Below are 57671 nucleotides of genomic sequence, written 5' to 3'. Positions count from 1 at the left end.
GTGCGACGACCTTCCGGATGCGCAGGCGCGGCTGGAGGAATTCGACGGACGGGCGGCTGCGCGGGGCTTGTTCGTGGAGTAGGGACCTTGTTAAGACTCGTCTCACCTTCGGTCGCTAACCTGCGCGGCCGAAGAGACTGCCGGAGAGATCACCGAAGAGACTTCGGGCCTTCGGACGAGGACGAGGAGGCGGGAAGGTGACGCGCGGAGGGCAGGGACTGGCCCGGGTGGCCGTCGTCGTACGGGCCGGTGCCGTGCCGCTGTGGTGGCTGGGCGTGTTCGCGGCGGGCATCGGCGTGCTGGTGCCGGGTGTGACCGGGCGCCGGATCGGCGTGATCGCGGGGGCGGCACTGTTCCTCGTCACGGCGGCCGTGGTGGCGCTGCTGCGCAGGAAGCGGTACGTCGCCCTGGCCGGCGGCGCCGCCCGTGCGGGCAAGCACGATGTCCTCCAGGACCGTGCCGTGACCGCGCGCAACTGGCGCCGGGGGCATCGCTGGTGGCTGCTCCTCGCCTTCCTGGCCGCGCTGGGCAGCGCGTTCGCGGTGCCCGCGGCCGGGGGCATGCTGCTCGCCGGGGTGGGGGCCGGGCTGTGGTTGAAGGCCGCGTGGCTGGGCCGCCTCGAGCGCGGCTCCGAGGAATTGTTGTGGGTGCGCGTCGACTGGCTCAGCCGTGGGGCGGGTGCCCCGGCGGACAAGCGGGTGAAGGCCTACCGGGCCACGGGTATCGCGGCGGGCGACGCCGCGCCCGGTGGGGCGCGGCGTCGGGGTGGCGTGCTGGTGTAGTGGGGCGGCTGCCGCTGGGTGGTCGCCCCCAGCCCTCTTACTCCTCGCCCCGCACCCGAAGCACCACCTTGTTCACCGCCCACAGGCCCACGCCGATCGCGAGCAGTACCGCCGCGCGGATGTAGACGTCCGCCGGTCGGTCGGCCAGCGGGCTGGCCAGGATCAGGGCGGTGATCGCGCCCAGGATCGGAAGGAACGTCGGGGTGCGGAAGTGGGCGTGGTCCACGGGGTCGCGGCGCAGGACCAGGACCGCGATGTTGACCACGGCGAAGACGCACAGCAGGAGGAACGCCGTCGTGTCGCCCAGGCCCTCGATCTCGCCCGTGGAGACCAGGCCGATCGCCAGCACGGTGACGAAGACGATGCCGACCACGGGGGTGCGGCGGCGGCGCAGGACGCGGCCCATGCCGCGGGGCAGGATGCGTTCGTTGGCCATGCCGTAGCACAGACGCGAGGCCATCATGATGTTGATCAGCGCGGAGTTGGTGACGGCGAACAGCGCGATGAGCGCGAAGAGCTTGTGCGGGAAGTCGACGCCGCCCGCCTTCACGACCTCCAGGAGCGGGCCGCTGGATCCCTCCAGCACCTTGTAGTCGACCAGGAGTGACGATACGAGCGCTACGAGGACGTAGATCGTGCCCGTCACCGCCACCCCGATGAAGATCGCCCTCGGGAAGGTCCGTACGGGATCCTTGGTCTCCTCCGCCATGTTGACCGAGTCCTCGAAGCCGACGAACGCGAAGAAGCCCAGCGCCGTGGCCCCCAACACGCTGGTGATCAGGGCGTATCCGGTGCCGCTCGCCTCGAACTCGCCCAGCCGGGACGGCTCCCCGCCACCGGTCAGCACGGCGTACGCGCCGATCGCGAGGATGATCGCCAGGCCCGTCAGCTCGACCAGGGTCAGGACGACGTTCGTCTTCACCGACTCCGAAACGCCCCGCAGGTTCAGGCCGGCGAGGAGCAGGATGAAGCAGATCGCGATGAGTGTCGGCGGGAGTGCGTCTCCCGTCAGCTCGGAGAGATAGTCGCCGCTGAAGGCGCGGGCCGCCGCACTCGCGGACGACAGGCCCGAGGCCATCACCATGAAGGCGACGATGAAGGTGAGGAACGGGACCTTGAAGGCCTTCTGCGTGTAGAGGGCGGCTCCGGCCGCCTTCGGGTACTTGCCGACGAGTTCGACGTACGACGCCGCCGTCAGGATCGCCACGACGAAGCCGATGACGAACGGCAGCCACAACGCGCCGCCGACCTTCCCCGCGACGGCGCCGGTCGTGGCGTAGATGCCGGTTCCGAGAATGTCGCCGATCACGAAGAGGACCAGCAGCTTGGGGCCGATGGCGCGCTTGAGGCCCGGTTCCTCGGCGGGCGACTGCGCGTCGGCAGTGGATTTCGCGGTGGACAAGAGAACCTCCCCCGGTCGGTGATCCGTCCGGGGGAGTTCTGCCCGGTCGTGTGTCCGGGATGCGTGCGGGTTCGATTCTCAGAGGTTCATCTGAGGTTCCGTCAGACCTCCAGTTCCGCCTCGATCTTCTTCAGCTGATGGCGCGCCATCGCCAGGTTGGCCCGCTTGGCGTCGAGGACCAGGTAGAGGAAGAGGCCGTTGCCGCCGCGGCCGGTGAGCAGGCGGATCAGGTGGTACTGGTCGGACAGGGTGATCAGGATGTCCTCGATGTCGCCCTTCAGGCCCAGGTGTTCCATGGTGCGGAGCTTGGCCCGTACGACGTCGGTGTTGCCGGCGGCGGCGACGGTGAGGTCGAAGCTCTTGCTGCCGCCCAACGTGCCCAGCGCCATGCCGCTGGTGTAGTCGACGAGCGCGGCTCCGGTCGCGCCCTCGATGGAGGCGAGGGCTTCCTTCAGCGTGGTTTCGGTGTTGGCCATGGTGTTGCGTCCTCTCAACTCTCGTTGGTGGTAGGGGTGTTGGTGGTCGTTCGGTTGGTGGTCCGCCCGTTGGTCTGTGCGGTCTGTGCGGTCTGTGCCGTCCTTGCGGCCTGTGTGGTCCGTGCGGTCCTGGCTCGCGTGGGCTTTGCGGGGCGCGTCGGAAGCGCGGACTTGTCAGCGGTCGTGTTCGTGGTCGTGGAGGTGGCCCGGGACTGGGCTTTGCCCACGGCGGTGGCTCCAGCGGTACGCGGAGGTGGTGTCGTCCGGGCCGTCGCGGCGTCGACCAGCTCGCCGATGCGGGTTCCGGCGCGGCGCCCCTCCAGGTGCAGGCGTCCGACGTTGATCCGGTCCTGCGCCAGCAGCGTCAGTACGGCCGAGGAGCCGGCCGAGTACGTCGCCACGTAGCCGTTCGTGCCGCGTACGAGCAGTTCGCGGAGGTCGCCCTGCCCGGTGGCGTCCGTCAGCCGTACGGCGACGCCCAGCGCGGCGGCGGTCAGTGCGGCCAGGCCCTCCGGTTCCACGCCGGGCGTGTCCCGGGCGATGACCAGGCCGTCGACGCTGGCCGCGAGCGCGCCGGTCAGCTGGGGCACACGGGCCCGTAACCGGTGGAGTTCGTCGAGGACTTCGGCCTCCGCCGCCATGAGCAGTCTCCTCTCGGCACGCTGTCGCAGCGCGCGGATCACAGGGCCTCCAGGGCGTCTCTCACACGGCGCAGCAGAGCGACGTCGGGGTCGGCCGAGGGCTGGGTGAGCAGGGCTGACGCGGGCTCGAGGGCGGGAGGCGGCTGCTCGGGTGCCGGGTCCACCTGGGGTGGTCGGGAAGGCCGGGATGGCCGGGGTGGCTGGGAAGCCGTCGTCACGATGCCCGCCGTGGCCAGCCTGCGCAGCTCGACCAGGGTGTGGAACGCGGGGCGGCCCAGGGCGAACGAGATGTCCGCGGCCGTGCGGACCCCGTTCACCTGGTCGAGTACCGCCTGCTGGCGGGCCGGGACAGGCGGCTCGGCGGCCCGGTCGGCCCGTACCAGCGGGGCGGTGTCCGTCGCCGGGTCGGGCCAGATGCGGTGCAGCAGCTCGCGGCGGCGCAGGGTCTCGCGCTCCAGCGCGGCCACCGGCACGGGACGCACTGGCCCGAGCCAGTGCGCGGCCCCGTACCGAAAGCGCGCCGGGGCGCCGGAGGGCCCGAGAACGAAGTACGCCGCGTCGAACAGCGCCGCCGCATGGCACAGCTCCAGCGCACCCTCGGTGACCCGGCCGCTGTCGACCAGGAACCGCCCGACCCGCCCATCCGTCCCCGCCCGCGCGACCGCCTCCCGCCAGACCTCGGTGTCCAGTACGCCGCCGGTGGCGAGCAGCACGTCGAGGCCCGGGCTCTCAGGGCTCTCGGCGTACGTGACCTGGCCGTCGGCGAGATGGAGCGAGCCGCGCTCGCGCAGCAGTACGCCGGTGGCGCGCTCCGCGGCGAGCCGGCGCAGCATCGGGGAGACACCGGGGCCGACCGAGCGGCGCCGTAGGGGCAGACGGGGTGCGGGCGTGCTGACCACGGTCATCCCAGCACCAGCCGTCCGGCCATCTCGCCGAGCCGAATGCGAGCCAGCGCGAGGTTGCCGTCGGAGCGGGCGAGCCACAGGTGCAGGAAGACGCTGCTGTCGAAGCTCGTCGCCACGAACCGCAGGACGTGGTACGTGTCGACGTTGCTGATGATCAGGTCCTCGACGGGCGGATCCTGGCCTGACTGGTCAGGTCCCGCCTCCGGCGCGAACGCCCGGTGCTCCGCCGCGAGCCGCGCCAGCTCCGCCGCCTCCGCCGCGGTCGTCTCGTGGTCACCGCCCGGGGCGTCCCCGACCGTGCCCAGTGCCAGGCCGCTGGTCCAGTCGACCACCGCGGCGCCCAGGGCACCGGGCAGCCTCATGGCTTCCAGCAGACACTCGTCGATTCCGGGCACCTGGGCTCCCCTCCCGCCTCGGGTACGGCTGAGTGACCACGAAGCTACGCACCGTGTGCGCTAGAGGTGAGAGTTCTGGCATTTTCCAGCGGAACATGCGCCGACTGACTAAGGTGGGTCAACTGACCATCTACCGGGGCATGTTGGCGCCCCGGTGGTCATCGGTGGCCTGACGTGGGCCGATGGCTCCGGGCGCCGGGGCCGGTCGGCAGTGCCACCGCGTCAATCCGACGCCTGCACATCGCCGAGTTGAAGCACGGCGCACTCCTGCGCGCCGGGGTGCGTGTGCGCCCGAGCGCCGTGCCGGCCGTCACAGCTCCGACAGACGCCCCGCATGACGCCCGCCCGACTCCGCCACGATCTCCTCCAGCGTCTGCGGCGTCCGTACGGTCGCGAACCGCACCCCGCCTTCCCCGTCCGGCCCGAACCCGTAGATCCCCGGCCGCGGCAGCGAGTTGTACGCGTAGTGGTGCGCGAAGTAGTACGCCCCCGTGTCCAACGCCGCCGCGTAGTCGCCCTGTTCGAGCAGTGGTAGCGCACGCCCCTCGGCCAGCAGATCACCCGCGAAGCACGCGGGACCCGCCACGTTCTGCACGACCGCGGGCCCGCTCTTGGGGTGCCCCTTCGCGTCGTACGCCCCCACCCGCAGCGGCCACGACGCCGGCGCGTACACCGTGCGGGCCGCCACCTGCACGCCCGCGTGCGTCACCGCGATCGCGCGCCCGCCGGCCGTCTTCGCGTACTCGACGCGCGCCAGCACCACCCCGTGTTTGGCGAGCAGCGACCGCCCGAACTCCGTGACCAGTCCGTACCGCCCGTCGAACAGCCCCGGCACGGTCCGATCCAGCAGTCGTGCGTACTCCGCGTAGGTCGGGCTCTGGGTGTCCGACGCGTAGTTCACCGGCAGCCCGCCGCCGATGTCGAGCGTGTCGATCTGCCGCCGCCCGGCGCGCTCGTTGATCTCCTCGGCGAGCCCGTAGGTCTCGGCCACCCCGCGGGCCATCAGCTCCAGCGGCATCCCCTGCGAACCGGAGTGCGCGTGCAGCCGGGTCAGCCACGGCCGGTCCAGATATGCCCGTACGACCCACTCGCGCGCCCCCCCGTCCCGCAGTGCCACCCCGAACTTCGAGGTCGCCGTCGCCGTGGACAGCGCCTCGATCGAACCTCCGCCGACCTGCGGATTCACCCGCAGCCCGAGGGGCGACCGGGTCGTCGCCGACTGGACCAGGCCGTCGATGCGGGCCAACTCCTGCGGGTTGTCCGCGTTGACCGCGATGCCGAGCGCCATTGCCTCCCGCAGCTCCGCCGGGGTCTTGGCCGGGGAGTCGAGGACCGTACGGGACGGTGGTACCCCGGCCGCGCGAGCGAGAGCCAGTTCGCCGGCGCTCGCCACCTCCGCGCCGATGCCCTCCTCGTGCAGCAGCCGCAGTACCGGCACGAGCGGGGTCGCCTTCACCGCGAACGCGTGCAGCACCGGCGTGCCCGGCGCGACCACCGCCTCGAAGGCCGTGCGGAGTGCCGCCGCCGAGCTGCGGATGCCCGTGATGTCGAGGAGTCCGATGATGGGGGTGTCGGGGTCCACGAGCCCCTGTTCCACAGCCGCGCGGACGGCCTCGTCCCGCCGCGCGCCCCCGTCCGACGCCGCTTCCGGCGTCTCGCCCGATGTGTCCGTGTCCCCGGTGTATGCCGCCATGCGTCCAGCCAAACACCCGTCCTGTGTCGGCGCCGAAGCAGGGTGCGTATTGACTAGTTCTATTCAGGAAGTCAGGATGTGAATACATCCGCAATGAGCGACTGCAATGAGCGACTGCGATGACCGGTCGCGGTGACGGATCGCAGAGACCGATTGCAGAGACCGACTGCAACGCCGGAGCACCACCAGCCCGCCAGGAGGCAGCCCATGTCAGGACCCCGCCCGGTACGAGCGCCCCGCGGTACGGAACTGAGCGCCCTGGGATGGCAGCAGGAAGCCGCCCTGCGGATGCTGCAGAACAACCTCGACCCCGAGGTCGCCGAGCACCCCGACAAGCTCGTCGTCTACGGCGGCACCGGCAAGGCCGCCCGCGACTGGCGCTCCTTCGACGCCATGGTCCGTACGCTGCGCACCCTCAAGCAGGACGAGACGATGCTCGTCCAGTCCGGCCGCCCCGTCGGTGTCATGCAGACTCATGAGTGGGCGCCGCGCGTGCTCATCGCCAACTCGAACCTGGTGGGCGACTGGGCGAACTGGGAGGAGTTCCGGCGCCTGGAGCAGCTCGGACTCACCATGTACGGCCAGATGACGGCCGGTTCGTGGATCTACATCGGTACGCAGGGCATCCTGCAGGGCACGTACGAGACGTTCGCCGCGGTGGCCGCGAAGCGGTTCGGGGGTTCGCTCGCCGGGACGATCACGCTCACCGCCGGGCTCGGTGGCATGGGCGGCGCCCAGCCGCTCGCCGTGACGATGAATGACGGCGTCGCGATCTGCATCGACTGTGACCCGCGTGCGATCGAGCGCCGCATCGAGCACCGGTACCTGGACGTACGGGCCGACTCCCTGGAGCACGCTCTCCAGCTGGCTGTGGAGGCGCGCGACGCCCGCCGCCCCCTGTCGATCGGGCTGCTCGGCAACGCCGCCGAACTGCTGCCGCGCATGCTCGCCGAGGGCGCCCCCGTCGACATCGTGACCGACCAGACCTCGGCCCACGATCCGCTGGCCTACCTGCCGCTCGGCGTGGACTTCGACGACATGGCCTCCTACGCGGCGAAGGATCCGGCAGGGTTCACCACGCGTGCGCGGGAGTCCATGGCTCGGCATGTGGAGGCCATGGTCGGCTTCATGGATGCCGGTGCCGAGGTCTTCGACTACGGCAACTCCATCCGTGGCGAGGCCCAACTCGCCGGTTACGAGCGGGCGTTCGCCTTTCCCGGCTTCGTGCCCGCCTACATCCGGCCGCTGTTCTGCGAGGGCAAGGGTCCCTTCCGGTGGGCCGCGCTGTCCGGTGAGGCCTCGGACATCGCCAAGACGGACAAGGCGATCCTCGACCTCTTCCCCGAGAACGAATCCCTCCACCGCTGGATCAAGATGGCCGGTGAGCGGGTGCACTTCCAGGGGCTTCCGGCGCGTATCTGCTGGCTCGGCTACGGCGAACGGGACCGGGCGGGCGAGCGCTTCAACGACATGGTCGCGAGCGGGGAGTTGGCGGCGCCGCTGGTGATCGGGCGAGACCACCTCGACAGCGGCTCCGTGGCCTCCCCGTACCGCGAGACCGAAGCCATGCTCGACGGATCCGACGCGATCGCCGACTGGCCGCTGCTGAACGCCATGGTGAACATCGCGTCGGGGGCGTCCTGGGTCTCCCTTCACCACGGGGGCGGGGTGGGGATGGGGCGGTCCATCCACGCGGGGCAGGTGTCCGTGGCCGACGGCACGGCGCTGGCCGGCGAGAAGATCCGCCGGGTGCTGACGAATGACCCGGGGATGGGTGTCATCCGGCATGTGGACGCCGGGTACGACATCGCGGCGTCGGTGGCGGACGAGCGGGGCGTGCGGGTGCCTATGCGGGAGGGCGAGTGAGCGCGCCGTCCGGTGGGGGACGGGATTCTTCCCCCACCCCGCCCCTTCCCGAAACTGGGGGCGCTGCCCCTGGGCCCCGCTGGGGGCTCCGCCCCCAGACCCCCGGTCGGCCTGAACGGCCTCGTCCTCAAACTCCCCCACTCTCGGCTTCGCTCGAGCGGGGGGACCCCCACGACGGGCTGAATTTGCCTGGACTGGGCTCGAAGGGTCAGCCAAGTTCAGGCCTTGCCGGCAAGAAGGCAACCTCTCCCTCGTTCCACGAGATGTGGCGCGACCTCAAGCCCATCGGCCGCAACCCCGACTCCGGTGGCTACCGACGGTTCGCCTGGACCGAGGCCGATGCCGAGTGTCGGACCTGGTTCGAAGAGCAGGCCCGGGCGCGGGGGCTGGCGTACGAGGTGGACCGGAACGGGAATCAGTGGGCCTGGCTTGGGGATCCCGCTGCCGGGGACGCTGTCGTCACCGGGTCCCACCTCGACTCGGTGCCCGATGGCGGTGCCTTCGACGGTCCTCTCGGCGTCGTGTCCTCCTTCGCCGCGCTGGATGAACTGCGGAGCAGGAACGTGCAGTTCAGCAAGCCCCTGGCCATCGTGAACTTCGGTGACGAGGAAGGTGCCCGCTTCGGGCTGGCCTGTGTCGGGTCGCGGCTCGCGGCCGGAGAGCTCACCGTCGAGCAGGCGCATCGGCTCAGGGATGCCGACGGTGTCAGCCTGCCGGAGGCGATGGAGGCCGCCGGGTTCGACCCGGACGCCATCGGGGCGGACCCGGAGCGCCTGGCGCGTATCGGCGCGTTCGTCGAGCTGCATGTCGAGCAGGGACGTGTCCTCGACCTGTCCGGCGACCGTGTCGGTATCGCCAGCGCCATCTGGCCGCACGGGCGGTGGCGGTTCGACTTCCGGGGTGAGGCCAATCACGCGGGGACCACTCGGCTCGTGGACCGCCGCGACCCCATGCTGTCGTACGCGGAGACCGTGCTCGCGGCCCGGCGGGAGGCCCAACTCGCCGGTGCCGTCGCCACCTTCGGCAAGATCTCCGTCGAGCCGAACGGCGTGAACGCCATCCCCTCCCTCGTCCGCGGCTGGCTCGACTCCCGCGCCGCCGACCAGGTGACCCTCGACACCGTCGTCACCGGCATCGAGCGGGCGGCCCGCGAGTACGCCGACGCCCACGGCATCGAACTCGACGTCGTCCGTGAGTCGTTCACCCCCGTCGTCGAGTTCGACCACGCCCTGCGCGACGAACTCGCCCGCATCCTGGGAACCGACACGGACCTCAAGGTCCCCGTCCTCGGCACGGGCGCCGGACACGACGCCGGAATCCTCTCCGGGACCATCCCCACCGCCATGCTGTTCGTGCGCAACCCCACCGGCGTCTCGCACTCCCCGGCCGAGTACGCGGCCGAGGACGACTGCGTGGCCGGGGTACTCGCACTGGCCGACGTACTGGAAGGGCTGGCCCGCAGGTGACCCACCCCCACACGCAGACGTACTGGCTGGAGCACGCCTGGCTCGGCTCGTTCGTCGAGCCGGGCGTGGCCGTCGAGGTCGTGGATGGGCGGATCACGGCCGTCCGCACGGGGCTCGGCTCCCCGCCGCCCGGCACCGAGATCCTCCGCGGACTCACCCTCCCCGGCCTCGCGAACGCCCACTCGCATGCCTTCCACCGAGCCCTGCGCGGCACAGTCCAGGTCGGCTCCGGCACTTTCTGGACCTGGCGCGAGGTCATGTACGCCACGGCCGACCGGCTGACCCCGGATACCTACCACGCCCTCGCCCGCGCGGTGTACGCCGAGATGGCGCTCGCCGGCATCACCGCCGTGGGCGAGTTCCACTACGTCCACCACGCCCCCGGCGGCGCCCCTTACGCCGACCCCAACGCGATGGGCGAGGCGCTCATCGACGCCGCCGCCGAAGCCGGTATCCGTATCACCCTCCTCGACACCGCTTACCTCTCTTCCGGCTTCGGACAGCCCCCCGACACCCACCAGCTCCGCTTCTCCGACGGGAGCGCGGATGCCTGGGCGGAACGCTGTTCAGTTCTCAAGGACCGGGATCACCTGCGGATCGGTGCGGCCATCCACTCCGTACGGGCCGTGCCCGCGCGGCAGTTGGCCACGGTGGCGCGCTGGGCCGAGGAGCGGCGGGCCCCGCTCCATGTGCACCTGTCCGAGCAGACGGCGGAGAACGACGCCTGCCGGGCCGCGCACGGCTGCACACCCACCCGGCTCCTCGCCGACCACGGTGTGCTCGGCCCGCGTACGACGGGCGTCCACAACACCCACCTCACCGACGAGGACATCGCACTGCTCGGCGACTCCACGACCGGCACGTGCATGTGCCCCACCACCGAACGCGACCTGGCAGACGGCATCGGACCCGCCGCCGCCCTGCAGAAAGCCGGCTCGCCGCTCTCCCTCGGCTCCGACAGCCACGCCGTCATCGACCTGCTCGAAGAGGCGCGCGCGATGGAGCTGGACGAGCGCCTGCGCACCCGTACACGCGGCCACTGGACGGCGGCTGCCCTCCTGCGCGCGGCCTCCGCCGACGGCCACGCGGCCCTCGGCTGGGACGACGCGGGCACCATCGAGACCGGCGCGCTCGCGGACCTCACGACGATCGCGCTCGACTCGGTCAGAACAGCGGGGCCATTGCCCAGGCTCGGCGCCGAGACGGCCGTATTCGCCGCGTCAGCGGCGGACGTACGGCACACGATCGTGGGCGGCCGTCACGTCGTACGAGACGGGGCGCACACGCTTGTACCGGATGTGCCGCAAGCCCTTGCGCAGGCTGTCGAAGCCCTGCGCGCCTGACGACCACCGCCGAACCGCGCCCACGCGAGGACGACATGAGCAGCCCGACGAAGACGAGCAGCCCGACCACCGTCATCACCAACATCGCCAGCCTGGTCACCAACGACCCCTCCCTCGGATGGGGGTCCCCCCGCTCGAGCAAATTCGAGAGTGGGGGAAGTTCCCCTCTCGGTCTGATCCAGGACGCGGCCGTCGTCATAGACGGCGACCGCGTCGCATGGACCGGTGAATCAAGCAAAGCACCCGCCACTGACAATCGGGTCGACGCGGGCGGCCGGGCGGTGATCCCTGGCTTCGTCGACTCCCACTCGCACCTGGTCTTCGCGGGCGACCGCACGCAGGAGTTCAACGCCCGCATGTCGGGCCGGGCCTACAGCGCGGGCGGCATCCGTACGACGGTGGCGGCGACGCGCGCGGCGAGCGACGAGGAACTGGAGCGCAACCTCACCCGTTACCTGCGGGAGGCCCTCCGTCAGGGCACGACGACGATGGAAACGAAGTCCGGCTACGGCCTCACCGTCGAGGACGAGACCCGCGCCCTGCGCATCGCCGCCCACCACACCGACGAGGTGACCTACCTCGGCGCACACATCGTCTCGCCCGACTACACCGACGACCCGGCCGCATACGTAGCCCTCGTCACCGGCGACATGCTCAACGCCTGCGCCCCGTACGCCCGTTGGATCGACGTCTTCTGCGAGAAGGGCGCCTTCGACGGCGACCAGGCCCGCGCGATTCTCACGGCCGGCAAGGCGAAGGGCCTGCACCCGCGCGTCCACGCCAACCAGCTCTCGTACGGCCCCGGCGTCCAGCTCGCGGTCGAACTCGACGCCGCGAGCGCCGACCACTGCACGCACCTCACGGACGCGGACATCGACGCCCTCGCCAACAGCGCCACGGTCGCCACCCTCCTGCCCGGCGCCGAGTTCTCCACCCGCGCCGAGTGGCCGAACGCCCGCCGCCTCCTCGACGCCGGCGCCACGGTCGCCCTCTCCACGGACTGCAACCCGGGCTCGTCCTTCACGTCCTCCGTCCCGTTCTGCATCGCCCTCGCGGTACGGGACATGAGGATGACCCCGGACGAGGCGCTCTGGTCGGCGACAGCCGGCGGCGCGGCAGCCCTCCGCCGCACGGACATCGGCCACCTCACCCCGGGCGCGTACGCCGACCTGGCCTTCCTCGACGCACCGAGCCATGTCCACCTGGCGTACCGGCCGGGCGTACCGCTGGTCAGCGAGGTGTGGCGGCGGGGCGTCCGCGAGGTCTGATCAGCACGAGATCAGCACGAGATCAGGTGTGACATCAGTTGCGACATCAGGCGGGAGCCGCCCCCGCCGTCCACCGCTGCTCGTCCCGCCCCTGCGCCGGAACCAGGAAGAGGCGGTTCCCGTACGCGGTCACTGCGTGGTCCGGGGCGATCGCCGGACGGATCACGCCGCTGCCGTCCACGGTGAACGTCAGGTTCCGGCCGTTGGGGCCCTCGACCGCGTCGCACTCCCAGATACCGACGCCCCGGCCGACGGAGCCACGGCTGTCCAGGCAGTAGTCGGGGTATGCGTACGACTGCAGCACGCCGCGCCCGGAGTCGACCCGCCACCGTTGGTCGCGAGAGGACGTGCAGGTGGCCGCGTCGACGTCCGTGCCGTTCCGCGGGTCGCCGTCGATGTCCAGACACAGGCCCGACCCGGCGTTCACCACCTGGGCGTAGGCGCCGTTGGGCGGGTGGGGTGCGGGGGGCTTCGGTTTCTCGGGAGTGGGCGAGGGGCGCGGCGTCCTGGAGGGCTGTGAGGGCTTCGAAGTCTTCGTCGGTTCAGGGGACTTGGTCCTGCGCGTCGGTGAAGGCGACGGGGACGACGTCGCCGAGATCATCGGCGTCACTGTCACCGCGGGCGGCCGCGCGGGTGGGAGTACGGAGTTGGCGGCGCGCTGGGGCTGTGAACTGTTCGACGAGAGCAGGTACATCAGCAGGGGAACCACCGCGATGCCGAGCGCCGCCGAGGCGAGCGCGAAACGTCGCGACGGCATCCAGGCCGCTGCCGCGGTGGTCCGGGTCCGGGAGTGCCTGGCAGTCCGGGCACGCCGGGAAGCACGACCAGGCGCGGTGGAGCCGTCCGAGGCATAGGCCGCGCCACCCCACACCAGCAGCCCGTCGGCCGACGCGGTGCGCGGGGTGTCCCGCAGCGCGCACTGCTCCTCGTACGCGGCGGCGCAGTGCGCGCACAGCGTGATGTGGGCGTCCAGATCCATTCCGTACCGCGGATGATCGGGGCGTACCGCCTCCTCGATCAGTCGCCGGAAGCCCTGGCAGCGCGGATCGCCGGAGTCGGCCAGCCGGGCCTTCAGACAGGCCTGGCGCAGCGCCTGGAAGGCCGGCTCCTTCCCGTACGTCACGTCCTGGGGCGTGAATCCCAGGTAGACGGCCGCTCCGGCGTCGGGCTCCTCGTCCACGACGGTGTACCAGACGAGGCCCTGGACACGGGTCGGAAGGCCCTGGAACGCCGCCAGCATCGGCGGTTCGCGGTCGTCGGCGCCCGTCTCGCGCAGGTGGGCCAGCAGGTCCGGATGGAGGCGGTTGCCGCGGTCGTCGGTGGCCCATGCGGCGGCCACGCGCGTGACCAGCAACAGAAGCTTGTGCCGCCACGGTCCGCGCGGCTCGACGCCACGCGCCGTCTCGCGGGCGGCCAGCGCGAACGCCTGGGCCGTGAGCCGGCGTGCGCTGGGCTCGTCCATGGCACACAGCCGCGCGTACGCCAGCACGGCAGGCCGGTGCCGCAGGCGCAGCTCGCGCAGCGCGGGGTACGCGGTGGCGGTTTCGGCGCGTATCAGTGCGGTGAGCTGCGTGTCGGGCGTGCTGGTGTGCGGGCCGGCGTCCGCGTCCGCCTTCGCGCCTGCTGCCGCTTCTGTGTGGTTCTCGTCGCCCTGATGCGCCCGAGTCATCCCCGTTCCTCCCTCTTGCCTCCCGCCTTCGCCACCGTCGGCACCTCGGCGTACCGCTCGGTATGAGGTTGGGTCATAGTGGTGGAAGGAGGGCGGTGAGGGTAGGGGTTTCCGCCAGTAACCATGTTGTGCGTGGCTTGTTTGTGATGATGGCGCCCGCCGAGCCCCGCCCAGCGGGACCTCGTACGGGCGCCATCAACAAGCTTCACCGCCACGTGCGGCGGGGCCACCTCCGGTGGCGCCACCTGCGGCGGAGTGCTACTCCTCGACTGTCAGACCCTTCCGCAGCCTCACCAGCGTCCGGGACAGCAGGCGCGACACATGCATCTGGGAGATGCCCAACTCGTCGCCTATCTCGGACTGGGTCATGTTGGCGACGAAGCGGAGGGAGAGGATCTTCCGGTCACGGGAAGGAAGTTCGGCGATCAGGGGCTTCAGGGACTCGACGTACTCGATGCCTTCGAGGCCGTGGTCCTCGTAGCCGATGCGGTCGGCCAGGGCGCCCTCGGAGTCGTCCTCCTCCGGCTGGGCGTCAAGTGAAGATGCGGTGTAGGCGTTGGACGCGGCCATGCCCTCGACGACCTCGTCGTTCGAAAGGCCCAGGCGATCCGCCAGCTCTCCCACTGTCGGAGCGCGGTCCAGTTGCTGGGCCAGTTCGTCGCCGGCCTTGGCCAGGTCCAGACGGAGTTCCTGAAGTCTGCGGGGTACGCGCACCGACCAGCTGGTGTCGCGGAAGAAACGCTTGATCTCGCCGACGATGGTCGGCATCGCGAAGGTCGGGAACTCCACGCCACGGCTGAGCTCGAAGCGGTCGATCGCCTTGATCAGGCCGATCGTGCCGACCTGGATGATGTCCTCCATCGGCTCGCTGCGGGAGCGGAACCGGGAGGCTGCGAACTTCACCAGAGCGAGGTTCAGTTCGACCAGGGTGTTGCGTACATAGGAATACTCGTGCGTGCCTTCTTCCAGGGATTCCAGCCGTTCGAAGAGGGTCTTGGACAGGGCCCGTGCGTCCACCGGCCCCACCTCGTCGTACGGCGGGATCTCCGGAAGGCCGGCGAGTCCGTCGAGGTCCTCCTCGACGGGATCCGCCTTTTCCGGAGAGGGTGTCGACGTCGCCTGGGGGGTCTGCGATGCGTCGAGCCGGGGTGACATGATGTCCTCCATCGTTCTCGGCATATGGCCGCCGATGCCAATACGTGCACTGCGGTGTGCGGCGCCTCCAAAGCCGGCCGTGTTGATTCGTGTCCCTACTAGCCCTACCCGCTTTCGTCAGTCCGCCGCAAGTGCGCTTGCTGGAGAAATGTCCGAGTTTGAGCGGTTGTTCGGGTGTGGCGAGGTCGTAGAGAGGTCGTAGGGAAGGAACCGCACGGCAGGAGTCGTGGTCGTAGGGAAGGCGTAGTGTTCAAGAGCGTCAATCAACAGCCACGACGGTCGGAAGAGAGAGACGGCATGGACCGCGGGACGGTCGGCAGCGCACAATCGGGCCGGCTTCTGGTCGAGGTGCGGGAAGAGGGCCTCAGTGCCGTCGTGACCCCGGCGGGTGAGTTGGACCACCACACCGCCGATCTGCTGCGAGAACCCCTCGAGGACTGCATCGAGCGCGGGTTCGCGCGCCTCGTCGTGGACTGTTCGCGGCTCGAGTTCTGTGACTCCACTGGGCTGAACGTGTTGCTCGGTGCCCGGCTCAAGGCCGAGAGTGTGGGCGGCGGGGTTCATCTGGCCGGGATGCTTCCGGTGGTGGCCCGGGTCTTCGAGATCACCGGCGCGGAGGCTGTCTTCACCGTGCACGACACGCTCGACGCGGCTCTGCGCGAGTAATCGCACTGTGCGTGGCACGCTCGAGCGGCCCCTGGACGAGTAACCACTCGACTGCGGCGTGCGAAGTTATGGCTCGGTTGTCTCTGTGTGATCGGCGCGTTACCAGCGTCACAGTGTCCCTGCCGAATCAGTGGGTGTTCTGACGGTTCGGCCGGGCAGGAGACTCCCTGAATATGTCAACAAGGCCAACGGCAAGCGCGCGGCAGTCCGGGATCCCGAGTGTCCTGAGCTTTCTGGATGTCCTGAGTCCTGAGTCGCGAACTGAATCGCGAACTGGTGAATCGGTGAGGTGAAGCGCTGATGAGCACCACCCGGCCTTACCCGCCGGGCGACCGCGGCCCGGATGCGGGCGTCTGCGGCGCTTCGGGGGAGGCCAGAGGCGACGGGTCCGCGCACCCGGCCGCCCGTCAGGTCCGTCGGCTCAACCTCGACGGCGCGAGCGGGGTCGTCCCCCTCGCCCGCGATTTCGCCCGCCAGGCGCTGCACGCGTGGGGCTGGCTGCCCGCCGCGACCGCCGACCGGCGGGCCGCCGCCGAGGACGTACTGCTGGTCGTCTCCGAGCTCGTCACCAACGCCTGCCTGCACGCCGAGGGCCCGGACGAGCTGTGGATCGCCTGCGACGACAAAGTGCTGCGCGTCGAGGTCTCCGACCGGGGCGCCGGCCAGCCCGCCCCGCGCACCCCGCACCGCGCCGGGCGCCCCGGCGGCCACGGGATGTTCATCGTGCAGCGGCTGTGCCTGGACTGGGGGGTTGTCCGGGCTCCAGGGGTCGCGGGCAAGACCGTATGGGCGGAACTCGGGACGCCCGCTTAGCCCGAAGTAACCCCCACCAAGGGTTACCGCAGGTTCGAACCCTTCTCCGTACGCGGCGGATCGATCGAGATCCGGCGCGTCCTTTGTCTTCCCTCCACAAGGCCCCGGGCGTACCTTGACGGCCGATCTGATGTGCCGTCAGGAATGAGGGGACCGTGTCATACCGGACGTACCAGAAACGAACCGCCGCGCTCGCGTTCGCCGCGGCCCTGGCCGGCTCGGCGGTGCTGATGGCCGCCCCCGCAGCATGGGCCGAGGTCGTCGACGTCGAGTACAACTGCAAGACGCCGATCGGTGACAAGTCCGCCGTCTCGCCCATCGACATCAAGAGTGCCGAGAGCGGCAGCGGCTACAAGATCACCATGTCCTGGCAGAAGGGCGTCTCGTCCAGCCCGGTGGAACTGGGCAAGGGCTCGATGAACCCGAGCGCCACCATCAAACTGGGCGGCGCCGAGAGCGGCACGCTCACCGTGAAGGGCCCGGCCAACGCCGAGGCCATCCCCGCCAACACCCCCATCAAAATCAGCGACTTGAGCGGTACGTACACGCCGTCCAAGAGCGGCAAGGTCACCTTCACGCCGGGCGTGCTCACCATCAAGGCGCTCGGTACGACGACCACCTGCGAGCCCGGCAACAATCCGGGGCCCGCGCTGAGCCTCGACGTCACGGCCGCGGGTGGTGGCGGTTCGTCGGAGACCTCACCCGAGGGCGGCACCGAGAGCGGCGCGGACTCCGGCGCCGAGCTCCCGCAGACCGGCCCCGAGGACTCCGCGATCGCCCTCGGCACGCTCGGCGGCACGGTGCTCCTCGCCGGAGCGGCCGGGGTCCTGTGGCTGACCCGAAGGAACCAGGCGCCGCGCTGACCTGCGCGGTTTCTTGTACGACCCGTACGCCCACCCGCCAGCCCGACCACCGCCCCTCGAGGAGCGCTTCGCGCGCACCTTCTGGTCTGGAGCCGCCTGTGACATCCGTGCAGTCCGCCGCCCGTGGCCTCTGTGTCCTCGTCCTCGCCGCCGTCGCCTTGCTCTGCGTCGTACCGACCGCCGTGGCCGACGAGGGCTGGTCCGTCGTGCCCTCGGCGGGCGGCCGGGACGGGCGGCCGTACTTCTACGCGGAGGGCGCGCCCGGTGCGGTCCTGCAGGACACGGTGTCGGTGATCAACCCGGGCGAGGAGCCGCTCACCGTACGGCTGCGGGGCGCTGACGCCGACAACAGCCAGGAGGGCGGCGGCTTCGCGCTGCGGGCGAAGCCGCGTGACACCGGCTCGTGGATCACCTTCGCCGAGAAGACCGTGAAGGTGCCTGCGCGGACGCGTGCCGACGTTCCGTTCACCATCGGCGTTCCCGAGGGCGCCATCCCCGGCGACCACCCCGGCGCGATCGTCGCGAGCGGCGGCGGCCGGTCCGCGGCCGTACGCGTTCAACTGCGGGTCGCCGGCCCGACCCTTTCCGCGCTCACGGTCGAGGATGTGGCCGTACGGGACGGCCGCATCTCGTACGACCTGGTCAACCGCGGCAACACCGTACTGACCCCGAAGCTCGCCGTACGCGCCGACGGACTGTTCGGCGAGGTGCTCGACCGCGCCCCGCGCACCCTCCCCGTCGAACTGCTCCCCGGCCGCCGTGTCACCCTCCGCGAGCCCTGGCCGGACCGGCCCGCGTTCGACTCGGTCGACGTGAGACTCACGGTCACGGCGGCGGGCGGGGCGCACGACGAGGCGGGCACGGCGGCGCGGTTCGTGTCGTGGGGAGCGGTCGCGGGCCTGGCGGGCGGGCTCGTGCTGTGTGCGGGCGGTGCCGTTTGGTTCGTACGACGTCGAAGGCGCACCGAGGAGTCCGGCGAGCCCGGTGGGCCTGGTGGACCCGGTGGACCTGATGGGCCCGAACAGCCGCGTACGGAAGTCGAGTTGACGGGAGCGGTGACGTGAGCGGGAAGGTGCGGATTCCGGCGTTGGTGGTGGCGGTGCTCGCGCTGCTCCTGCTCCCCCTGGGCGGGGCGGCTACGGGCGCGGACGGGAAACCGGAGGTCAAGCTGTCCAAGTCCCAGGCGGGGACGGGCGGTTCGATCACGGTGACCGGCTCCGGATGGCGGCCGGACACCCTCCTCATGATGCTGATCTGCGGTCGGTCCTCACCCGACCGGGGCGTGCTCGGCGGCACCAACTCCTGTGCCAACGCGGACGGCCGCGCCGTCACCACGGACGAGAAGGGCGCGTTCAGCAAGAAGCTGCCGGTCGTCGAGCCGCCGCAGCCGTGCCCGTGCGTGGTGCACGTGGCGACCGTGACCGGTCAGAAGGCGGACGCGGACGCGGCGTTCCTGGTAGCAGGGCACGAGGTCGAGCCCCTGCCGAAGGAGGACACCAGCGGACGGCTCTCGGTGCTCACCGACACCCGGCTCGACGGATCGAACGGTGTGCTGACCTGGTTCGGCGCGCCGCCGTCCCGCGACTTCGTCTTCACCGTCGGCAACGTCGGCTCCTCCGCCGTCAAGGATCCCGTCTTCCAGGTCGGCACCTCCCACGGCGTGTTCGCCCCGCAATGGGAGGAACAGCAGTGGCGCGGCACCATCGAGCCCGGGAAGAAGGCGCAGATCGAACTGCCCGTCGAGCTGTCGGCCGGCGCACACGGCGACTACACGGTCTCGGTGAAGTACGGCGGCAAGGTGCTCGCCGAACAGCCCTGGGGCGTGGGCCGCCCCTGGGGCGTGACGCTCTTCTGGATCCTGCTCTTCGTCGTCGTACCGGCCGCCGTGTTCCGGATCGGGATGGCCGTGGTGGACCGCGTACGTCCGCAGGGCAGGTCCAGGCCGGCCGGTCGCTGGGGCTCCCGCCCGAGGAGCGGTGGCGGGCACGCCGGTCCGCGCCGGAGTCTGCGGCTGCCCGAAGTCACCGTACGCATGCCGAAGTTGAGCCTTTCGTCCACGGCGTCGTCCCCCCACGCAGACGCCGACAGCGACACCCGTACGAACCCGACCTTGCCGTGGTTCACCCCGGACACCGATCCGGGAGCCGAGGCCGGTCAGCTCTCCACACCGCAAGAGAACAGCCCTTCGACCCCCACCAGAAAGGGAAACTCGTGAGGACGCAACGGAGAGTCCGGCCGACAGACGGCGGCCTTGGGGCGCAGAAGCGCCCCAGAGCGAGCGCGGCCGGAGTCGCGCTGATGCTCGGCGGCGCGGGCATCCTGCTCGGGGCGGCCGCGGTGCCCGCCCAGGCGGCCGAGGTGTCGTACAAGACCGAGTGCGTACCGCCCGCGATCTCCGGGATGGACCCGGTGCAGGGCACGACCCAGGTGGAGATCACCGCGCCCGCCGAGGCGAAGGTCGGGGACGAGGTGCAGATCACCTGGAAGTTCGTTCAGGCCGCCTCCAAGAACCCCGACATCATCGACCTGGAGAAGGACACCGTCCAGCCGACCGGCACCCTCAAGGCGGGCGGCGCGCAGACCGGGGACATCGCGATGGAGGGGCCGCGGCAGAACCCCGCCATCCCGAAGAACAGCGACATGAAGCTCTCCGACATGAAGGGCACGCTGAAGCTGACGGCGGCCGGAGAGGTCACGCTGACCCCGGACGCGTACAACGTCAACGTCAACAAGCCGGTGTCCGCGGACACCAAGTGCACGCCTACGGAGGCGGTGAAGTCGGCCGCGACGATCAAGGTGAGCGGGGGTGACTCCGGCGGGACGACGGGCGGGCTGCCGACGGAGGTCCCGACGGACCTGCCGACCGGGAGCGCTCCGCCGTCCTCTCCCTCCGATCCCTCCGAGAGCGCGACCGGGGGTGACAGCGGGGGATCGTCGGACTCCGGCGGATCCGGTGGCGGTCAGACCGAATTCACGGGCAAGGAGGTCGAGATCCCGTACGAGTGCAAGACGCCGATCGGAGACAAGAGCGCGACCTCTCCCGTGCAGATCGACGCCAAGAAGGACGGCGGGAACTTCGGGCTGACGGTGCAGTTCAAGAAGTCGGTCATGGACAGCCCGGCGGACATTCCGGCGGACTCGGTGAAGCCGTCGATGGAGGTCGCGCTGGGCGGCGCGGACAAGGGCACGGTGCGGGTGGAGGGCCCGACGAACCCGGAGCCGATCAAGTCGGGTGACCCGATCGAGATCCCCGACCTGACGGGCACGTACAAGCCGGGCGCGGACGGCGAGTCGACGCTCTCGCCGGGCGTTCTGACGGTGGAGGCCCTCGGCACGACGACGACGTGTACGCCGGCCAAGAGCGAGGTTTCGCTGACGCTGGACACCTCGTCACAGCCAGGTGGCGCCGCGGGCGGCTCGGGCTCTTCCGGTTCCGGTACGTCGGGTGCGGGTCCCGCGTCCTCGGGCGGCGGTCTCGCGGACACGGGGTCCGACGACAACGGGCTGCTGCGGGCGCTTGGGCTGTTGGCGGGGACGACGATTTTGCTGGGCGGGGCGGTGTTCACGTTTATGCCGCGACGTCGCATGCGTTAGCGCTCCGCTGGGGGCGGTTTGAAGCTGCGGGTTGAGTGTGGCTGGTCGCGCCGTTCCCTGCGCCCCTTAGGTGGGTGGGGGGTGCGGGGCCGCGGTCCGGTGCGTCAGCCCGTCGCAGGGCGGGCATACGACCCTGGCCTGGTACAAGGCCCTGGTCCTCCGAGACCGAAGCTAAGCGACGGGCATACGACGCACCGGCCCACGACCCCTCCCGCCGGTGGAAGGGTGCGGGTGCGTGGGGGCGTTTTCTGCCGGTGGGCAAGTGCGGGTGCGTTGGGGTGCGGGCTTTTGGTTGGGGCCTGAGCAGAGAGATCTCGATCTTCCCTCACGATGGTTGTCCACAGCGGACTACCATCAGTCCATGACCCGAGTACTGCTCGCCGAGGACGACGCGTCCATTTCGGAGCCGCTGGCCCGCGCCCTGCGCCGGGAGGGTTACGAGGTCGAGGTGCGCGAGGACGGCCCCACCGCGCTCGACGCCGGTATTCAGGGCGGCGTCGATCTGGTCGTGCTCGACCTCGGGCTGCCCGGCATGGACGGACTGGAGGTGGCCCGTCGGCTGCGCGCCGAAGGCCACACCATCCCGATCCTCATCCTGACCGCGCGCGCCGACGAGGTGGACACCGTCGTCGGCCTCGACGCGGGTGCCGACGACTACGTCACCAAGCCGTTCCGTCTCGCCGAACTGCTGGCCCGGGTCCGGGCCCTGCTCCGGCGTGGTGCCGCGGAGCCGCAGCAGCCGCCCGCCACGCACGGGGTGCGCATCGATGTCGAGTCGCACCGGGCGTGGATGGGTGACGAGGAACTCCAGCTCACGGCCAAGGAGTTCGACCTCCTGCGGGTGCTGGTGCGGGACGCGGGGCGGGTCGTCACGCGTGACCAGCTGATGCGCGAGGTCTGGGACACGACGTGGTGGTCTTCGACCAAGACCCTGGACATGCACATCTCGTGGCTGCGCAAGAAGCTCGGCGACGACGCGGCGAATCCGCGATACATCGCCACGGTACGAGGGGTCGGGTTCCGGTTCGAGAAAAGCTGAACCGCTGCGGGTTCGTCGTGGCTGGTCGCGCACACTGGACTTCGTAAACCAGCTGCCCGGAGGGCCCCGTGCGTCGCCGTCTTATTCAGTCCACTCTTGCCGTGGTCCTCGTCGTGATCGCCGTGTTCGGTTTCTCGCTCGTCATCGTCGAGACCCGGACTATCAGTGCCAGCGCCCAGGAACGCGTGGACCTGGAGGCGCTGCGGCTGGCGAGCATCGTCGACAGCCGCATCCTCGGTGACGAGCGGATCAGTGCCGAGATCCTTCAGGACCAGGTCGCGGACAACCGGTATGCGCGGATCGTGATTCCGGGGCGGGATCCGATCGAGATCGGCACCAGGCCCACCGGTGAGGTCATCCAGTCGAAGGAGGCGCAGGGCGAGGAGGGCGAGACGGTCATGATCGAGGAGCCGCGTTCCTCGGTCACCCGCGAAGTCGGCCGTACGCTCCTGATCATCGCCGCGGTCGCCCTGCTCGCGGTGATCGCCGCCGTACTGCTCGCCGTACGCCAGGCCAACCGGCTCGCCTCCCCGCTGACCGACCTCGCGGAGACCGCCGAGCGGCTCGGCTCCGGGGACCCGCGACCGCGCCACAAGCGGTACGGAGTGCCGGAGCTGGACCGCGTCGCGGACGTGCTGGACGGCTCCGCCGAGCGCATCGCCCGGATGCTGACGGCCGAACGCCGGCTGGCCGCCGACGCCTCCCACCAGCTCCGTACGCCCCTCACGGCCCTGTCCATGCGCCTGGAGGAGATCACCCTCACCGACGACCCGGACACGGTGAAGGAGGAGGCGACGATCGCGCTCGGCCAGGTGGAGCGCCTGACGGACGTGGTCGAGCGGCTGCTCACCAACTCCCGTGACCCCCGCACCGGCTCCGCCGTCACCTTCGACCTGGACGAGGTCATCAACCAGCAGCTCGCGGAATGGCGCCCCGCCTACCGCAGCGTGGGCCGCGCCATCGTCTGCTCGGGCAAGCGGCATCTGCACGCCGTGGGCACCCCCGGAGCGGTGGCCCAGGTGCTGGCCGCCCTGATCGAGAACTCGCTCATGCACGGCGGCGGCACGGTCGCCCTGCGCACCCGCGTCACCGGCAACCAGGTCGTGGTCGAGGTGACCGACGAGGGCCCGGGCGTCCCCGCCGAACTGGGCGCCCGGATCTTCGAGCGGGCCATCAGCGGCCAGAACTCCACGGGCATCGGCCTGGCCGTGGCCCGCGACCTGGCGGAGGCCGACGGCGGCCGGCTCGAAATGCTCCAGGCCCAGCCTCCGGTCTTCGGCCTGTTCCTGTCGCGTACGCCGAAGAAGCGGCCGTCGGCGGGTCAGGAGTCGGAGCAGACGGTGAGATAGCCGAACGCCGGGTCCCTGGGTCAGCGCATGCGTGTGAACTGACGTGTCGGGCGGTCCTCCGTCAGGAGGGGATCCGGCGTCAGGAACGATTCGGCACTGGCCACGGTCTCGCGGGCCGGGAGCGCGCGGAACACCCAGGTGCGGTAGGACCAGAAGCGGAACAGGGTCGCGATACCGATGCCGACGAACTTGAAGACGTTGTTCTGCAGGGGGCTGTCGAAGCCGAGGCCGTACGTGGCGGCGTACAGAACGCCGTTCTCGATCACCAGGCCGACCGCGCTGAACAGCAGGAAGAGCGAGAGTTCCCGGGTGCGGCCGCTCTTGTCGCGGTCGCGGTAGGTGAAGTAGCGGAACCCTATGTAGTTGGAGACGATCGCCACCATCGTGGCGATCACACTGGCCCGCACGACCTGCAGGTCCGTGGTGTTGCGTACGAGGTTGAAGACGAGGAGATTGACCAGCAGCCCCATGCCGCCGACCGCCCCGAACTTGGCGATCTCGCGCGTCAGCCGGTCGATGCGCCGGCGTACCGCGCTGTGCGGCGCGGCACGTGCACCGCGTGAATCACCTTTGCCCATGGTGTCGCCCAGCCCCCGTCTCGTCGGATACGCCAACTTCGTCAACCTTCGTCGACTCGACCATGCTATCCAGCCCTGCCGGTCCAGTCCTGGGCAGAGCCGGAAGATGTGGCCAGTGCGTGACGAGCATGCGGAAGTTTCGGTGATCATGCGCGCGGCAAGGAGCGGCCCGGGGCGCCCGTTACCCTGGGTGCGTGACGTTCCCGGTAGTCGGCATGGTCGGCGGGGGTCAGCTCGCTCGTATGACGCACGAGGCTGGCATCCCGCTCGGCATCAGATTCAAGCTCCTCAGTGACACTCCCCAGGACTCCGCGGCGCAGGTCGTCGGCGATGTCGTCATCGGCGACTATCGCGATCTCGACACGCTGCGTGACTTCGCGCGGGGCTGCGATGTGATCACCTTCGATCACGAGCACGTACCCACCGAGCATCTTCGGGCCCTGGAGGCGGACGGCATTCCCGTACGCCCCGGCCCGGACGCGCTCGTACACGCCCAGGACAAGGGTGTGATGCGCGCGAGACTCGACGCGATCGGGGTGCCGTGTCCACGCCACCGGATCGTGAGCGATCCCCAGGACGTGGCCGCGTTCGCGGAGGAAGGCGACGGCTTTCCTGTTGTCCTCAAGACCGTCCGCGGCGGCTACGACGGCAAGGGCGTATGGGTCGTACGGTCCGTCGAGGAGGCCGAGGATCCCTTCCGCGCCGGTGTCCCGGTCCTCGCCGAGGAGAAGGTCGACTTCGTACGGGAACTCGCCGCGAACGTCGTCCGCTCGCCCCACGGCCAGGCGGTCGCCTACCCCGTCGTGGAGTCGCGGCAGGTCAACGGCGTCTGCGACACGGTGATCGCCCCGGCCCCGGACCTCCCCGCCGAGCGGGCGCTCCAGGCCGAGCAGCTCGCCCTGAACATCGCCAAGGAACTCGACGTCATAGGCCACCTCGCCGTCGAACTCTTCGAGACCCGCGACGGCCGCATCCTGGTCAACGAACTGGCCATGCGCCCCCACAACTCAGGCCACTGGTCCCAGGACGGCGCGATCACCTCCCAGTTCGCCAACCACGTCCGCGCGGTCCTCGACCTGCCCCTGGGCGACCCGCGTCCGCGCGCGAAGTGGACGGTCATGGTGAACGTCCTCGGCGGCGACTACCCCGACATGTACTCCGCGTACCTGCACTGCATGGCCCGCGACCCCCAGCTCAAGATCCACATGTACGGCAAGGACGTGAAGCCCGGCCGCAAGGTCGGCCACGTCAACACCTACGGCGACGACCTGGCCGACGTCCTCGACCGCGCCCGTCACGCAGCCGCCTATCTGAGGGGAACGATCACGGAATGAGCACCTCGGCAGAGTCTTCGGAGGGTCCCGTCGTAGGCATCGTCATGGGCTCGGACTCCGACTGGCCCGTCATGGAAGCGGCGGCCCAGGCCCTGGACGAGTTCGAGATCCCGTACGAGGCCGATGTCGTCTCCGCGCACCGGATGCCGCGCGAGATGATCGCGTACGGCGAGGAGGCGGCGGACCGCGGCATCAAGGTGATCATCGCGGGTGCGGGCGGGGCCGCCCATCTGCCGGGCATGCTCGCCTCCGTGACCCCGCTGCCCGTGATCGGCGTGCCCGTGCCGCTGAAGCACATGGACGGCATGGACTCGCTGCTGTCGATCGTGCAGATGCCCGCCGGAGTGCCGGTCGCCACCGTGTCCGTCGCCGGGGCCCGTAACGCCGGACTGCTCGCGGCCCGCATCCTCGGCGTCCACGACGAGGAACTCCGCGGCCGTATGCGGGAGTTCCAGCAGGAGCTGAACGACCAGGCGTCGGAGAAGGGCAAGCGGCTGCGCGCCAAGACCGAGGGCGTGGCGGGCTTCGGCTTCGGTTCGGGGAGCTGAGGGCGTGGCGCCGACGACGTCCCTGGACGAAGCCCGGGAACTGCTGCGCCAGTTCCCGGTCGCCGACGGGCACAACGACCTCCCCTGGGCCCTGCGCGAGCAGGTCCGCTACGACCTCGACGCCCGCGACCTCGCCACCGACCAGAGCGCGCACCTGCACACGGATCTGCCGCGGCTGCGCGCGGGCGGCGTGGGCGCCCAGTTCTGGTCGGTGTACGTCCGCTCGGACCTGCCGGAGCCCGTGCCCGCGACGCTCGAACAGATCGACTGCGTACAGCAGTTGATCGCGCGCCATCCGGCGGACCTGAAGGCCGCGCTGACGGCCGCCGACATGGAGGCGGCGCGCGGCGAGGGGCGCCTCGCCTCGCTGATGGGCGCGGAGGGCGGCCACTCGATCGCGAGCTCCCTCGCCACGCTACGGGCGCTGTACGCGCTGGGCGTCCGCTACATGACCCTCACCCACAACGACAACATCCCCTGGGCGGACTCCGCGACGGACGAGCCGGGCGTGGGCGGTCTGTCGGCCTTCGGCCGCGAGGTGGTCCGGGAGATGAACCGCGAGGGCATGCTCGTGGACCTCTCGCACGTGGCCCCGACGACGATGCGCGACGCCCTCGACACGACCGTCGCGCCCGTGATCTTCTCCCACTCCTCCTCACGCGCGGTGTGCGACCACCCCCGCAACATCCCCGACGACGTACTGGAACGTCTGCCGGCCAACGGCGGTGTGGCGATGGTGACGTTCGTGCCGAAGTTCGTCCTTCAGGCGGCCGTCGACTGGACGGCGGCGGCGGACGAGAACATGCGCGAGCACGGCTTCCACCCCCTGGACACCACGTCGGAGGCGATGAAGGTCCACCGCGCCTTCGAGGACGCGCACCCCCGCCCGGTCGCCACGGCCGCGACGGTCGCCGACCACCTGGACCACATGCGCGAGGCCGCCGGAATCGACCACATCGGCATCGGCGGCGACTACGACGGCACGGCCTTCACCCCCGACGACCTGCACGACGTCTCGGGCTACCCGAACCTCATCGCCGAACTCCTCAGCCGCGGCTGGTCGAAGCCCGACCTCGCCAAGCTGACCTGGCAGAACACGGTACGGGTCCTGGGAGCGGCGGAGGACGTGGCACGGGACGAGCGCTCCCGCAGGGGTCCGTCGAACGCGACACTGGCGCAACTGGACGGCTAACGGTCGCTGGAGACGGGATGCCCGATCAGCATCGTCGGGGCACCCCGTACCCGCGTCAGGAACACCGTCGCCGAGTTCGGCCCCCGCGGCTTCACCTTGCGGCGGAGTTCCTCCGGCTCGACCGCCGAGCCGCGCTTCTTGACGGTCAGGGTGCCGACTTCGCGCTCTCGGAGCAGCGCCTTCAACTTCTTTAGGCTGAAGGGAAGTTGGTCGGTGATCTCGTAAGCGGTGGCGTACGGGGTCGGGGTCACGGCGTCCGCGGTGACGTACGCGATCGTCTCGTCGAGCAGTCCGCCGCCGACCTCCTCGGCGACCTCCGCGACCAGGTGGGCGCGGATGACGGCACCGTCGGGCTCGTACAAGTACCGCCCCGGCGGCCGTACTTGAGGATCGGGCAGCCCGCGGCCACGCAGGCTGCGCGGCCCGGGCAGCAGGGTGGCGCGCACGAGCCCGGGTTCGGTGCCGAACCACAGCACGGCCTCCTTCACGTCCCCGGAATCCGAGACCCACTCGGCCTCGGCGTCGCCCGGGATCGCCTCATGCGGAATCCCGGGCGCGATCTTGAGCGCGGCGCGAGGCGCCTTGAGAGCCGCCTCGACGGCCCAGGAGAGGGGCGGCGAGTAGGCCTCAGGATCGAAGACGCGGCCCCGCCCGCCACGCCTGGCAGGGTCCACGAAGACCGCGTCGTACGAGGACGTGTCGACCGCCGTGACATCCGCCTCCCGTACGTCGATCAGGTCGCCGAGCCCGAGCGCGTCGGCGTTCGCACGGGCCACCGCGCAGGTCAGCGGATCGCGATCGACGGCGAGGACACGTACCCCTGCGCGGGCGAGGGCGATCGCGTCCCCGCCGATGCCACAGCAGAGATCGGCGACGGACCGTACGCCGAGCTCCGTGAAACGCTCCGCCCGGTACGCCGCGACCGTCGCCCGGGTCGCCTGCTCGATCCCGTTCGCGGTGAAGAACATCCGCCCGGCGTCCGCGCTCCCGAACTTCCCCACCGCCCGCTGCCGCCACCGCGCCTGCGCGATCGCCGCGGACACGAGCTCGGCGGGATGCTCCCGCCGCAGCCGCGTGGCCACGGCCAACTCCTGCGCCGGCTCGACCTCCCGCACCTCGTCGAGCAGAAACCGTCCGCGTTCGGTGAGCAGCGCGGCGAAGGAGGCCAGGGGGTCGTGATCGTCCACGGCCCCATTGTGGGCCAGTCGGTGGATGGTGCGCGCCCGGTGGCGGTGTCGGGGGCTCGTACGGTTCATGGCCTGTGAGGATCCGGGGCCATGCGATCAGTACGACAAGATGGCAGAACCGGCTTCCGCCGCGCCCTGGCCGCAGCCGTACTCGCGTCCGCACTGCTCGCCGCCGGCACCACCGGCTGCGCCCGGCCTGTCGGCCCGATCGAACGGCTCGACAAGAAGGCGAAGTCGACGGTACGGGCCCACAGCACCCCGGCCGCGACGTACCGCCGCTGGGGCCTTGTCGCCCCGCTCGCCCCGGCGCCGAAACCACAGGCCCGCCCTGCCGTACGCCCCGCGGGTCCGGGTCTGCCGCCCGTCGTCGCCCGCGTCCCCACCCGCGACAAGGTGGTCTTCCTGACCTTCGACGACGGCGCCGAGCGGGATCCACGGTTCGTCGACATGGTCCGCGAACTGCGGCTGCCGGTCAGCATGTTCCTCACGGACAGTGTCGTCGGACCGGGGTACGCGCACTTCGGCCGCCTGCGCACGGTCGGCGCGAGCGTCCAGAACCACACCCTGGACCACCCCTACCTGCCCGGCCTCCCCTACGCAGGCCAGCGCACCGAGATCTGCGGCCAACAGGACAAACTCAAGCAACGCTTCGGAATCCGCCCCCGCTTCTTCCGCCCCCCGTACGGCGCCTACAACGACGACACGCTCCGAGCCGCCGCGGACTGCGGACTCACGGCGGTGGTCCTGTGGAGCGATGTGAACCGCCTACGACCGGGCGACATCCTCCACTGCCCCGAGGGCCAGAACGGCGCCACTCTCACGGAGACGACGACCAGATTGCTGCACCGCATCCAGGAGCAGGGCTTCACGGTGGCAAGGCTGGAGGACTACCTCTGAGGCTTTCTGTGGGGCCCGGAGGCGGGGCTGGGGCGCAGTCAACGCGCACTCTCCAGCTGAGCCCAGGCACTCTCAGCCCGTCGTGGGGGTCCCCCCGCTCGAGCGAAGCCGAGAGTGGGGGAGTTTGAGGACGAGGCCGCAAGGCCGATACGGGGGTCTGGGGGCGGAGCCCCCAGGGGACGGCGACACCAACGCAGAGTGCCCAAAACACCGCGCCACGCCGGAGGCGATTGGCACTCCGCTTGACCGAGTGCTAATCGCAGTCATAGTCTCAGGTCTGGCACTCCCCAGTGGAGAGTGCCAACAACGCGACGGGCAGGTCCGGCACCCGCGACGACGGATCGACCTGGTCGCCACCTCAGACAGTTAACCCCGTGAGATCTCCGAAGGGGGAGGTCGGATCGTGACGACCGCCAGCTCCAAGGTTGCCATCAAGCCGCTTGAGGACCGCATTGTGGTCCAGGCCGTCGAGGCCGAGCAGACCACGGCCTCTGGCCTGGTCATCCCGGACACCGCGAAGGAGAAGCCCCAGGAGGGCGTCGTCCTCGCCGTGGGCCCGGGCCGTTTCGAGAACGGCGAGCGCCTGCCGCTCGACGTGAACACCGGTGACATCGTGCTGTACAGCAAGTACGGCGGCACCGAGGTGAAGTACAACGGCGAGGAGTACCTCGTCCTCTCGGCTCGCGACGTGCTCGCGATCATCGAGAAGTAATTCACCCAGGTTTGCTTTGAACTGCGCCCCTGGCCCCCGCGACCACTAAGAAGCCGGGCGCCGGGGGCGCAGTTCGTATTTCTGAAAGGACTGACTCAGCTCCATGGCGAAGATCCTGAAGTTCGACGAGGACGCCCGTCGCGCCCTCGAGCGCGGCGTCAACAAGCTGGCCGACACGGTCAAGGTGACCATCGGCCCCAAGGGCCGCAACGTCGTCATCGACAAGAAGTTCGGCGCGCCCACCATCACCAACGACGGCGTCACCATCGCCCGCGAGGTCGAGGTCGAAGACCCGTACGAGAACCTCGGCGTCCAGCTGGTGAAGGAGGTGGCGACCAAGACCAACGACGTGGCGGGTGACGGTACGACCACCGCCACCGTGCTCGCCCAGGCGCTGGTGCGCGAGGGCCTGCGGAACGTCGCCGCCGGCGCGTCCCCCGCCGCCCTGAAGAAGGGCATCGACGCGGCCGTCGCCGCGATCTCCGAGGACCTCCTTGCGACCGCCCGTCCGATCGACGAGAAGGCCGACATCGCCGCCGTCGCCGGGCTTTCCGCCCAGGACCCGCAGGTCGGCGAGCTGATCGCCGAGGCGATGGACAAGGTCGGCAAGGACGGTGTCATCACCGTCGAGGAGTCCAACACCTTCGGTCTCGAGCTGGACTTCACCGAGGGCATGGCCTTCGACAAGGGCTACCTGTCGCCGTACTTCGTGACGGACCAGGAGCGCATGGAGGCCGTCCTCGACGACCCGTACATCCTGATCCACCAGGGCAAGATCTCCTCCATCCAGGACATGCTGCCGCTGCTGGAGAAGGTCATCCAGACCAACTCCTCCAAGCCGCTGCTGATCATCGCCGAGGACGTCGAGGGCGAGGCCCTGTCGACCCTGGTCGTGAACAAGATCCGCGGCACGTTCAACGCGGTGGCCGTGAAGGCCCCCGGCTTCGGCGACCGCCGCAAGGCGATGCTCGGCGACATGGCCACCCTCACCGGTGCCACCGTCATCGCCGAGGAGGTCGGCCTCAAGCTCGACCAGGCCGGTCTCGACGTGCTGGGCACCGCCCGCCGCGTGACCGTCACCAAGGACGACACGACGATCGTCGACGGCGGCGGCAAGTCCGACGACGTCGCGGGCCGCGTCAACCAGATCAAGGCCGAGATCGAGACCACGGACTCCGACTGGGACCGCGAGAAGCTCCAGGAGCGCCTCGCGAAGCTGGCCGGCGGCGTCTGCGTGATCCGCGTGGGCGCGGCCACCGAGGTCGAGCTCAAGGAGAAGAAGCACCGCCTGGAGGACGCCATCTCCGCGACCCGCGCCGCGGTCGAGGAGGGCATCGTCTCCGGTGGTGGCTCCGCGCTCGTCCACGCCGCGAAGGTCCTCGAGGGCAACCTCGGCAAGACCGGCGACGAGGCCACCGGTGTCGCCGTCGTCCGCAAGGCCGTCGTCGAGCCGCTGCGCTGGATCGCGGAGAACGCGGGCCTCGAGGGCTACGTGATCACCTCCAAGGTGGCCGAGCTCGACAAGAACCAGGGCTTCAACGCCGCGACCGGCGAGTACGGCGACCTGGTCAAGCAGGGCGTCATCGACCCGGTCAAGGTCACCCGCTCCGCCCTGGAGAACGCCGCCTCCATCGCCTCCCTGCTCCTGACGACCGAGACCCTGGTCGTCGAGAAGCCGGCCGAGGAGGAGCCGGAGGCCGGCGGCCACGGCCACGGTCACTCCCACTGAGCGCTGACGAACGGTAGGGCGGTACGTCCCTGACGACGCCCGGCGAAAGGCCCGGTACCCCGAACTCGGGGTACCGGGCCTTCGCGCTGCCGACCCGGACGCCGACCTAGATCTCGAGCCGGTCGAGCGCCCCGAGCTGGGCCATCAGCCCCAGCCGGTCGTACTGCCACCAGCCCTCGACGATCTTGCCGTCCTCCCGGCAGCGGAAGACGGTCGTCCCGGTCATGCCGACCGTCCTGCCGGTCGACGGAATCCCCAGGAAGTCACCCTTGTGGGTGCCGTTCCAGGTCCAGCGCGTACAGACCCGGTCGCCCTGGGTGATCTGGTCCTCGACGGTGAACGTGAAGTCGAACGCTCCGCGCCACATCCCCATCTCGCGCCGCATCGCGTCGAGTCCGATGGTGTCCTGGTCGTTGGCAGGATCGTGGTCGTGGTAGTTCTCCGCGATCAGGTCGTTGAGCGGGGGCAGTTCACCCTTCGTGCCGATCACCTCGAAGAGCCTGCGGATATTCGCCGCGTACAGCTGCTCGTCCCGTACGACATCCAGGTCCGTGAACGTCGGCATCTCCTCGCAGAGCGCCACCAGCTCGCGGAAGACCTCGTCCGTCTCGGGCAGATTCGAGTTCCGCATCGCCTCCTCGTACGACGGGAACTCGACGATCTCGATGATGTGCGACGCGTCGGACCGGTCCTTGCCGATCAGACTGTGCGTCGCTGTCCGCTTCCCCTTGGTCCGCTCGACCCAGGTGTCCATGAGCCGGTTCATCTCGTCGAACCGATTCGTCTTGCAGTCGATGAGTTGCACAAAGGTCATGACGTCGCCTCCAGTCCCCCTGACTCCGGCTGAATACCCCATTTTAGTGAAAATCGCTCAGGGGTGTCTTAGTTGAATGAGCGACTTGAATGGGGGAGTCGAATTGAGGTGGCTGAATGCGGCGACAGGGCGCTACTGCGGCCCGTACTTCCGTCCTGCCCTCGAGCTGACCCCGCCGAGCAGTCCCCGTGGGGCCACCTTCATCACGCCCATGAGGGCCTTGTACCGCGGGTCCGGGATGGACACCGTCTTGCCGCGGGCCAGGTCCGCAAGCGCCGTCGCGACGAGTTTGTCGGCGTCGAGCCACATCCAGTTGGGGATGCTGTCCGTGCCCATCCCGGCCCGCTCATGGAACTCGGTGCGCACAAAACCGGGGCACAGCGCCATCAGCCGGACCCCGGACCCGGCCAGATCCCTCGCCGCGCCCTGCGTGAACTGCACGACCCACGCCTTGGACGCTCCGTAGGTGCCGCGCGGCAGGAAGGCGGCCACCGACGCGACGTTGACGACACCCCCGCGACCGCGGTCCCGCATGGACTCCGTCGCCGCCGAGGTCAACCGGAGCACCGCCTCGCAGTGCACCTTGAGCATCTTCAGCTCGTCCGCCATCGGTACGTCCAGATAGCGGCCCTTGTTGCCGAAGCCGGCGTTGTTGACCAGCAGGTCGACCGAGTTCTTACGGTCCGAGAGGCGGCCGGCCACCGACTCGATGCCGTCGTCCGTCGCCAGGTCCGCCGCCAGCACCTCCGCCTCGATGCCGTGCCGGTCGTGCAACTCGGTCGCCTGCTCACCGAGCCGCTTCTTGTCACGCGCCACCAGCACGAGGTTGTGGCCGTCGGAGGCCAGGTGCCGTGCGAAGGCGGCGCCGATGCCCGCGGTCGATCCCGTAATCAGAGCCGTTGTCATGGCCCAAGGTTATTGAGTGGTCGCCTGCTTGAGAGCACTGGAGTCCCGGATTCCGCCCCTGCCGGAATGACGCCCCGTCAACTCTGCCGCGCCATATAGGCCCGCGCCGTCTCGATCGCCTCCGGATGCAGCGCGTCGCCCGCCGCGAGCAGCCGCGGCAGCAGCTCCCGCTCGGTCGTGACCGCACGGAACTGGAAGGAGACGGTCACCTCGTGGTCCGGCCGGTGCGCGATCTCGATCGGATCCCCGGCGCGTATCTCCCCGGGCTCGATCACCCGCAGATACGCGCCGGGCGCCCCCTTCCGCGTGAACTGCCTGACCCAGCCCTTCTCCCCGAGATGGCCCTGGAAGGTGGTGCAGGGAATCCGCCCACAGGTGACCTCGAGCACGACCTCCGAACCGATCCGCCAGCGCTCCCCGATCTTCGCGCCGGACACATCGAGCCCCTTCGTGGTGAGGTTCTCGCCGAACGCGCCGCTGGCCAGAGTCCGCCCCAACTCCCGCTCCCAGTCGTCGAGATCCTCGCGCGCGAAGGCGTACACGGCCTGGTGATCCCCGCCGTGGTGCCGCGTGTGACACACGGCGTCCCCGGCCACCCCACTGGCGCCGATCCCCTTGGGCCCGGGCGCCGCCACCCGCACCGGCCCGTCCACCGGCCGCTTGTCGATCCCGGTCAGGCGCTCGGGCTGATCCGTGTGCTCGCTGACCTTGGGCCGGCCCAGATTAAGAGACAGAAGCTTCATATCGGCACGCTAGGCGATGAACTACCAAAGGCGCGACGCAATATTCAGCAACGTATCCAAGATGCGCTTATGCTCGGCACGTGATCGAGGCCCGTCATCTCCGCGTCCTGCGCGCCGTGGCCGCCACCGGCTCCTTCTCGGCGGCGGGGCGTGAGCTGGGCTGCACCCAGCCTGCCGTCAGCCAGCAGATGAAGGCCCTCGAAGCCTCCGTCGGTACGCCGCTGCTGATCCGCACGGGCCGCGAAATGCGCCTGACGCAGGCCGGCGAGGCGCTCGTGCGCCATGCCGCGGGCATCATCGCCGGCCTCACCGCAGCCGAGGAGGAGGTCGCCGCGATCGCGGGCCTGCGCGCGGGCCGGGTCCGCCTGGTCTCGTTCCCCAGCGGCAGCTCCACGCTCGTACCGACCGCGCTCGCCGCCCTGCGCGCCGCACACCCCGGCACCCGGGTCTCCCTGGAGGAGGCCGAGCCGCCGCACTCGGTCGAGATGCTCCGCGAGGGCGACTGCGATGTGGCGCTGGCCTTCCGGTACGAGGGCGCAAGTGGCGCCGAGGAGTGGGACGACCTGGTGGTACGGCCCCTGCTCAGCGACCGGCTCGTCGGGCTCGTACCGGAGGGGCACCGGCTGGCTCGTGCGGAGTCGGTCGCCATCGGCGAACTCGCCGGCGACCCGTGGATCGCGGGCTGCCCCCGCTGCCGCGGCCAGCTCGTCGAGGTCTGCGAGAGTGCCGGCTTCACGCCCCGTATCGACTTCGCGACCGACGACTATCCAGCGGTGGTCGGCCTGGTCGGCGCGGGTCTCGGCGTCGCCGTCCTGCCGGAACTCGCCATCGAGTCCGTACGCCCCAAGAGAGCCCGCACGGTGACGGTGGAACCAGCGCTCCGGCGGGAGATCGTCGCGCTCACGCTGCCCGACCTGGCCCGAGTGCCCGCGGTGGCGGCCACGCTGGACGAGCTGACCCGCGCCGCGGCGCGCTGAGAACAGCGCGTCCCAGCTGCACGGTGTCCCCTCGAAAAAACGTTCCTTCAGTTGTTCGGCGAGGCACCCCCGCTCGATGCCGAGGCTGAGACCAGCCGGTTGCGGGCCCGTCCCATGAGCTCTTCGCGTTCGTCCTCGGTCAGTCCGCCCCACACTCCGTACGGCTCGCGCACCGTCAGCGCGTGCGCTGCGCACTGCGCGCGTACCGGGCACCTCATGCAGACCTCTTTGGCCGAGTTCTCGCGAGCGCTCCGGGCCGCCCCGCGCTCGCCCTCCGGGTGGAAGAACAGGGAGCTGTCGACTCCGCGGCAGGCCGCGAGGAGCTGCCAGTCCCACAGATCCGCATTGGGTCCGGGAAGGCGGGAGAAATCTGCCATTGCGTTGTCCCCTTGTGGCCGTTCAGGCGGATACATGCCCATGATCGCGTGTAGGCGATCTAAGGAGATGAAAATATGACTCATTGCGAATCTAGCTACAGACACCAGCAAATGGGAAGAAAAACGTCTGAATGGGGCACTCCTTGTGATGAAACCTTGTGGGTCCTTTGCGGGTGTCTGCACCGTGTCCGCCCCCTCACGTAGAGTGCCGAAGGTGGCTCACCGCCCCGTAACTCTTTCGAGTGACCGTCGTTGAGTGTGCTGAGGCGGTTGAAGGAACAAACGCTCGGTCGGACGGCAGAATCCGTCGGCGAGTGTCGACCGCACAGGTGACGATTCGTACCAGCCTGGAGGCTCAAGGTGACGCGCATCAGCTGCGGAGGGCGGTCATGACATCCGTCCTCGTCTGCGACGACTCCCCGCTTGCCCGAGAGGCGCTCCGCCGCGCGGTCGCGACCGTGCCCGGTGTCGAGCGTGTGACGACGGCGGCCAACGGCGAGGAAGTCCTCCGCCGCTGGGGTGCCGACCGTTCGGACCTGATTCTGATGGACGTACGCATGCCCGGTCTGGGTGGTGTGGAGACGGTCCGGCGGCTACTGTCCGCCGATCCCGGTGCGCGCATCATCATGCTCACCGTCGCCGAGGACCTGGACGGTGTGGCGCTCGCCGTGGCCGCCGGTGCCCGTGGCTATCTGCACAAGGACGCCTCGCGCGCGGAGCTGCGGGCGACCGTGACCCAGGCGCTCGCCGACCCGACCTGGCGGCTCGCCCCGCGCAGGCTGCGCTCCGCCGAGATGGGCGCCGCGCCGACGCTCACCGCGCGTGAGATCCAGGTGCTCGAGGGCATGAGCCACGGCCGGTCGAACGCGGAGATCGGCCGTGAGTTGTTTCTCTCGGAGGACACCGTCAAGACCCACGCCCGGCGCCTGTTCAAGAAGCTCGGCGCCTCGGACCGCGCCCATGCGGTGGCGCTCGGATTCCGGTGGGGCCTGGTCCGTTAGGTGAAGTGCAGCGGGGGTAGGAAAATCCCCGCCTGCCGCGTGGTGGGCGGGGGTGGCGAGAGGGCCCGACATGTGCCCGCTGCTCGTTTCGGCGCGGATGCCGCATCCTTGAGGTGTGGAGTTCCTCGGGGACGAGTCGATCGAGCGGGAGGGGAGGGCGCAGGAGATGAGTTCCGGCGCACCTGCTCATAACGCTTCGGTGCACAACAACGGACGCGGTGCCACGGATCGGACGACGCCAAGGCACCATGGACCGATGCGCGACGACGAGGCGGCCACTGCCCAAGGGGCGATTGGTTCGCTCGTCCATCGTGCTGTCGACGGCGACGAGCAGGCCACGCACGATCTGCTCGCCCATGTCCACCCCCTCGCGCTGCGCTACTGTCGCACCCGTCTGTCCCGGCTGCCGGGTGACGCACGGCACTTCGTCGAGGACCTGGCGCAGGAGGTCTGCGTGGCGGTGCTGCTCGCCCTGCCGCGCTACAAGGACACGGGGCGCCCTTTCGAGGCCTTCGTCTTTGCCATCGCCGCGCACAAGGTCGCCGATCTGCAGCGCGCCGCGATGCGCCACCCCGGCTCGACGGCCGTGCCCTCGGACGAGATGCCCGAGCGGCCCGACGACTCCCTCGGCCCGGAGGAGCGTGCCCTCCTCAGCAGCGACGCCGAGTGGGCCAAGAAGCTCCTGGCGAACCTTCCGGAGAACCAGCGTGAGCTGCTGCTCCTGAGGATCGCGGTGGGTCTCACGGCCGAGGAGACGGGGCAGATGCTGGGGATGTCTCCGGGGGCGGTCCGGGTCGCCCAGCACCGGGCGCTGAGCCGTTTGAGGGCGCTGGCCGAGCAGTAGGGCCGACTTCCGGGATCCCGGGATTCACAGGAGTCGGGGCAGGCGGTGAACGAGCAAGCCACCAGGCCCGTACGAAACCACGAAGCGGCGGAGCAGCCCATGGTGTGGAATCAGAGCCCCCAGTTCGCCGTTAGCATGGACATCCGCACCGATCAAGGCCATTTGGGGAAGGTGTCATGACTGCCAACGTCGACGGAGTGCCCGAGAAATTCGCGACACTCGGGCTGACCTACGACGATGTGCTGCTGCTGCCGGGCGCCTCGGAAGTGCTTCCGAACGTGGTCGACACCTCGTCCCGCATCTCCCGCAACGTGCGGGTGAACATTCCGCTGCTCTCGGCGGCGATGGACAAGGTGACCGAGTCCCGTATGGCGATCGCCATGGCGCGACAGGGCGGCGTCGGCGTACTCCACCGCAATCTGTCCATAGAGGACCAGGTCAACCAGGTCGACCTGGTGAAGCGCTCCGAGTCCGGGATGGTCACCGACCCGATCACGGTGAACCCGGACGCGACGCTGGCCGAGGCGGACGCGCTCTGTGCCAAGTTCCGTATCAGCGGCGTTCCGGTGACCGACAGTGGCGGCAAGCTGCTGGGCATCGTCACCAACCGCGACATGGCCTTCGAGACCGACCGCTCCCGTCAGGTGCGCGAGGTCATGACCCCGATGCCGCTGGTCACCGGCAAGGTCGGCATCTCCGGCCCGGACGCCATGCAGCTGCTGCGCCGCCACAAGATCGAGAAGCTTCCCCTGGTCGACGACGCGGGCGTCCTCAAGGGCCTCATCACGGTGAAGGACTTCGTCAAGGCCGAGCAGTACCCCAACGCCGCGAAGGACGCCGAGGGCCGCCTGATCGTCGGTGCCGCCGTGGGTGCCAGCCCCGAGGCGCTCGAGCGGGCCCAGGCGCTGGCCGAGGCCGGGGTGGACTTCCTGGTCGTCGACACCTCGCACGGTCACAACAGCAACGCCCTGAGCTGGATGTCGAAGATCAAGTCGAGCGTCCGCGTCGACGTGATCGGCGGCAACGTCGCCACCCGTGACGGCGCTCAGGCGCTGATCGACGCCGGCGTCGACGGCATCAAGGTGGGCGTGGGGCCCGGCTCGATCTGTACCACCCGGGTGGTCGCCGGTATCGGCGTCCCGCAGGTCACCGCGATCTACGAGGCGTCCCTCGCGGCCCGCCCGGCGGGTGTCCCGCTGATCGGCGACGGCGGCCTGCAGTACTCCGGCGACATCGGCAAGGCGCTCGCCGCCGGCGCCGACACGGTGATGCTGGGCAGCCTCCTCGCCGGCTGTGAGGAGTCGCCCGGCGAGCTGCAGTTCATCAACGGCAAGCAGTTCAAGTCCTACCGCGGGATGGGCTCGCTCGGTGCGATGCAGTCCCGGGGCCAGGGCCGGTCGTACTCGAAGGACCGCTACTTCCAGGCCGAGGTGGCCTCCGACGACAAGCTCGTGCCTGAGGGCATCGAGGGCCAGGTGCCCTACCGCGGCCCGCTGGCCAACGTGCTGCACCAGCTCGTCGGCGGACTGCGCCAGACGATGGGCTATGTGGGCGCGGCCTCCATCGACGAGATGGAGACCAAGGGCCGCTTCGTACGGATCACCTCCGCGGGCCTCAAGGAGAGCCACCCCCACGACATCCAGATGACGGTCGAGGCGCCGAACTACAGCCGCAACAGGTAGACGTACGCCATCGTCATCGGCAATCGGCATCCACGCGCGCGTGCGGCACGGTCAAGGGCGGCCCCGGGAGCTTCGGGGCCGCCCTTGCAGCCTGTCGGTTCGCCTCCGGGGCGCCTCAGCCGGTGTCGAGAGGCCGACCGTGCTCACCCCTTCGGGCCTCCGCGCTCCCCCACGCTCGGCTTCGCTCGCGCGGGGGGACCCCCATGCCCTCTCGACACCGGCCGCGCCCCTGCGGCTCACGGGCGTCGGGGATACTGGAAGACGCTGAAACGAAGAGGGAAAGGCCACAGAACGTGACTGAGATCGAGATCGGGCGCGGCAAGCGCGGCCGCCGGGCATACGCCTTCGACGACATCGCCGTCGTCCCCAGCCGCCGTACGCGAGACCCGAAGGAGGTCTCGATCGCCTGGCAGATCGACGCCTACCGCTTCGAGCTGCCCTTCCTGGCCGCCCCCATGGACTCGGTTGTCTCTCCGGCCACGGCCATCCGCATCGGCGAGCTGGGCGGCCTCGGCGTACTGAACCTCGAAGGCCTCTGGACGCGGCACGAGGACCCGCAGCCGCTCCTCGACGAGATCGTCGAACTGGACGCCGACAACGCGACGCGTCGCCTTCAGGAGATCTACGCGGCCCCCATCAAGGAGGAGCTGATCGGGCAGCGCATCAAGGAGGTGCGCGACTCGGGCGTGGTCACCGCCGCCGCACTCTCGCCGCAGCGCACGGCCCAGTTCTCCAAGGCCGTCGTGGACGCGGGCGTCGACATCTTCGTGATCCGCGGTACGACGGTGTCGGCCGAGCATGTGTCGGGCGCCTCCGAGCCGCTGAACCTGAAGCAGTTCATCTACGAGCTGGACGTCCCTGTCATCGTGGGTGGCTGCGCCACGTACACGGCGGCGCTGCACCTGATGCGTACGGGCGCGGCCGGTGTCCTGGTCGGCTTCGGCGGCGGCGCCGCACACACCACGCGCAACGTCCTGGGCATCCAGGTGCCCATGGCGACGGCGGTGGCGGATGTCGCGGGCGCGCGCCGGGACTACATGGACGAGTCCGGCGGCCGGTATGTGCACGTCATCGCCGACGGCGGAGTCGGCTGGTCCGGCGACATCCCCAAGGCCATCGCCTGCGGCGCCGACGCCGTGATGATGGGCTCCCCGCTCGCGCGAGCCACGGACGCGCCGGGCAAGGGCCACCACTGGGGCATGGAGGCCGTCAATGAAGAGCTGCCGCGCGGCAAGAAGGTCGACCTCGGCACGGTCGGCACGATCGAGGAGATCCTCGCGGGTCCCTCGCACACCCCCGACGGTTCCATGAACTTCTTCGGGGCGCTGCGGCGGGCGATGGCGACCACCGGGTACAGCGAGCTGAAGGAGTTCCAGCGGGTTGAGGTCACGGTGGCGGACTCGCAGCACAAGAGGTGACGTGACGCTGCGCTCGGCTTGAGCGGTGGGAGGGGCTCGGTTGCCTGTGTGGGCGACCGGGCCCCTTTGCTGTGCCCAAGTGGGCTGGTGGGGGCGCGGGTTGCGAGAGGGGGCGCGTGGTTGCGTTTGGGGCGAATGTGGGCTGAACGGGCGTAGTGAGGCGATAGCGTCCGTGTTCGGCGACCCAGTTCTCTGGGGCGCCCCCTTCCAAGGACAAGGTTCCGGACCCCGGGCGTCGGGGCCCGGCCCGAGCTCCGATGAACCGTCCACCGGGCCTCTGGGCGGCGTCATGGAAGGGGGCGCACCCATGGGGCGTCACCGCAAGCCCACCCGCTGGGACCGAGTCCGTCTTCGGATGGTGAAGTTCCGGAGGAGGTGCATCTTGTGGATTTACGGCCGGTGAGCGGCCGCCCCTATAGAGACTAGGGGCGGACACCCGTGAACCGACTAGGAGCCTGCCGCAGTGTCCGCTGCGGTGGGCTCCACCTTTTTGTACGGTACCGGATCCGCCGTTGGGCAGCGCGGCACCGGAGGAGGTGGATCCTCGATGGATGAGTGGCCACCCCTATAGGAACTAGGGGTGGCCACTCCGTTCTCCTTTCAGGAGCCTGCCGCAGTGCCTGCTGCGGTGGGCTCCACTTTCGTACGGCACCAGATCCGTTACCGGCGGTGAGGTGCCAGAGAAGGTGGATCTTGCGGATGTACGTGTTTCGTACGCTAGCGGCGCACCAGCCCCGCACGCCACCAGCCCCAGACGCACAACCTCCCGCACGCGCCCCCCTTCACAACCGATGCGCCGCCCCCGCAGGCGTAGCCCCCCGCGTATCCAGCAGCAACTGCGCCTTCACCGACAGCCCCTGGAGGTCGTACGTGCGGTGGTGCTGGAGCAGGATCGTCAGGTCGGCGTCGGCGGTGGCCTCGTAGAGGGAGTCCGCGCGTGGGATCGGGTGGTCCAGGACGCTCCAGGAGGGGACGTACGGGTCGTCGTAGCTGATGGCGGCGCCCAGTTCCATCAGCCGGAGCGCGATCTCCCGGGCGGGGGAGCCCTGTTGGTCGGCGTGGTCGGGCTTGTACGTCACGCCGAGGAGCAGTACGCGTGCGCCGCGGGCCGACTTGCCGTGTTCGTTGAGGAGTGCGGTGGCGCGCTGGATGACGTACTGGGGCATGTGGTCGTTGACCTGCTGGGCCAGTTCGACCATGCGCAGGGCGCGGGTCCGGGGGCCTGCGAGGTCCCGGGCGATGGCGTGACCGCCCACTCCGGGGCCGGGGCGGAAGGCCTGGAAGCCGAACGGTTTGGTCTCGGCGCAGCGGATGACGTCCCACAGGTCGACGCCCAACTCGTGGCAGAGGACGGCCATTTCGTTGACCAGGGCGATGTTGACGTGACGGTAGTTGGTCTCCAGGAGCTGCACGGTCTCCGCTTCGCGTGGTCCACGTGCGCGTACCACCTTGTCGGTGAGCCGGCCGTAGAAGGCGGCGGCCGACTCGGTGCAGGCGGGGGTGAGGCCGCCGATGACCTTCGGGGTGTTGGCGGGGGTGTGGTCGCGATTGCCCGGGTCGACACGGCTGGGTGAGTACGCGAGGTGGAAGTCGCGGCCCGCGCGCAGCCCGGAACCCCCTTCCAGAAGGGGCCGCAGGAATTCCTCCGTGGTCCCCGGGTACACGGGTGATTCCAGGATCACCGTGGTGTGCGGACGCAGCCATGTGGCCAGGGTGTGTGCGGCGGCGGACATCTGGGTCAGGTCGAGCCCGCCGTCCGCGCCGCGCGGGGTCGGTGCGCAGATGACGGCGGTGCGTACGCGGCCGAGTTCGGCGGGGTCGGTGGCCGGCCGGAAGCCCCCCGAGAGCATCCGGCGCAGGTCGGCGGCGGGCAGCGGCGCGGGGTCGCCGCTCTGGTAGCCGAGCGTGGAGATGCCGGCGGTGGCGGCGGCCTGGGCCAGGGGCAGTCCGAGCTGGCCGAGGCCGATGACGGCGAGATCTGCGGGCATGGCGGTGAACCGTCCTTCCCAGTAACCGAAGCGGGACAACGGCGCAAGCCCTGTGGACAGAACGGGCGAGCGCAATGTCAGACTAGGAATAAATATGACCGATTTGCTGTATTGCCCGGCTGTGATTCCTTGCGAGTCGCCGAGAGTTGTCCACAGGCTGGTGGTGGGTGGTGGCCGATGTCGGGCAACGCCGTCAGACTTTGGGCATGGGGGATGCGGACCGAGCCTCGCCGAACAGCTGAGGCCAGCGCGACGAACAGCGGGAGGCAGCGGTGAGGACAGCGACACTGGGACCGGCGGAGCGCGCCGAGTCACTCGCATCAATGGCCGAGCACGAGCTGGATCTGCTGGTCGTGGGCGGCGGCGTGGTCGGCGCGGGCACCGCGCTGGACGCCGTGACGCGCGGACTGTCCACCGGCCTGGTCGAGGCGCGTGACTGGGCGTCGGGCACGTCGAGCCGGTCGAGCAAGCTGATCCACGGCGGCCTGCGCTATCTGGAGATGCTCGACTTCGCGCTCGTACGGGAGGCGCTGAAAGAACGCGGACTGCTGCTGGAGCGGCTGGCGCCGCACCTCGTCAAGCCCGTGCCGTTCCTCTATCCACTGCAGAACAAGGGCTGGGAGCGGTTGTACGCCGGATCGGGTGTCGCGCTCTACGACGGCATGTCGATGGCGCGCGGCCATGGACGCGGGCTGCCGGTACACCGTCACCTCTCGCGTCGTAACGCTCTGCGTGTGGCGCCCTGCCTGAAGAAGGACGCGCTGGTCGGGGCATTGCAGTACTACGACGCGCAGATGGACGACGCCCGCTATGTGGCGACCCTGGTGCGCACGGCGGCGGCGTACGGCGCGAAGGTCGCCAACCGCGCGCGGGTGACCGGCTTCCTGCGCGAGGGCGAACGGGTTGTCGGTGCCAAGGTGCAGGATGTGGAAGCGGGCGGGGAGTACGAGATCCGCGCCAAGCAGGTCGTCAACGCCACGGGGGTGTGGACGGACGACACCCAGGCGCTGGTGGGGGAGAGGGGACAGTTCCACGTACGGGCGTCCAAGGGCATCCATCTGGTCGTGCCGAAGGACCGGATCAACTCGACGACGGGGCTGATCCTGCGGACCGAGAAGTCCGTGCTGTTCGTGATCCCGTGGGGGCGCCACTGGATCGTGGGCACGACGGACACCGGCTGGGACCTGGACAAGGCGCATCCAGCGGCGTCCAGCGCGGACATCGACTATCTCCTGGAGCACGTCAACTCGGTGCTGGCGGTACCGCTTTCACGTGACGACGTGCAGGGGGTGTATGCGGGGCTGCGGCCGTTGCTGGCCGGGGAGTCGGACGCCACCAGCAAGCTGTCGCGCGAGCACACCGTGGCACATCCGGTGCCGGGGCTCGTGGTCGTGGCGGGCGGCAAGTACACGACGTACCGCGTGATGGCCAAGGACGCGGTGGACGAGGCGGTGCACGGCCTCGACCAGCGCGTCGCCGACTGCGTCACCGAGGACATCCCGCTGATCGGCGCCGAGGGGTACCGGGCGCTGTGGAACGCGCGGGCGCGCATCGCCGCGCGGACCGGGCTCCATGTGGTGCGCGTGGAGCACCTGTTGAACCGGTACGGGGTACTTGCCGAGGAGGTGCTCGACCTGATCGCCGCGGACACCTCGCTGGGCGAGCCGTTGCCGGCGGCCGAGGACTATCTGCGTGCCGAGATCGTGTACGCCGCCTCGCACGAGGGGGCGCGGCACCTGGACGACGTACTGACCCGGCGTACGCGCATATCGATAGAGACGTTCGACCGCGGGACACGCAGCGCGCGGGAGGCCGCGGAGCTGATGGCGCCGGTGCTCGGCTGGGACAAGGACCAGATCGAGCGTGAGGTGCAGCACTACGAGAAGCGGGTGGAGGCCGAGCGGGAGTCGCAGCGGCAGCCGGACGACCTGACGGCCGACGCGGCACGGCTGGGGGCGCCGGACATCGTGCCGTTGTAACACAGCGTGCCCTCACCGGGGTTGGGTATGACGCATTCCGTTTGTGGGCCCCCCTGGGCGCTGAGCGGTCGCCGGGTGAGGGACAATGGAGGCTCTGTCGGGGCGGGTTGCATGAGGGGACGCATGTCGGAGCCGGAGCGGGACGGGACATCTCGTCAGGACAAGAGTGAACGTCTCCTCGCCGGTCGGTACCGGCTGGGAGAAGTCCTCGGCCGCGGCGGCATGGGCACCGTCTGGCGGGCCAAGGACGAGACACTGGGCCGGACGGTCGCCGTCAAGGAACTGCGGTTCCCGTCGAGCATCGACGAGGACGAGAAGCGGCGGCTGATCACGCGCACCCTGCGTGAGGCCAAGGCGATCGCGCGGATCCGGAACAACGGCGCGGTGACGGTCTACGACGTGGTCGACGAGGACAACCGGCCGTGGATCGTGATGGAGCTCATCGAGGGCAAGTCGCTCGCCGAGGCGATCCGTGAGGACGGTGTGCTCACGCCGAAGCGTGCCGCCGAGGTCGGGCTCGCCGTCCTCGACGTGCTGCGTGCGGCGCACCGCGAGGGCATCCTGCACCGTGACGTGAAGCCGTCGAACGTACTGATCTCCGAGGACGACCGGGTCGTGCTCACCGACTTCGGTATCGCGCAGGTCGAGGGCGACCCGTCCATCACCTCGACCGGCATGCTCGTCGGCGCCCCCTCCTACATCTCGCCCGAGCGGGCGCGCGGCCACAAGCCGGGGCCCGCGGCCGACCTCTGGTCGCTCGGCGGCCTGCTGTACGCCTCGGTGGAGGGTGTGCCGCCGTACGACAAGGGGTCCGCCATCGCGACGCTCACCGCGGTGATGACGGAGCCGCTCGAACAGCCGGCGAACGCGGGGCCGCTGGAGAAGGTCATCTCCGGGCTGCTCGTGAAGGACCCCGAGCAGCGGCTCGACGAGGCGGGCGCGCGGGCGATGCTCATCGAGGTGATCCACGCGCCCGAGCCCGAGGAGATCGAGCCGGAGCCGATGGAGACGACGAAGGTCGTGCCGTTGCCGGACGTGCCGGAGGCCCCCTCGAAGAAGGGGAGTTCGGGCGGTGGGGCCGGGGGTGGTTCCGGGAGCAGGACGAGCAAGGCGAGCAAGAAGGGTGAGGAGGCGGCCGAGCGGCTGCTCGGGGCGTTTCGTTCCGTGCGGAAGAGCGCTGCCGCGTCGGCGGGGGCGGCTTCGGCGGCGGTGGCCGGGGTGCGCGGGAAGCCCGACGGTTCCACCACCGACTCCGAGGGCTCCACTGAGCCCGCGGGTTCCACCGGGTCCGAGGGCTCCACTGAGTCCGCGGGCGCCACCGACTCTGCGGTCTCCGCCGAGTCCGCCAACTCCGCCGACGCGGCCGACTCCAAGGGTTCCTCCGGGGAAGGCACGGCAGCCTCGAGCGAGAAGACGTCCGCCGGAGAGAAGGCCGAGGAGAAGACCGGTCGGAAGGCCGAGGAGAAGGCCGAAGCACCCGCGGAGGAGCAGGAAAAAGTCGCCGTCGGGCTGAGCTCCGGCGGAGCGAACTCCCCTGCGGCGAGCGGGACTTCGGAGGCCGGTGGCGGGACGCCGCCGCCCACCACCCCCAGGGCTCCGCTCAGCGATGTGGTGTCGAGGCGGACGTTGGCGATCGTCGCGGTGGCCGTGGCGCTCGCCGTACTCGGCACGATTCTCGCGGTCGTGCTGGACGGCGATGGCGATGCCGGGGCCCAGGGCAACAGCGGAGGCAACACGTCCGCGTCCAGCGGGGCGAACGCCGGGAGCGGCACCAAGCAGGACGAGAACAGCGGTACGGACAAGACGGACAAGGACGGCAGCGAAAAGCCGGAGTCCGCTGCCGGAGCCACCGGAGGCCCGGCCACGGGCAGTACGCCGAGCCCGAGCCCGAGCCCGAGTGCGTCGGGTGGGGCGAACGAAGGCGGCGGGGATTCGAAGGACATCGCCGCGTCGACGCACAAGGGGAGTCAGGGGTACTCGATCGGGCTGCCGAAGGGGTGGAAGTACCAGTCCACGAGCGCGAGCGGGGACAGGTTCGCCGGTCCCGACGGGCAGGAGCTGCTGGTCGCCTGGACGTCCACGCCCAAGGACGACCCCGTGGCGGACTGGAAGAACCAAGAGCGGTTCATGCAGCGGTCGCAGTACCAGCGGATCCGCATCGAGAAGGTCGGCTACCGCGGCTGGAACACGGCCGACTGGGAGTTCACGTTCACGGAGGGCGGGACCAAGTACCGCTCGATCGACCGCGGGTTCGTGGTCAACGGCCAGCTCGGTCACGCGCTGATGTACACCGCGAAGGACTCGGCGTGGAACAGCGATCTTCGCAGGGACACCTGGCAGACATTCACGCGGACGTTCGAACCGAAGTCCTGAGGGACACAAGAGGGATACGGGAGTCTTGAGATCTCGCATCCCCTCACTGCGGGTTGCCTCCGGCACGTATCGTGAGTGGTTGCGGACCGTACGCAGCCGGATATGCGGCCACAACGGGACGCATGACGAACGGATTTGACCGACCGGGCGCCCGGGGGAGGCATCGTGGACGACTATGCGGGACGGGTACTCGCCGACCGCTACCGCCTGCCGCTGCCGCCCTCGGACGAGTACGAACTCGCCGAGAGCCGGGCCTTCGACACCTACAGCGGGCAGGAAGTGCTGGTCAGGCAGGTGCCGTTGCCCGAGGTCGTCGAGGCGGAGGTGATCGACGCCGACGGCCTGCCCGACGGATTCGTGGCGCGGGACGGCGGGGCGCGGCGGTCGGCCGCGCGGCCCACGCGGCGGCCCACCGAGCCCGCCGTGCGCCGGGCGATCGAGGCCGCGCAGGCGGCGGCGCAGATACCCGACCATCCCCGGCTCGACCAGGTCTTCGACGTGTTCGCCGAGGGCGGGTCGCTGTGGATAGTGAGCGAGTTGGTGCCCGCCCGGCCGCTCGCGGCGCTGCTCGCGGAGCGCCCGCTGAGTCCGTACCGGGCCGCCGAGGTCGCCTCCGACGTGCTGACCGCGTTGCGGGTGCTGCATGCGCACGGCTGGGTCCACCGGAACATCACCGTGCGTACGGTGCTGGTCTGCGACGACGGCCGGGTGATGCTCACGGGGCTCGCGGCCGGGGCGGCCGAGGAGGCGCTGTGCGGGTACGACCCGGTGCCGGTTGCGGAGGGTGACGGAGGCGAGGGCCCCGAGGGGGCCGATTCCGGTTCCGCTTCCGGAACGGCGGCCGGCCCGGCGGGTTCGCCGGGACCTTACGGTCAGCCCGATCAGGCGGGTGGCCCCGGCCACTACGGCTCGCCCCCTGTGTCCAGTACGCGTGCCCCCGGTGACGACCGGTCCGCCGTAGAGGCGGCGCCCGGAAGCAATGGAGCCATGGCACCCGTTGCGCGGCCGCCGGTAGCAGGGCGGCGGGAGTTGGAGCCGAGCAACGACGTGCGGGCGGCCCGGGCCGGAGCCATCGCGGCCTATCGCGCCGGTGCGCGGGCAGCGGCGCGTGTACACGAGGAGCAGCGGGACGGACAGCGCGGACAGCACGCGGCGTTGCCCGCTCCGAGGCCCCGCCCCGCCGAGGGTGACGCCGAGGCCGGGCAGACCTCCGCGTACGGCACGGAGCACACCCCGCCGCCCGGCCAGATCGCCGACCCGTACGGAGTGGGCCGGTCGAACCCCTGGCACGGCGCCGTACCGCGCGCCGGCGCCCCCGCGCTCCCCGGCAACGGCCAAGGCCAGGGCCGCCCCGCGCTCCCCGGCAACGCGAACGGAGCCGGAACGGGCATACCGGGCAACGGATTGGGCGCATCGGGCACAGGAACCGACGTACCGGGAAACGGAGTCGGCCCCGAGGCAAGCGGCGTACCCACCCAGCCCTCCGACCACCACACCAACGACCCCCACGTTCCCGACCGCCACACCTCCTCCGGGCCCACCCGCTGGACCCACCTCGTCCCCGAACGCACCCCCCACCGAGGCCCCACCACCGCCCTCGCCGCTGAGCGCGCCCGCCAGGCCCGTATGGCGGTCGTGGGACCGGTCACCGAGCGGTGGGCGCCCGAGCAGGCCGGGCCGGTGCACGAGAACTGGCAGCTGGCGGCGCCGATCGGGCCCGCGACCGACCTGTGGGCGCTGGGCGCGCTGCTCTTCCGGGCCGTGCAGGGGCATGCGCCGTATCCGGAGGAGAACACCGCCGAGCTCGTGCAGCTGGTGTGTGCGGAGCCGCCCGCCTTCGCGGAGGAGTGCGGGCCGCTCAGGCCGGTCGTGGAGTCGCTGCTGCGTCAGGACCCCACCGAGCGGCTGGACTTCGAGGAACTGCGCGGCTGGCTGCGTTCGCTCGTACGGTCGGCGCCCGAGCCGGAGGCGGGGACGCATATCGTGGCGGCGCCGCCGGTGGACGCCAGGCGCCTGCCCGTCGTACGCCGCCGGGGCGAGCTCGTCCGCAAGCGTCGCGCCGGCTTGCCGGACCGGCATGCCCGCCACAAGCGGCAGGAGAAGGCGCCGAAGCCCCGCCGTCTCGGCCGCACCCTGCTGGTGCTGATCCTGCTGGCGCTGGCCGCGGCCGTGGCGTACGCCGTGGTCTTCATGCCCAAGGCCGGGCCGGATGCGAACGGCGGTGCGCAGACCGGAGCCGCCGGAGACGTCGCGCCCGCACCCGAACACTCGTCCGACACCGACCCGAACCCCGGCACGGACGGGAACGCGGGCACGGATCCGCAGCCCGACAACACGCCGAGCGGGACACCGAGCAAGGAGAACAGCCCCAGCCAGTCGTCCAGTTCCAGCACCCAGACCACCGGCCCCGACCTCCCGCAGGGCTTCACCCTGCGTAAGGACTCCGAGGGCTTCAGCGTCGCGGTCGCCAACGGCTGGGACCGCACGCCCAAGAACGGCAGCGGGCAAGTCGTCTACTCCCAGGGCAACTTCGAGCTGCTGATCGTGCCCGGGCGCGACACCGCCAGCGAATACGGCGACGATCCGATGACGTACCAGCGGGAGGAGGAGCGCGAGTTGCAGCCGTTCCGCGACTCGACCTGGGCCACGTCCAGCGGGATGCGGCGGATCGACGTGGGCGGACGGACCATGGCCGAGGGCCAGTTCACCTGGCAGAACGCCGAGGGACGCGAGATCTACGTACGCAATCTGGCGATCCTCGTCGACGGCCGTTACCACGTGGTGCAGTTGCGCGGTCCGGAGGCGGAGCGGGACGAGGTGTCGCGGCTGTACGAGCAGGCGTCGGCCACCTATCAGATCACCGGTTGACGCACCTGCCAGGTCACCGATCGACGGCCGGATCGCCCCACCGACTGCTTCACCGATCGACCCCGCCGGACCCGCTGTTCCCGCAGCTCCCGTAGTCCCTTGCTCACCCACAGGGCACGATCGTCACAGTGCGGTACCGAGTGTCCCCGCCGGTTCCCTTGTTCGATGGCCGGTCCCTAATCTGAACCTGTCAAGGACTATGCGGGGAAACGTGAAAACGTGAATCAGATGCAGGGCCTGCTCCTCTCGGACCGCTACCGGCTCGTCGACTCCATCGGGAGCGGCGGAATGGGCCGGGTGTGGCGCGCGCATGACGAGGTGTTGCACCGCGCCGTCGCGATCAAGGAGCTGACGGCCGCGCTGTACGTGTCCGAGAGCGATCAGGCCGTACTGCTCGCCCGTACCCGGGCCGAGGCGCGCGCTGCCGCGCGGATCAACCACTCGGCCGTCGTCACCGTGCACGACGTGCTGGAGCACGACGGCCGGCCGTGGATCGTGATGGAGCTGGTCGAGGGCCACTCGCTCGCCGACGCGGTCAAGGATTCGGGGCGCGTCGAGCCCCGGGAGGCGGCACGGATCGGGCTGTGGGTGCTGCGTGGGCTGCGGGCCGCGCACTCGGCCGGCGTACTGCATCGCGACATCAAGCCCGGCAACGTACTCCTGTCCCGGGACGGCCGTGTCCTGCTCACCGACTTCGGGATCGCCCAGGTCGAGGGAGATACGACGATCACGCGGACCGGCGAGGTCGTCGGCTCGGTCGACTATCTCCCGCCCGAGCGCATTCGCGGCCATGACCCCGGCCCCGCCTCCGACCTGTGGGCGCTCGGCGCCACGCTTTACACGGCGGTCGACGGCAGGTCGCCGTTCCGGCGGACCACGCCGCTGACCACCATGCAGGCGGTGGTCGAAGAGGAGCCGGGCGAGCCGGAGCACGCGGGCCCGCTCGCGCCCGTGATCGCGGCGCTGCTGCAGAAGGATCCGGCCGATCGGCCCGATGCGGCTCAGGCCGAGCAGATGCTCGCCGAGGTCGCGGAGGGGCGCAGGCCGAGCGAGACCGAGGCCCATGTGCCGACGGTGGACCTGCCGAACGCCCCGACCAACAGCGGCACTTACGGCTCCCATGGCGGACCGGCGCCCGATCCGGCCGCCGCCACCTTGGATCACCCAGCGAACCACGCCCCGAACCACCAGGCGCACCATCCGGCGCCCCCCGCCTCGCCGCACCACGCCCCGCCGAACCAGCCGCCGTACGGTCCGGCGGCCGGCCCGCGAGGCCGTCGCCGTGGCCGCACGATCGCCCTCGTCGTGGTCATTGCCGCGCTCGTCGGCGGGGGAGGTGCCGCGGCGATGAAGTACGCGGACGAGTGGGGGCAGCAGCCAGGCGCATCGCCCTCGTCCTCGCCTTCCTCCTCCGCAACGTCGCCAACGCCCTCGCCGGAGGAGGGGAAGGAGACACCATCGGGTGGCGTCCCGGACAGCTGGGTGCGAGTCGACGACCCCAGGGGGTTCAGCCTCGCCCTGCCCAGCAAGGAGTGGCAGCGGCAGGAGGCGGACCAGTTCCAGGTCGACTACACGCCCGACGGTGGCAAGAGCTTCCTCCGCATCGCCGTCGACGACCAGCCGGACTTCCCCACGCCGTACGAGCACCTGCTCGACCTGGAACAGCAGTTGCAGCGGCTGAGCGACTACCAGCGGGTCAGCCTGGACGAGAACATGTACCGCGATTGCCCTGGCGCCCGGTGGGAGTTCACCTGGACGGCGATGCCGAAGGACGGGGCGTTCCCCGGTCCGCGCCGGGCCGTCGAGCAGATGTATCTCAGCCGTGACGGCGTCGAGTACGCGATCTATATGTCGGCGCCCGCGGCGGACTGGGAGCAGATGCGCCGTCAGTTCGACCACATGCTGCAGGGCTGGCGGCCCAGTGCGGACAAGGCGGGCTGAGCCCGAACCCACCCGAGCGTTGCCACTGGAGTCGCCCCCCGTCGCACCCCGTCGGCCCCAGCGCACCGTCGCCCTTCGGCCACCCGGCCTCCGGCGCCCCTAACAGGCGCTCACCTGTGGGGCATGATGGGGCGCATGGGGACCGAGAGGGAGAACCTCCGTGTCATCGCGGGTCGTTACCGGCTGGAATCCAGACTCGGCCGGGGCGGCATGGGCGTCGTATGGCGGGCCAGTGACCTGTTGCTCGGCCGGCAGGTGGCGGTCAAGGAGCTCTCCGTGGACCCGTCGCTTCCGGAGGAGGAGTCCCGCTCGCAGCGTGAGCGCACGCTGCGGGAGGCGCGGGCCGTCGCGCAGCTCGAGCATCCGAACATCATCGTGGTGCACGACGTGGTCGAGGACGACGAACGCCCGTACATGGTCATGGAGTTGATCGAGGGAAGCTCGCTCGCCGACCGGATCTCAAGCGACGGGCCCCTCGACGCCGCCGAGGCCGCGCGGATGGGCGTCGCCCTGCTCGGCGCGCTGCGCAGGGCGCATGGCGCGGGCGTGCTGCACCGTGATCTGAAACCCGCGAACGTCCTCGTCTCCGACGAAGGCCGCGTCGTGCTCACCGACTTCGGGATCGCCCGGGTCGAGGGTGCGACGACGCTCACCGAGAACGGTTCGTTCGTCGGCTCGCCCGAGTACACCGCGCCGGAGCGCATGTCCGGGGCCAGGACAGGACCCGAGTCCGACCTGTGGTCGCTCGGCGCGCTGCTGTGCACGGCGCTGAGCGGCGAATCGCCGTTCCACCGCGACTCGTTGGGCGGCATTCTGCACGCGGTGGTCTCCGCCGAGATCCATCCGCCGGACGAGGCCGCGCCGATCCTTCCCGTCGTACGAGGGCTCCTGGAGCGGGATCCCGACCGGCGTCTCGGTTCGGCTCAGGCGGAGCGGATGCTGCGGGCGTTTCTCGACACGGGTCGTACGCCACCGGTGCCGCCCGGGCCCGCGACGTCGACGCGGCGGGATGTACAGGAACGGCAGCCGGTGACCGCGCCGCCCCGGATCCCCTCGCCCGCGCGGCCGTTGCCGCTGTCGGCCCGGAGGGCGCTGATCGCGGCCGCGCTGGTCGCTGCGATGGCGGGGGCGGGTGTGTCGGCCGCCGCGTTGCTGATGAGAGGGGGCGGGGACAACGGCCGTACGCCGCCGCCCACGAGCTCGGTGCCTCGGACGAGCCCCGGTACGAGTCCGCCGACGAGCCCCACGCCCACGGTGACCGGCACGCGCTCGCCGACGTCCACCGTGGACGCGACTCTGTCGCCGGACCGGCCGCCCAGGATCCCGTAACCGGCCGCCCAGAATCCCGTAAAGGGAACATAAGGAACGTCGTGCGTCACGGGTGTGTGACCGGTAAGCATAAGGGGTGGAAGCTCGCCATCTGGCGCGATATGGATGGTTCTTATGAACAGCAACGGGGGAGCCCCTTACGGGTCGAACGAGCCAACCAGTTTCGATCTGCAACCGCCGCAGCCAGGTGTGCCCGGACCGCCGCCCGGCGCACCGCAGCCCGCCGGCGTCCCGTACCCGGGCAACCCGTACGCGGCGCCCACCCAGGTGGTGCCCGAACAGCAGCTGCCCGAACAGCAGGTGCCGCAGACGCAGCAGATGCAGCAGGAACCCGGCACCGGACGTCTGATCGTCGGCCGCTACCGGCTGCTGGGCAAGCTCGGCCATGGCGGCATGGGCACCGTATGGCGGGCCAAGGACGAGACGGTGGACCGTGAGGTCGCCGTCAAGGAGCCCCGCGTACCGGATCATCTTCCCGAACGCGAACGTTCCAACGCCTTTGAGCGCATGCGTCGCGAGGCGCGCGCCGCGGCCCGGCTCGATCACCCGGCTGTCGTGAATGTGCACGATGTCGCCGTGGTGGACGGCCAGCCGTGGATCGTGATGGAGCTGGTGCAGGGACGTACGCTCGGCGCCGCGCTGCAGGAGGGCACCCTCGGGGTGCGCGAGGCGGCGAAGATCGGCCTCGACGTCCTCGGCGCGCTGGAGGCCGCACACGCCGCGGGCATCCTGCACCGCGACGTCAAGCCCGACAACGTCCTGCTCGGCCCGCACGGCCGCGTCGTCCTCACCGACTTCGGCATCGCCCAGATCGAGGGCGAGACGAACCTGACGGACACCGGCGGCTTCGTCGGTTCGCCCGAATTCATCGCGCCCGAGCGGGTGTTGGGGCAGCGGCCGGGCCCCGCCTCCGACCTGTGGTCGCTCGGCGTCGTCCTGTACGCGGCCACGGAGGGCATCTCGCCGTTCCGCCGCACCAACACGCCCGCGACCCTCCAGTCCGTACTCAACGCCACGCCGGCCGTAGCGAACGCGGCCAAGGGCCCCCTCGCCGACGCCATCAACGCCCTCCTGAACAAGGACCCGGCCCGTCGCCCGAACGCCGCCCAGGTCCGCCGGCTCCTGGAACAGGCCGCCCAGCCGCCCCAGGAGACCAAGGTCCTCGAACGCGCGGCGCCCGGCGGCAAGTCGGTCCGTATCGGCCGCAAGGGGTGGATCGGGATCGCCGCCGGGCTCGTCGTGGCGACAGCGGTCACGGCGTTCCTGCAGATGGGCAACCCGTTCGCGGGGCCGTTGCCGGACGACTGGAAGCAGCGGGACCTGCCGAAGCTCGGTGCGAGCGTCGGCGTGCCCGCCGACTTCGTGAGGGACAAGCCCGTCGACGGTTCGGACGGCACTGTGGTCTCGTTCTCCGACCCGAGCGGCGGTGTCTGGATCAGCGTGGACCTCGACCGGAAGGCCGACGACACGAACGGTGAGATCCCCGACTCGGCCTCGGCCAAGGCGTTCGCCGACTGGGCCACGTACGAGGACGGTGAGTACGGGTCCGGTATGGCCGACACTCCAGCTCCCAAGGGTGATCCCAAGGCGGCGACGTACAAGGAGAAGAAGGCCGCCGAGAACACCGTCGTCTACACCAACACGGACACGCAGGTCCCGCGTCTGCGCGAGGCCAGGATCTTCTACTACAAGGCCGGGAACGGTGACATGTACCGGCTCTGGATCGACTACCCGGCCAAGGGGTACTTCACCGACGAGGGCCGCGAGATCGCGAAGACCGCCATCGCCAGTCTCGACATCGACAACCTCTGAGGCCACACGATACTGATGGTGCATGACAACTGACGTGGGCCGGCTGATCGGAGGTCGCTACCGGTTGACCGAACGCATCGGTTCCGGCGGCATGGGCACCGTATGGCGGGCCTGGGACGAACTGGTGGGGCGCGAAGTCGCCGTCAAACAGCCGCGGTTACCCGGGGATCCCGTGGACGACGTCCACCAGCGCGCCGCCAACCGCCTCTACCGTGAGGCGCGGGCCGCCGCGCGTGTCGACCATCCCGCCGCCGTCGCCATCCATGACGTGGTCGTCGAAGGCGGACTGCCGTGGATCGTCATGGAGTTGATCCGGGGCGAGTCGTTGGACGACGTACTGCGGCGCGGCCCTCTCAAGCCGGCCGACACCGCGCGCATCGGGTTCGCGGTCGTCGGCGCGCTGCACGCCGCGCACTCCGTCGGGATCGTGCACCGGGACGTGAAGCCCGCCAACGTGCTGCTCGGCCCGCACGGCCGCGTCGTGCTCACCGACTTCGGCATCGCGTACATCCAGGGCGAGGAATCCCTCACCGCCAGCGGCGAGTTCGTCGGCTCGCTCGAGTTCATCGCGCCCGAGCGCATGGCGGGCCATGGCGCCGGAGCCGCCTCCGACCTCTGGTCCCTGGGCGTTCTGCTGTACGCCGCCGTCGAGGGCTGGTCCCCCTTCCGCCGTACGACCGTGGAGTCCACGCTCGCCGCGATCCTGTCCGACGAGCCGCCGCAGCCGCGGCAGGCCGGGGACCTCGCCCCGCTGATCACCCAGCTGCTGGCCAAGGACCCTGGGCAACGACCGGACGTCGCGAAGATCGCGGCGGTGCTGGAGGCGGTCGCCGAGGGCTGGACCGTACCCGTCGTCACCGGCACACCCCGAGAGCCCCAACGCCCCTCAGCCTCACCGGAGTTCGCGGGCTACACCGAGACCGTACGGTCCGGACTGCCGTCGCCGGACACGGCAAGAACCGAAACGGCCGGACCTCCGCCCGCCCCACCCGTGCCGTCCCTGACGGAGCCCGACCATCGCTCCGTACGCCGACGACGCCCCAGCCTTCGCCTCCTCGCCGCCTGTGTCGCCGGTGCCGTTCTCCTCACCGGTGGCATCTGGCTCGGGGTCTCCTTCCGGGGCGGTGACCCGAGGGCGGAGGCGCAGAGCCGTGGCGACGCCACCCCCTCGGCCTCCGCCTCTCCCTCGCCCCCGACCGTGAACGGCTGGACGATCCACACGGAGCGGGCCCTGAACGCCATCCTGTCCGTACCGGCCGGCACTCCACTGGTCGACCGCAACGACTCCGGTGCGGACCGCCGCAACCCTTCCCGCACGGTGATCTACGGCGACAAGACCGTCCAGCTCCGGCTGACCCGCGAGGAAGCCGTCCCCACGCCCATGAACGCCTGGGCGGATGAGGCCACCCTCGCCTACGCCGACGACTTCGCGAAAACGCTGTCCGAACCCACCACGTTCCATGGCTACGAGGCGAGGCTCCTCGACACCGAGTACGAGGTGAAGGAGGAGAAGTACCGCGTGATGCAGTTGCTGATCGCCACGGACGCCAAGGAGTACTACGAGCTGCGCGTGGACATGCCGAAGGGCACGAAGGACGAGAAACGGGGCGCCTCGTTGTTCGAGGGCGCGCGTGATCGCCTCAAGGTCGGCAAGGCGATGGCGGGCTGACGTCCTGACTGGCCTCAGTATCCGCGGTCGCGTCGAGCACGCCAGGGCTTGCGGCCTGATCACGACAGGTTCGGGGTCACCAGGGGATGACGCCGTCGTCCTCGAAGAACGAACCGGTCGGGCCGCCGTCGGGCAGCGTGGCGAGCCGGATCGCCGTGGCCGCGCCCTGCTCAGGAGTGCGGGGTCCCTGGAAGCCGGTGAAGTCGGTCGCGACGAGGCCCGGGCAGGCGGCGTTGATCAGGATGTTCGTACCGGCGAGCTGCCGGGCGTACTGCACGGTGACGGCGTTGAGGAACGACTTCGACGGTGAGTAGGCCGCCATGATCGGGCCGGCCTTGACGTCGGAGCTCGCCTGCAGGGTCAGGGAGGCGACGCTGCTGGAGACGTTGACGATGCGTGGCGACGTCGAGCGCCGCAGCAGCGGCAGCATCGCGTTGGTCACCCGGATGACACCGATGACGTTGGTCTCCACGACCGTACGGACCACGTCGAGGTCGAGCGTGGTCGGGTCCTGCGCCCATCCCGGCCCCGTCTCTCCCGAGATGCCGGCGTTGTTGACCAGGACGTCCAGGCGCCCGGCCTGCCGTTCGACCAGTTCTGCGGCATCGGTGACGCTCCGGTCGCCGGTCACGTCCAGCGGCACCCCGAACGCGTCCACCCCGGCGGCGCGCAGCTTCTCGACGGCGGCCTCGTGCCGGGGCTCGTCGCGGGCTCCCACGCCCACGCGGTACCCGAGGGCGCCAAGACCGGCCGCGATCTCGTACCCGATTCCCTTGTTCGCGCCGGTCACCAGCGCGATCTTCGTTTCACTCATGCCGTCGATGCTCACTCACGGGCGAGCGGCGCATCCAACACCGATACGGTGCCCTGTCATACCCGGTAGGTATCACCGACGTACGCTGTGGCCATGGACACCTTGGAGACCCGCGAACTGAGGTACTTCATGGCCGTCGCCGAGGAACTGCACTTCGGCCGCGCCGCCGAGCGCCTCGGCATGGCCCAGCCACCGCTGTCCCGGGCGATCCAGCAGCTCGAACGGCGCCTCGGCGTCTGTCTGCTGGAACGCAACCGCCGCGGCGTCGCCCTGACCGGCGCCGGAGAAGTGCTGCTGCACGAGGGCCGCGCAGCCCTCGACGCGACCACCGCGGCCGCCCGCCGCACCCGCCGTGCCGGCGGCGCCGACAGCCCCGGCGGCCCCCGCAACCGCCTGGTGCTGGCAGTGAAGGCCGGTGCGTCCCACGAGCTGCTGTACAAGCTCCTCGACGCCTACGCGGCCGAGCCCGACGCCGCCGAGATCGAGGTGCTGCCGAGCGGCACGTGTGAGCAGGGAGAAATGCTGCGCGACGGCCGCGCCGATGTGGCGCTCATGCACGCGCCGTTCAACTCCC

48 protein-coding genes and 1 pseudogene (2 of these 49 running past the window's edge) are annotated in these 57671 nt (G+C 70.3%); 33 read left to right on the top strand and 16 right to left on the bottom strand.

The features are described from left to right. A protein-coding gene (locus IEZ21_RS15805) for a MurR/RpiR family transcriptional regulator (protein ID WP_189322596.1) crosses the window boundary here: on the top strand, positions 1 to 82 show its 3' end. 791 nt of this gene lie to the left of the window's left edge; only the last 82 of its 873 coding nucleotides appear in the window; the start codon falls outside the window, past its left edge; its stop codon occupies positions 80 to 82. Between the two features lie 115 nt (positions 83 to 197). After that, a complete protein-coding gene (locus IEZ21_RS15800; protein WP_189322508.1) occupies positions 198 to 782 on the top strand; it encodes a hypothetical protein in 585 nt (194 codons plus the stop codon). A gap of 37 nt (positions 783 to 819) precedes the next feature. On the opposite strand, the gene IEZ21_RS15795 is transcribed toward IEZ21_RS15800, so the two are convergent. From IEZ21_RS15795 to IEZ21_RS15770, 6 genes are all read right to left on the bottom strand, one after another. Then, the gene (locus tag IEZ21_RS15795; RefSeq protein ID WP_189322507.1) at positions 820 to 2184 is read right to left on the bottom strand and encodes an APC family permease; all 1365 of its coding nucleotides are present in this window, start codon (positions 2182 to 2184) and stop codon (positions 820 to 822) included. 101 nt (positions 2185 to 2285) lie between these two features. Next, positions 2286 to 2660 (bottom strand): roadblock/LC7 domain-containing protein, encoded by a 375-nt coding sequence (locus IEZ21_RS15790; protein WP_189322506.1) that lies wholly within the window; start codon positions 2658 to 2660, stop codon positions 2286 to 2288. A gap of 14 nt (positions 2661 to 2674) precedes the next feature. Further along, complete coding sequence (locus IEZ21_RS15785) at positions 2675 to 3301, bottom strand: roadblock/LC7 domain-containing protein (RefSeq protein ID WP_189322505.1); 627 nt, start codon at positions 3299 to 3301, stop codon at positions 2675 to 2677. Positions 3302 to 3339: 38 nt separating this feature from the next. Continuing rightward, positions 3340 to 4206 carry a hypothetical protein gene (locus IEZ21_RS15780; protein WP_189322504.1) on the bottom strand — a complete coding sequence of 289 codons (867 nt, stop codon included), beginning with the start codon at positions 4204 to 4206 and terminating at the stop codon, positions 3340 to 3342. After that, a complete protein-coding gene (locus tag IEZ21_RS15775) occupies positions 4203 to 4601 on the bottom strand; it encodes a hypothetical protein (RefSeq protein ID WP_189322503.1) in 399 nt (132 codons plus the stop codon). The genes IEZ21_RS15780 and IEZ21_RS15775 overlap by 4 nt, the downstream gene beginning before the upstream one ends. A gap of 310 nt (positions 4602 to 4911) precedes the next feature. Next, the gene (locus IEZ21_RS15770) at positions 4912 to 6294 is read right to left on the bottom strand and encodes a type III PLP-dependent enzyme domain-containing protein (protein ID WP_189322502.1); all 1383 of its coding nucleotides are present in this window, start codon (positions 6292 to 6294) and stop codon (positions 4912 to 4914) included. 207 nt (positions 6295 to 6501) lie between these two features. On the opposite strand from IEZ21_RS15770, the gene hutU reads away from it, so the two are divergent. From hutU to hutI, 4 genes are all read left to right on the top strand, one after another. After that, on the top strand, positions 6502 to 8160 hold the full coding sequence (gene hutU / locus IEZ21_RS15765) for a urocanate hydratase (RefSeq protein ID WP_189322501.1): 1659 nt from the start codon (positions 6502 to 6504) through the stop codon (positions 8158 to 8160). 263 nt (positions 8161 to 8423) lie between these two features. After that, on the top strand, positions 8424 to 9626 hold the full coding sequence (locus tag IEZ21_RS15760; protein ID WP_189322500.1) for an allantoate amidohydrolase: 1203 nt from the start codon (positions 8424 to 8426) through the stop codon (positions 9624 to 9626). Next, complete coding sequence (locus IEZ21_RS15755; RefSeq protein ID WP_189322499.1) at positions 9623 to 10969, top strand: formimidoylglutamate deiminase; 1347 nt, start codon at positions 9623 to 9625, stop codon at positions 10967 to 10969. Before IEZ21_RS15760 ends, IEZ21_RS15755 begins: the two co-directional genes overlap by 4 nt. Positions 10970 to 11004: 35 nt before the next feature. Beyond that, a complete protein-coding gene (hutI, locus tag IEZ21_RS15750) occupies positions 11005 to 12237 on the top strand; it encodes an imidazolonepropionase (protein WP_189322498.1) in 1233 nt (410 codons plus the stop codon). Between the two features lie 46 nt (positions 12238 to 12283). Here hutI and IEZ21_RS15745 read toward each other — a convergent pair whose 3' ends face one another. Further along, the gene (locus IEZ21_RS15745) at positions 12284 to 13906 is read right to left on the bottom strand and encodes a ricin-type beta-trefoil lectin domain protein (RefSeq protein ID WP_189322497.1); all 1623 of its coding nucleotides are present in this window, start codon (positions 13904 to 13906) and stop codon (positions 12284 to 12286) included. 258 nt (positions 13907 to 14164) lie between these two features. Beyond that, on the bottom strand, positions 14165 to 15061 hold the full coding sequence (locus IEZ21_RS15740) for an RNA polymerase sigma factor SigF (RefSeq protein WP_189322496.1): 897 nt from the start codon (positions 15059 to 15061) through the stop codon (positions 14165 to 14167). A 297-nt stretch (positions 15062 to 15358) separates the two neighbouring features. Here IEZ21_RS15740 and IEZ21_RS15735 point away from each other — a divergent pair, with 297 nt between their 5' ends. The 8 genes from IEZ21_RS15735 (at position 15359) to IEZ21_RS15700 (ending at position 23385) form a co-directional block, all read left to right on the top strand. Further along, positions 15359 to 15727 (top strand): STAS domain-containing protein, encoded by a 369-nt coding sequence (locus tag IEZ21_RS15735; RefSeq protein ID WP_189322495.1) that lies wholly within the window; start codon positions 15359 to 15361, stop codon positions 15725 to 15727. A 300-nt stretch (positions 15728 to 16027) separates the two neighbouring features. Beyond that, positions 16028 to 16540, top strand: coding sequence for an ATP-binding protein (locus IEZ21_RS15730; RefSeq protein WP_189322494.1), 513 nt, complete (start codon positions 16028 to 16030; stop codon positions 16538 to 16540). 155 nt (positions 16541 to 16695) lie between these two features. Further along, complete coding sequence (locus tag IEZ21_RS15725; protein WP_189322493.1) at positions 16696 to 17403, top strand: LPXTG cell wall anchor domain-containing protein; 708 nt, start codon at positions 16696 to 16698, stop codon at positions 17401 to 17403. A gap of 107 nt (positions 17404 to 17510) precedes the next feature. After that, on the top strand, positions 17511 to 18467 hold the full coding sequence (locus IEZ21_RS15720; protein ID WP_189322595.1) for a COG1470 family protein: 957 nt from the start codon (positions 17511 to 17513) through the stop codon (positions 18465 to 18467). Further along, positions 18464 to 19618 carry a hypothetical protein gene (locus IEZ21_RS15715; RefSeq protein WP_189322492.1) on the top strand — a complete coding sequence of 385 codons (1155 nt, stop codon included), beginning with the start codon at positions 18464 to 18466 and terminating at the stop codon, positions 19616 to 19618. The genes IEZ21_RS15720 and IEZ21_RS15715 overlap by 4 nt, the downstream gene beginning before the upstream one ends. Positions 19619 to 19701: 83 nt before the next feature. Further along, positions 19702 to 20997 (top strand): hypothetical protein, encoded by a 1296-nt coding sequence (locus IEZ21_RS15710; RefSeq protein WP_189322594.1) that lies wholly within the window; start codon positions 19702 to 19704, stop codon positions 20995 to 20997. A gap of 361 nt (positions 20998 to 21358) precedes the next feature. Further along, the gene (locus IEZ21_RS15705) at positions 21359 to 22036 is read left to right on the top strand and encodes a response regulator transcription factor (RefSeq protein ID WP_033323225.1); all 678 of its coding nucleotides are present in this window, start codon (positions 21359 to 21361) and stop codon (positions 22034 to 22036) included. Positions 22037 to 22104: 68 nt separating this feature from the next. Then, positions 22105 to 23385 carry a sensor histidine kinase gene (locus tag IEZ21_RS15700; RefSeq protein ID WP_189322491.1) on the top strand — a complete coding sequence of 427 codons (1281 nt, stop codon included), beginning with the start codon at positions 22105 to 22107 and terminating at the stop codon, positions 23383 to 23385. A 20-nt stretch (positions 23386 to 23405) separates the two neighbouring features. Here IEZ21_RS15700 and IEZ21_RS15695 read toward each other — a convergent pair whose 3' ends face one another. After that, on the bottom strand, positions 23406 to 23963 hold the full coding sequence (locus IEZ21_RS15695) for a GtrA family protein (protein WP_189322490.1): 558 nt from the start codon (positions 23961 to 23963) through the stop codon (positions 23406 to 23408). Between the two features lie 194 nt (positions 23964 to 24157). Between IEZ21_RS15695 and IEZ21_RS15690 the strand changes: the two genes are divergently transcribed. Genes IEZ21_RS15690 through IEZ21_RS15680 form a run of 3 tightly spaced genes read left to right on the top strand, consistent with a single transcriptional unit; the run spans position 24158 to position 27037 of the window. Further along, positions 24158 to 25297 (top strand): 5-(carboxyamino)imidazole ribonucleotide synthase, encoded by a 1140-nt coding sequence (locus tag IEZ21_RS15690; protein ID WP_189322489.1) that lies wholly within the window; start codon positions 24158 to 24160, stop codon positions 25295 to 25297. Continuing rightward, positions 25294 to 25845 (top strand): 5-(carboxyamino)imidazole ribonucleotide mutase, encoded by a 552-nt coding sequence (purE, locus tag IEZ21_RS15685; protein WP_189322488.1) that lies wholly within the window; start codon positions 25294 to 25296, stop codon positions 25843 to 25845. The genes IEZ21_RS15690 and purE overlap by 4 nt, the downstream gene beginning before the upstream one ends. Before the next feature lie 4 nt (positions 25846 to 25849). Further along, positions 25850 to 27037 carry a dipeptidase gene (locus IEZ21_RS15680; protein WP_189322487.1) on the top strand — a complete coding sequence of 396 codons (1188 nt, stop codon included), beginning with the start codon at positions 25850 to 25852 and terminating at the stop codon, positions 27035 to 27037. Here the strand turns inward: IEZ21_RS15680 and IEZ21_RS15675 are convergent. Further along, positions 27034 to 28293 (bottom strand): class I SAM-dependent methyltransferase, encoded by a 1260-nt coding sequence (locus IEZ21_RS15675; RefSeq protein ID WP_189322486.1) that lies wholly within the window; start codon positions 28291 to 28293, stop codon positions 27034 to 27036. The genes IEZ21_RS15680 and IEZ21_RS15675 overlap by 4 nt on opposite strands. A gap of 21 nt (positions 28294 to 28314) precedes the next feature. Here IEZ21_RS15675 and IEZ21_RS15670 point away from each other — a divergent pair, with 21 nt between their 5' ends. The 3 genes from IEZ21_RS15670 to groL all read left to right on the top strand — a co-directional run bounded on the left by IEZ21_RS15670 (position 28315) and on the right by groL (position 31562). Next, positions 28315 to 29121 carry a polysaccharide deacetylase family protein gene (locus IEZ21_RS15670; protein WP_189322485.1) on the top strand — a complete coding sequence of 269 codons (807 nt, stop codon included), beginning with the start codon at positions 28315 to 28317 and terminating at the stop codon, positions 29119 to 29121. Positions 29122 to 29524: 403 nt separating this feature from the next. Then, complete coding sequence (gene groES, locus IEZ21_RS15665) at positions 29525 to 29833, top strand: co-chaperone GroES (protein WP_033323236.1); 309 nt, start codon at positions 29525 to 29527, stop codon at positions 29831 to 29833. Between the two features lie 103 nt (positions 29834 to 29936). Further along, positions 29937 to 31562 carry a chaperonin GroEL gene (gene groL / locus IEZ21_RS15660; RefSeq protein WP_033323238.1) on the top strand — a complete coding sequence of 542 codons (1626 nt, stop codon included), beginning with the start codon at positions 29937 to 29939 and terminating at the stop codon, positions 31560 to 31562. Positions 31563 to 31668: 106 nt separating this feature from the next. Here groL and IEZ21_RS15655 read toward each other — a convergent pair whose 3' ends face one another. The 3 genes from IEZ21_RS15655 to IEZ21_RS15645 all read right to left on the bottom strand — a co-directional run bounded on the left by IEZ21_RS15655 (position 31669) and on the right by IEZ21_RS15645 (position 34025). Further along, a complete protein-coding gene (locus IEZ21_RS15655; RefSeq protein WP_189322484.1) occupies positions 31669 to 32376 on the bottom strand; it encodes an ester cyclase in 708 nt (235 codons plus the stop codon). A 132-nt stretch (positions 32377 to 32508) separates the two neighbouring features. Next, complete coding sequence (locus tag IEZ21_RS15650) at positions 32509 to 33282, bottom strand: SDR family NAD(P)-dependent oxidoreductase (RefSeq protein WP_189322483.1); 774 nt, start codon at positions 33280 to 33282, stop codon at positions 32509 to 32511. A 77-nt stretch (positions 33283 to 33359) separates the two neighbouring features. Continuing rightward, positions 33360 to 34025: an MOSC domain-containing protein gene (locus IEZ21_RS15645; protein WP_189322482.1), complete on the bottom strand. Its 666-nt coding sequence runs from the start codon at positions 34023 to 34025 to the stop codon at positions 33360 to 33362. Positions 34026 to 34105: 80 nt separating this feature from the next. Between IEZ21_RS15645 and IEZ21_RS15640 the strand changes: the two genes are divergently transcribed. Further along, complete coding sequence (locus tag IEZ21_RS15640; RefSeq protein ID WP_189322481.1) at positions 34106 to 35002, top strand: LysR family transcriptional regulator; 897 nt, start codon at positions 34106 to 34108, stop codon at positions 35000 to 35002. 47 nt (positions 35003 to 35049) lie between these two features. Here the strand turns inward: IEZ21_RS15640 and IEZ21_RS15635 are convergent, their stop codons facing one another. After that, the gene (locus IEZ21_RS15635) at positions 35050 to 35379 is read right to left on the bottom strand and encodes a WhiB family transcriptional regulator (protein WP_189322480.1); all 330 of its coding nucleotides are present in this window, start codon (positions 35377 to 35379) and stop codon (positions 35050 to 35052) included. A gap of 389 nt (positions 35380 to 35768) precedes the next feature. Between IEZ21_RS15635 and IEZ21_RS15630 the strand changes: the two genes are divergently transcribed. From IEZ21_RS15630 to IEZ21_RS15615, 4 genes are all read left to right on the top strand, one after another. Beyond that, positions 35769 to 36380, top strand: coding sequence for a response regulator transcription factor (locus tag IEZ21_RS15630; RefSeq protein ID WP_003948568.1), 612 nt, complete (start codon positions 35769 to 35771; stop codon positions 36378 to 36380). Between the two features lie 256 nt (positions 36381 to 36636). Next, positions 36637 to 37224, top strand: coding sequence for a sigma-70 family RNA polymerase sigma factor (locus IEZ21_RS15625; protein WP_033323245.1), 588 nt, complete (start codon positions 36637 to 36639; stop codon positions 37222 to 37224). A 176-nt stretch (positions 37225 to 37400) separates the two neighbouring features. Next, positions 37401 to 38906 (top strand): IMP dehydrogenase, encoded by a 1506-nt coding sequence (gene guaB / locus IEZ21_RS15620; protein WP_189322479.1) that lies wholly within the window; start codon positions 37401 to 37403, stop codon positions 38904 to 38906. 293 nt (positions 38907 to 39199) lie between these two features. Continuing rightward, entirely contained in the window at positions 39200 to 40324 is a 1125-nt protein-coding gene (locus IEZ21_RS15615) for a GuaB3 family IMP dehydrogenase-related protein (protein WP_189322478.1), read from the top strand. Between the two features lie 782 nt (positions 40325 to 41106). Here the strand turns inward: IEZ21_RS15615 and IEZ21_RS15610 are convergent. Next, complete coding sequence (locus IEZ21_RS15610; protein WP_189322477.1) at positions 41107 to 42312, bottom strand: nucleotide sugar dehydrogenase; 1206 nt, start codon at positions 42310 to 42312, stop codon at positions 41107 to 41109. A gap of 272 nt (positions 42313 to 42584) precedes the next feature. Here IEZ21_RS15610 and IEZ21_RS15605 point away from each other — a divergent pair, with 272 nt between their 5' ends. The 7 genes and pseudogenes from IEZ21_RS15605 to IEZ21_RS15575 all read left to right on the top strand — a co-directional run bounded on the left by IEZ21_RS15605 (position 42585) and on the right by IEZ21_RS15575 (position 56283). Beyond that, complete coding sequence (locus IEZ21_RS15605) at positions 42585 to 44291, top strand: glycerol-3-phosphate dehydrogenase/oxidase (protein ID WP_189322476.1); 1707 nt, start codon at positions 42585 to 42587, stop codon at positions 44289 to 44291. A gap of 123 nt (positions 44292 to 44414) precedes the next feature. Continuing rightward, positions 44415 to 46664 (top strand): serine/threonine-protein kinase, encoded by a 2250-nt coding sequence (locus tag IEZ21_RS15600; RefSeq protein ID WP_189322475.1) that lies wholly within the window; start codon positions 44415 to 44417, stop codon positions 46662 to 46664. 165 nt (positions 46665 to 46829) lie between these two features. Next, complete coding sequence (locus IEZ21_RS15595) at positions 46830 to 49532, top strand: serine/threonine kinase C-terminal domain-containing protein (protein ID WP_189322474.1); 2703 nt, start codon at positions 46830 to 46832, stop codon at positions 49530 to 49532. A gap of 228 nt (positions 49533 to 49760) precedes the next feature. Further along, on the top strand, positions 49761 to 51473 hold the full coding sequence (locus IEZ21_RS15590) for a serine/threonine-protein kinase (RefSeq protein WP_189322593.1): 1713 nt from the start codon (positions 49761 to 49763) through the stop codon (positions 51471 to 51473). A 135-nt stretch (positions 51474 to 51608) separates the two neighbouring features. Then, positions 51609 to 52769: pseudogene (locus tag IEZ21_RS15585) on the top strand (serine/threonine-protein kinase); the annotation flags it as partial. 147 nt (positions 52770 to 52916) lie between these two features. Continuing rightward, positions 52917 to 54614 (top strand): serine/threonine-protein kinase, encoded by a 1698-nt coding sequence (locus IEZ21_RS15580; RefSeq protein ID WP_189322472.1) that lies wholly within the window; start codon positions 52917 to 52919, stop codon positions 54612 to 54614. Between the two features lie 22 nt (positions 54615 to 54636). After that, positions 54637 to 56283: a serine/threonine-protein kinase gene (locus IEZ21_RS15575; protein WP_189322471.1), complete on the top strand. Its 1647-nt coding sequence runs from the start codon at positions 54637 to 54639 to the stop codon at positions 56281 to 56283. Between the two features lie 76 nt (positions 56284 to 56359). Here IEZ21_RS15575 and IEZ21_RS15570 read toward each other — a convergent pair whose 3' ends face one another. Then, positions 56360 to 57097, bottom strand: coding sequence for an SDR family oxidoreductase (locus IEZ21_RS15570; protein WP_189322470.1), 738 nt, complete (start codon positions 57095 to 57097; stop codon positions 56360 to 56362). A 93-nt stretch (positions 57098 to 57190) separates the two neighbouring features. Between IEZ21_RS15570 and IEZ21_RS15565 the strand changes: the two genes are divergently transcribed. Continuing rightward, positions 57191 to 57671 carry the 5' portion of a LysR family transcriptional regulator gene (locus IEZ21_RS15565; RefSeq protein ID WP_189322469.1) on the top strand. The gene runs 383 nt beyond the window's last position, so 481 of the gene's 864 nt are visible here — the first part of the coding sequence; it begins with the start codon at positions 57191 to 57193; the stop codon falls past the right edge of the window.

Origin of the sequence: Streptomyces flaveus (assembly GCF_014647675.1) — a bacterium.
Taxonomy (GTDB): domain Bacteria; phylum Actinomycetota; class Actinomycetes; order Streptomycetales; family Streptomycetaceae; genus Streptomyces; species Streptomyces flaveus.
Note: the sequence above shows the minus strand (reverse complement) of the source record. Positions and strands in the feature narration are given on the sequence as shown.

Coding starts and splice junctions, on each gene's coding strand:
- IEZ21_RS15745 (WP_189322497.1), bottom strand. CDS start 13,906: ATGACTCGGGCGCATCAGGGCGACGAGAACCACACAGAAGCGGCAGCA.
- groL (WP_033323238.1), top strand. CDS start 29,937: ATGGCGAAGATCCTGAAGTTCGACGAGGACGCCCGTCGCGCCCTCGAG.
- IEZ21_RS15630 (WP_003948568.1), top strand. CDS start 35,769: ATGACATCCGTCCTCGTCTGCGACGACTCCCCGCTTGCCCGAGAGGCG.
- IEZ21_RS15705 (WP_033323225.1), top strand. CDS start 21,359: ATGACCCGAGTACTGCTCGCCGAGGACGACGCGTCCATTTCGGAGCCG.
- IEZ21_RS15570 (WP_189322470.1), bottom strand. CDS start 57,097: ATGAGTGAAACGAAGATCGCGCTGGTGACCGGCGCGAACAAGGGAATC.
- hutI (WP_189322498.1), top strand. CDS start 11,005: ATGAGCAGCCCGACGAAGACGAGCAGCCCGACCACCGTCATCACCAAC.
- IEZ21_RS15730 (WP_189322494.1), top strand. CDS start 16,028: ATGAGCACCACCCGGCCTTACCCGCCGGGCGACCGCGGCCCGGATGCG.
- IEZ21_RS15710 (WP_189322594.1), top strand. CDS start 19,702: ATGCTCGGCGGCGCGGGCATCCTGCTCGGGGCGGCCGCGGTGCCCGCC.
- IEZ21_RS15575 (WP_189322471.1), top strand. CDS start 54,637: ATGACAACTGACGTGGGCCGGCTGATCGGAGGTCGCTACCGGTTGACC.
- guaB (WP_189322479.1), top strand. CDS start 37,401: ATGACTGCCAACGTCGACGGAGTGCCCGAGAAATTCGCGACACTCGGG.
- IEZ21_RS15590 (WP_189322593.1), top strand. CDS start 49,761: ATGCAGGGCCTGCTCCTCTCGGACCGCTACCGGCTCGTCGACTCCATC.
- IEZ21_RS15695 (WP_189322490.1), bottom strand. CDS start 23,963: ATGGGCAAAGGTGATTCACGCGGTGCACGTGCCGCGCCGCACAGCGCG.
- IEZ21_RS15580 (WP_189322472.1), top strand. CDS start 52,917: ATGAACAGCAACGGGGGAGCCCCTTACGGGTCGAACGAGCCAACCAGT.
- IEZ21_RS15785 (WP_189322505.1), bottom strand. CDS start 3,301: ATGGCGGCGGAGGCCGAAGTCCTCGACGAACTCCACCGGTTACGGGCC.
- IEZ21_RS15770 (WP_189322502.1), bottom strand. CDS start 6,294: ATGGCGGCATACACCGGGGACACGGACACATCGGGCGAGACGCCGGAA.
- IEZ21_RS15645 (WP_189322482.1), bottom strand. CDS start 34,025: ATGAAGCTTCTGTCTCTTAATCTGGGCCGGCCCAAGGTCAGCGAGCAC.
- IEZ21_RS15650 (WP_189322483.1), bottom strand. CDS start 33,282: ATGACAACGGCTCTGATTACGGGATCGACCGCGGGCATCGGCGCCGCC.
- IEZ21_RS15600 (WP_189322475.1), top strand. CDS start 44,415: ATGTCGGAGCCGGAGCGGGACGGGACATCTCGTCAGGACAAGAGTGAA.
- IEZ21_RS15610 (WP_189322477.1), bottom strand. CDS start 42,312: ATGCCCGCAGATCTCGCCGTCATCGGCCTCGGCCAGCTCGGACTGCCC.
- IEZ21_RS15625 (WP_033323245.1), top strand. CDS start 36,637: ATGCGCGACGACGAGGCGGCCACTGCCCAAGGGGCGATTGGTTCGCTC.
- hutU (WP_189322501.1), top strand. CDS start 6,502: ATGTCAGGACCCCGCCCGGTACGAGCGCCCCGCGGTACGGAACTGAGC.
- IEZ21_RS15740 (WP_189322496.1), bottom strand. CDS start 15,061: ATGTCACCCCGGCTCGACGCATCGCAGACCCCCCAGGCGACGTCGACA.
- IEZ21_RS15675 (WP_189322486.1), bottom strand. CDS start 28,293: ATGAACCGTACGAGCCCCCGACACCGCCACCGGGCGCGCACCATCCAC.
- purE (WP_189322488.1), top strand. CDS start 25,294: ATGAGCACCTCGGCAGAGTCTTCGGAGGGTCCCGTCGTAGGCATCGTC.
- IEZ21_RS15670 (WP_189322485.1), top strand. CDS start 28,315: ATGCGATCAGTACGACAAGATGGCAGAACCGGCTTCCGCCGCGCCCTG.
- IEZ21_RS15790 (WP_189322506.1), bottom strand. CDS start 2,660: ATGGCCAACACCGAAACCACGCTGAAGGAAGCCCTCGCCTCCATCGAG.
- IEZ21_RS15780 (WP_189322504.1), bottom strand. CDS start 4,206: ATGACCGTGGTCAGCACGCCCGCACCCCGTCTGCCCCTACGGCGCCGC.
- IEZ21_RS15735 (WP_189322495.1), top strand. CDS start 15,359: ATGGACCGCGGGACGGTCGGCAGCGCACAATCGGGCCGGCTTCTGGTC.
- IEZ21_RS15635 (WP_189322480.1), bottom strand. CDS start 35,379: ATGGCAGATTTCTCCCGCCTTCCCGGACCCAATGCGGATCTGTGGGAC.
- IEZ21_RS15760 (WP_189322500.1), top strand. CDS start 8,424: ATGTGGCGCGACCTCAAGCCCATCGGCCGCAACCCCGACTCCGGTGGC.
- IEZ21_RS15655 (WP_189322484.1), bottom strand. CDS start 32,376: ATGACCTTTGTGCAACTCATCGACTGCAAGACGAATCGGTTCGACGAG.